50 protein-coding genes and 4 pseudogenes (1 of these 54 running past the window's edge) are annotated in these 57,671 nt (G+C 64.0%); 28 read left to right on the top strand and 26 right to left on the bottom strand.

The features are described from left to right. The 6 genes from E1292_RS14020 to E1292_RS14000 all read left to right on the top strand — a co-directional run. Positions 1–339, top strand: the final stretch of a protein-coding gene (locus E1292_RS14020; protein WP_165974525.1) for a DDE-type integrase/transposase/recombinase. It extends 414 nt beyond the left edge of the window; 339 of the gene's 753 nt are visible here — the last part of the coding sequence; its start codon lies off the left edge, out of view; it ends in the stop codon at positions 337–339. A gap of 81 nt (positions 340–420) precedes the next feature. Further along, the gene (locus E1292_RS14015) at positions 421–1,125 is read left to right on the top strand and encodes a pentapeptide repeat-containing protein (RefSeq protein WP_132595573.1); all 705 of its coding nucleotides are present in this window, start codon (positions 421–423) and stop codon (positions 1,123–1,125) included. A gap of 81 nt (positions 1,126–1,206) precedes the next feature. Next, the gene (locus E1292_RS14010) at positions 1,207–1,605 is read left to right on the top strand and encodes a hypothetical protein (RefSeq protein WP_132595572.1); all 399 of its coding nucleotides are present in this window, start codon (positions 1,207–1,209) and stop codon (positions 1,603–1,605) included. Positions 1,606–2,687: 1,082 nt separating this feature from the next. Continuing rightward, entirely contained in the window at positions 2,688–2,813 is a 126-nt protein-coding gene (locus E1292_RS54880; protein ID WP_281284026.1) for a hypothetical protein, read from the top strand. 4 nt (positions 2,814–2,817) lie between these two features. After that, a complete protein-coding gene (locus tag E1292_RS14005) occupies positions 2,818–3,882 on the top strand; it encodes a hypothetical protein (RefSeq protein ID WP_132595571.1) in 1,065 nt (354 codons plus the stop codon). Between the two features lie 776 nt (positions 3,883–4,658). Beyond that, positions 4,659–5,012: a helix-turn-helix domain-containing protein gene (locus E1292_RS14000; protein WP_132595570.1), complete on the top strand. Its 354-nt coding sequence runs from the start codon at positions 4,659–4,661 to the stop codon at positions 5,010–5,012. 27 nt (positions 5,013–5,039) lie between these two features. Here E1292_RS14000 and E1292_RS13995 read toward each other — a convergent pair whose 3' ends face one another. The 3 genes from E1292_RS13995 to E1292_RS55745 all read right to left on the bottom strand — a co-directional run bounded on the left by E1292_RS13995 (position 5,040) and on the right by E1292_RS55745 (position 6,729). Next, positions 5,040–5,630, bottom strand: a complete 591-nt coding sequence (locus E1292_RS13995) for a ClpP family protease (protein ID WP_132595569.1) — start codon at positions 5,628–5,630, stop codon at positions 5,040–5,042. Then, positions 5,627–6,253 (bottom strand): ClpP family protease, encoded by a 627-nt coding sequence (locus E1292_RS51060; RefSeq protein ID WP_165974524.1) that lies wholly within the window; start codon positions 6,251–6,253, stop codon positions 5,627–5,629. Before E1292_RS51060 ends, E1292_RS13995 begins: the two co-directional genes overlap by 4 nt. 98 nt (positions 6,254–6,351) lie before the next feature. After that, positions 6,352–6,729 carry a tyrosine-type recombinase/integrase gene (locus E1292_RS55745; RefSeq protein WP_181958231.1) on the bottom strand — a complete coding sequence of 126 codons (378 nt, stop codon included), beginning with the start codon at positions 6,727–6,729 and terminating at the stop codon, positions 6,352–6,354. Positions 6,730–7,396: 667 nt separating this feature from the next. Here E1292_RS55745 and E1292_RS54875 point away from each other — a divergent pair. Continuing rightward, entirely contained in the window at positions 7,397–7,531 is a 135-nt protein-coding gene (locus E1292_RS54875; protein WP_281284025.1) for a hypothetical protein, read from the top strand. A 914-nt stretch (positions 7,532–8,445) separates the two neighbouring features. On the opposite strand, the gene E1292_RS13985 is transcribed toward E1292_RS54875, so the two are convergent. The 5 genes and pseudogenes from E1292_RS13985 to E1292_RS13970 form a co-directional block, all read right to left on the bottom strand. Further along, positions 8,446–8,793: a hypothetical protein gene (locus E1292_RS13985; protein WP_132595567.1), complete on the bottom strand. Its 348-nt coding sequence runs from the start codon at positions 8,791–8,793 to the stop codon at positions 8,446–8,448. Between the two features lie 149 nt (positions 8,794–8,942). Further along, entirely contained in the window at positions 8,943–11,423 is a 2,481-nt protein-coding gene (locus E1292_RS13980) for a hypothetical protein (protein WP_132595566.1), read from the bottom strand. Between the two features lie 475 nt (positions 11,424–11,898). After that, a pseudogene (locus E1292_RS53710) lies at positions 11,899–12,046 on the bottom strand (IS256 family transposase); the annotation flags it as partial. 90 nt (positions 12,047–12,136) lie between these two features. Further along, the gene (locus E1292_RS13975) at positions 12,137–13,540 is read right to left on the bottom strand and encodes a pentapeptide repeat-containing protein (protein WP_165974523.1); all 1,404 of its coding nucleotides are present in this window, start codon (positions 13,538–13,540) and stop codon (positions 12,137–12,139) included. A 136-nt stretch (positions 13,541–13,676) separates the two neighbouring features. Continuing rightward, positions 13,677–14,585: a hypothetical protein gene (locus E1292_RS13970; RefSeq protein WP_132595564.1), complete on the bottom strand. Its 909-nt coding sequence runs from the start codon at positions 14,583–14,585 to the stop codon at positions 13,677–13,679. Between the two features lie 87 nt (positions 14,586–14,672). Between E1292_RS13970 and E1292_RS13965 the strand changes: the two genes are divergently transcribed. Further along, positions 14,673–15,533 carry a transposase gene (locus E1292_RS13965; protein WP_220446812.1) on the top strand — a complete coding sequence of 287 codons (861 nt, stop codon included), beginning with the start codon at positions 14,673–14,675 and terminating at the stop codon, positions 15,531–15,533. 326 nt (positions 15,534–15,859) lie between these two features. On the opposite strand, the gene E1292_RS13960 is transcribed toward E1292_RS13965, so the two are convergent. From E1292_RS13960 to E1292_RS13955, 3 genes and pseudogenes are all read right to left on the bottom strand, one after another. Further along, complete coding sequence (locus tag E1292_RS13960) at positions 15,860–16,393, bottom strand: transposase (RefSeq protein ID WP_246090106.1); 534 nt, start codon at positions 16,391–16,393, stop codon at positions 15,860–15,862. Continuing rightward, positions 16,390–16,653: a winged helix-turn-helix domain-containing protein gene (locus tag E1292_RS55740; protein WP_369334337.1), complete on the bottom strand. Its 264-nt coding sequence runs from the start codon at positions 16,651–16,653 to the stop codon at positions 16,390–16,392. Before E1292_RS55740 ends, E1292_RS13960 begins: the two co-directional genes overlap by 4 nt. Next, positions 16,593–16,937: pseudogene (locus tag E1292_RS13955) on the bottom strand (helix-turn-helix domain-containing protein); the annotation flags it as partial. The gene E1292_RS55740 and the pseudogene E1292_RS13955, both read right to left, overlap by 61 nt. Positions 16,938–17,561: 624 nt before the next feature. Between E1292_RS13955 and E1292_RS55735 the strand changes: the two are divergent. The 3 genes and pseudogenes from E1292_RS55735 to E1292_RS13945 all read left to right on the top strand — a co-directional run. Then, positions 17,562–18,098 (top strand): annotated as a pseudogene (locus E1292_RS55735) (reverse transcriptase domain-containing protein); the annotation flags it as partial. Continuing rightward, positions 18,070–18,798: a reverse transcriptase domain-containing protein gene (locus E1292_RS54870; protein WP_281284023.1), complete on the top strand. Its 729-nt coding sequence runs from the start codon at positions 18,070–18,072 to the stop codon at positions 18,796–18,798. The pseudogene E1292_RS55735 and the gene E1292_RS54870, both read left to right, overlap by 29 nt. A 295-nt stretch (positions 18,799–19,093) precedes the next feature. Next, entirely contained in the window at positions 19,094–19,867 is a 774-nt protein-coding gene (locus E1292_RS13945) for a transposase family protein (protein WP_132595563.1), read from the top strand. A gap of 66 nt (positions 19,868–19,933) precedes the next feature. Here the strand turns inward: E1292_RS13945 and E1292_RS13940 are convergent, their stop codons facing one another. The 4 genes from E1292_RS13940 to E1292_RS13925 form a co-directional block, all read right to left on the bottom strand. After that, positions 19,934–20,473: a hypothetical protein gene (locus E1292_RS13940; protein ID WP_132595562.1), complete on the bottom strand. Its 540-nt coding sequence runs from the start codon at positions 20,471–20,473 to the stop codon at positions 19,934–19,936. 81 nt (positions 20,474–20,554) lie between these two features. Further along, positions 20,555–22,210, bottom strand: coding sequence for a DEAD/DEAH box helicase (locus tag E1292_RS13935; protein WP_132595561.1), 1,656 nt, complete (start codon positions 22,208–22,210; stop codon positions 20,555–20,557). Between the two features lie 8 nt (positions 22,211–22,218). Continuing rightward, positions 22,219–24,549 carry an ATP-binding protein gene (locus tag E1292_RS13930; protein ID WP_132595581.1) on the bottom strand — a complete coding sequence of 777 codons (2,331 nt, stop codon included), beginning with the start codon at positions 24,547–24,549 and terminating at the stop codon, positions 22,219–22,221. Positions 24,550–24,793: 244 nt separating this feature from the next. Then, positions 24,794–25,525: an Eco29kI family restriction endonuclease gene (locus E1292_RS13925; RefSeq protein WP_132595560.1), complete on the bottom strand. Its 732-nt coding sequence runs from the start codon at positions 25,523–25,525 to the stop codon at positions 24,794–24,796. Between the two features lie 117 nt (positions 25,526–25,642). Here E1292_RS13925 and E1292_RS13920 point away from each other — a divergent pair, with 117 nt between their 5' ends. The 3 genes from E1292_RS13920 to E1292_RS13910 all read left to right on the top strand — a co-directional run bounded on the left by E1292_RS13920 (position 25,643) and on the right by E1292_RS13910 (position 29,355). Continuing rightward, positions 25,643–26,968, top strand: a complete 1,326-nt coding sequence (locus tag E1292_RS13920) for a DNA cytosine methyltransferase (RefSeq protein ID WP_132595559.1) — start codon at positions 25,643–25,645, stop codon at positions 26,966–26,968. Positions 26,969–27,306: 338 nt separating this feature from the next. After that, positions 27,307–27,741, top strand: a complete 435-nt coding sequence (locus tag E1292_RS13915) for a very short patch repair endonuclease (protein WP_132595558.1) — start codon at positions 27,307–27,309, stop codon at positions 27,739–27,741. 129 nt (positions 27,742–27,870) lie between these two features. Continuing rightward, complete coding sequence (locus tag E1292_RS13910) at positions 27,871–29,355, top strand: PIN-like domain-containing protein (RefSeq protein ID WP_132595557.1); 1,485 nt, start codon at positions 27,871–27,873, stop codon at positions 29,353–29,355. A gap of 401 nt (positions 29,356–29,756) precedes the next feature. On the opposite strand, the gene E1292_RS13905 is transcribed toward E1292_RS13910, so the two are convergent. Both E1292_RS13905 and E1292_RS13900 read right to left on the bottom strand, forming a co-directional pair. Continuing rightward, a complete protein-coding gene (locus tag E1292_RS13905; RefSeq protein WP_132595556.1) occupies positions 29,757–30,665 on the bottom strand; it encodes an HNH endonuclease in 909 nt (302 codons plus the stop codon). A gap of 796 nt (positions 30,666–31,461) precedes the next feature. Continuing rightward, positions 31,462–31,734: a GntR family transcriptional regulator gene (locus E1292_RS13900; RefSeq protein WP_132595555.1), complete on the bottom strand. Its 273-nt coding sequence runs from the start codon at positions 31,732–31,734 to the stop codon at positions 31,462–31,464. 96 nt (positions 31,735–31,830) lie between these two features. On the opposite strand from E1292_RS13900, the gene E1292_RS13895 reads away from it, so the two are divergent. Further along, positions 31,831–32,049 carry a hypothetical protein gene (locus tag E1292_RS13895; RefSeq protein ID WP_132595554.1) on the top strand — a complete coding sequence of 73 codons (219 nt, stop codon included), beginning with the start codon at positions 31,831–31,833 and terminating at the stop codon, positions 32,047–32,049. A 273-nt stretch (positions 32,050–32,322) separates the two neighbouring features. On the opposite strand, the gene E1292_RS13890 is transcribed toward E1292_RS13895, so the two are convergent. The 3 genes from E1292_RS13890 to E1292_RS13880 all read right to left on the bottom strand — a co-directional run bounded on the left by E1292_RS13890 (position 32,323) and on the right by E1292_RS13880 (position 34,533). Beyond that, entirely contained in the window at positions 32,323–32,895 is a 573-nt protein-coding gene (locus E1292_RS13890; RefSeq protein ID WP_132595553.1) for a nucleoside/nucleotide kinase family protein, read from the bottom strand. Continuing rightward, complete coding sequence (locus E1292_RS13885) at positions 32,892–33,623, bottom strand: P-loop nucleotide/nucleoside kinase family protein (protein WP_246090104.1); 732 nt, start codon at positions 33,621–33,623, stop codon at positions 32,892–32,894. The genes E1292_RS13890 and E1292_RS13885 overlap by 4 nt, the downstream gene beginning before the upstream one ends. 544 nt (positions 33,624–34,167) lie before the next feature. Beyond that, on the bottom strand, positions 34,168–34,533 hold the full coding sequence (locus tag E1292_RS13880) for a winged helix-turn-helix domain-containing protein (RefSeq protein ID WP_132595551.1): 366 nt from the start codon (positions 34,531–34,533) through the stop codon (positions 34,168–34,170). 148 nt (positions 34,534–34,681) lie between these two features. On the opposite strand from E1292_RS13880, the gene E1292_RS13875 reads away from it, so the two are divergent. The 13 genes and pseudogenes from E1292_RS13875 (at position 34,682) to E1292_RS13830 (ending at position 44,813) form a co-directional block, all read left to right on the top strand. Then, a complete protein-coding gene (locus E1292_RS13875) occupies positions 34,682–35,011 on the top strand; it encodes an SCO3933 family regulatory protein (protein ID WP_165974521.1) in 330 nt (109 codons plus the stop codon). A gap of 13 nt (positions 35,012–35,024) precedes the next feature. Then, positions 35,025–36,338 carry an FtsK/SpoIIIE domain-containing protein gene (locus E1292_RS13870; protein ID WP_132595579.1) on the top strand — a complete coding sequence of 438 codons (1,314 nt, stop codon included), beginning with the start codon at positions 35,025–35,027 and terminating at the stop codon, positions 36,336–36,338. Between the two features lie 21 nt (positions 36,339–36,359). Then, positions 36,360–37,058 (top strand): DUF2637 domain-containing protein, encoded by a 699-nt coding sequence (locus tag E1292_RS13865; protein ID WP_132595550.1) that lies wholly within the window; start codon positions 36,360–36,362, stop codon positions 37,056–37,058. 10 nt (positions 37,059–37,068) lie between these two features. Next, positions 37,069–37,395: a hypothetical protein gene (locus E1292_RS13860; RefSeq protein WP_132595549.1), complete on the top strand. Its 327-nt coding sequence runs from the start codon at positions 37,069–37,071 to the stop codon at positions 37,393–37,395. A gap of 13 nt (positions 37,396–37,408) precedes the next feature. Continuing rightward, positions 37,409–37,570, top strand: a complete 162-nt coding sequence (locus E1292_RS51045; RefSeq protein ID WP_161714603.1) for a hypothetical protein — start codon at positions 37,409–37,411, stop codon at positions 37,568–37,570. Positions 37,571–37,819: 249 nt separating this feature from the next. Continuing rightward, positions 37,820–38,542: pseudogene (locus E1292_RS55395) on the top strand (replication initiator); the annotation flags it as partial. 22 nt (positions 38,543–38,564) lie between these two features. Next, positions 38,565–39,152: a replication initiator gene (locus E1292_RS53690; RefSeq protein WP_246090101.1), complete on the top strand. Its 588-nt coding sequence runs from the start codon at positions 38,565–38,567 to the stop codon at positions 39,150–39,152. Then, the gene (locus tag E1292_RS13850; protein ID WP_132595548.1) at positions 39,149–39,340 is read left to right on the top strand and encodes a helix-turn-helix transcriptional regulator; all 192 of its coding nucleotides are present in this window, start codon (positions 39,149–39,151) and stop codon (positions 39,338–39,340) included. Before E1292_RS53690 ends, E1292_RS13850 begins: the two co-directional genes overlap by 4 nt. Then, positions 39,337–40,617, top strand: coding sequence for a tyrosine-type recombinase/integrase (locus tag E1292_RS52225; RefSeq protein WP_246090100.1), 1,281 nt, complete (start codon positions 39,337–39,339; stop codon positions 40,615–40,617). The genes E1292_RS13850 and E1292_RS52225 overlap by 4 nt, the downstream gene beginning before the upstream one ends. Next, positions 40,562–40,702 (top strand): hypothetical protein, encoded by a 141-nt coding sequence (locus E1292_RS53685; RefSeq protein WP_246090099.1) that lies wholly within the window; start codon positions 40,562–40,564, stop codon positions 40,700–40,702. The genes E1292_RS52225 and E1292_RS53685 overlap by 56 nt, the downstream gene beginning before the upstream one ends. A gap of 906 nt (positions 40,703–41,608) precedes the next feature. Further along, positions 41,609–42,598, top strand: a complete 990-nt coding sequence (locus tag E1292_RS13840; RefSeq protein ID WP_132595547.1) for an NUDIX hydrolase — start codon at positions 41,609–41,611, stop codon at positions 42,596–42,598. A 161-nt stretch (positions 42,599–42,759) separates the two neighbouring features. Beyond that, positions 42,760–44,517: a hypothetical protein gene (locus E1292_RS13835; protein ID WP_132595546.1), complete on the top strand. Its 1,758-nt coding sequence runs from the start codon at positions 42,760–42,762 to the stop codon at positions 44,515–44,517. Positions 44,518–44,519: 2 nt separating this feature from the next. Continuing rightward, positions 44,520–44,813: a hypothetical protein gene (locus E1292_RS13830; protein ID WP_132595545.1), complete on the top strand. Its 294-nt coding sequence runs from the start codon at positions 44,520–44,522 to the stop codon at positions 44,811–44,813. 67 nt (positions 44,814–44,880) lie between these two features. Here the strand turns inward: E1292_RS13830 and E1292_RS13825 are convergent, their stop codons facing one another. The 6 genes from E1292_RS13825 to E1292_RS13800 all read right to left on the bottom strand — a co-directional run. Then, positions 44,881–46,542 carry a HEPN domain-containing protein gene (locus tag E1292_RS13825; protein ID WP_132595544.1) on the bottom strand — a complete coding sequence of 554 codons (1,662 nt, stop codon included), beginning with the start codon at positions 46,540–46,542 and terminating at the stop codon, positions 44,881–44,883. 394 nt (positions 46,543–46,936) lie between these two features. After that, complete coding sequence (locus tag E1292_RS13820) at positions 46,937–47,431, bottom strand: hypothetical protein (RefSeq protein WP_132595543.1); 495 nt, start codon at positions 47,429–47,431, stop codon at positions 46,937–46,939. Between the two features lie 102 nt (positions 47,432–47,533). Further along, the gene (locus E1292_RS13815; RefSeq protein ID WP_132595542.1) at positions 47,534–48,184 is read right to left on the bottom strand and encodes an HAD family hydrolase; all 651 of its coding nucleotides are present in this window, start codon (positions 48,182–48,184) and stop codon (positions 47,534–47,536) included. A gap of 667 nt (positions 48,185–48,851) precedes the next feature. Continuing rightward, a complete protein-coding gene (locus tag E1292_RS13810; protein ID WP_132595541.1) occupies positions 48,852–49,457 on the bottom strand; it encodes a hypothetical protein in 606 nt (201 codons plus the stop codon). Between the two features lie 106 nt (positions 49,458–49,563). Continuing rightward, complete coding sequence (locus E1292_RS13805) at positions 49,564–54,582, bottom strand: LamG-like jellyroll fold domain-containing protein (protein ID WP_132595540.1); 5,019 nt, start codon at positions 54,580–54,582, stop codon at positions 49,564–49,566. 1,228 nt (positions 54,583–55,810) lie between these two features. Next, the coding region (locus tag E1292_RS13800; protein WP_132595539.1) for a polysaccharide deacetylase family protein at positions 55,811–57,671 on the bottom strand (1,861 nt) is incomplete at its 5' end.

Here is a 57,671-nt window from a genome sequence, read left to right as displayed (position 1 = left end):
TTTGAATGGATCCGTAATCACATAAAAAATGAGCATTTCTGTAGGGCCTACCAGGTTCTCGGGCGAGCATTTCATGAAGCCGTATGGGCTAACTTGCAAGTGAAACACCCCGGCGAGTACGAATATCGTCGAACCGCTCCCAAGGGAGGCGGCAATCCTGATTTTCTTCATAGGGCAACTGGATTCAATATTGAACTCAGCACAATTTCTAGCTATTTTAGGCACAAGTTGACCAGAAAAGGAGCTTACATGAGGGCTGGATATGTGCTTCTAAATAAATTCCCCAACAATACGGTTCTTCAAAGAATATCCAGAGGTGGTGGTACATCTAGAAAGTAGGAGCTAGACTGCTATGAGCTCGGCCTATCGCTTGAAGCTCGGACATCGAGATTGATGACTAGGTAGTGATCGACTATGCTTGTGAACGATGAGCTGATCTTGCATGCAGTAACCCTCGAAGGCGCTGATTTCTCTGGAGCGCGTCCTCGCTATCTCGATATCGGTGTAGGAAGTACACTAACGCGTTGCGATTTCAGTGGAATCCGGCCTGTAGGTCCACCCACATTTGGTAGTGGGGCGGAGCCGACGACCTACGTGGAGTGCACCTTCGACCATATGTCTATCAAAGGCGGTGGTGCAGGCAGGGCAAACTTCGTACGCTGTTCATTTCTCGGCGTAGTGATCAAGGATTACCGCTTCATCGACTCGCAGTTTACTGACTGTCGTTTCAGTGGCGATCTAGCTGCGGTTATATTCACAGCACGCCCCAGTTTTGGCTTTGCACTAAGAGAGCGCAACGCTTTTATAGGAAATGACTTCTCTGCTGCACGGCTGCGTGATGTAGATTTCCGAGGAGGTATCGATCTCCGCTTGCAGCGCCTTCCCGTGGGGCCGGAGTACATTGTGGTCCCGTCTGCCGAACGTGTCCTGTTGAAAGCGTGGCGTACTATCTCGGCGCGAAGTAATGATGAGGACAGAAAGCGGGCTCAGACGAAGCTCGAAGTTCTTGAGAGGCTGGTGGAGGAGGGGCAATCCGATATATTTCTGACTCGTTCGTTTCTAGCTGGCGGCTTGTCGGTGGAGTGGGCTTCGACTTTTGTCGGCCTATTCTGTGATGAGCCGTAACAGAGTAGGCTATGAATGATCGCGTCCTGTGGCAGTAGGCGAGGCATCTCGGCGAGTCCATTGCATGGCTATGCGCCGCACATGATCGTGTGTGGACACGCGGGTGACCGCTTCGTCGTGATGGAGGCTCTGGGCTGGCATGGCAAGGTGAAGATCGAGCAGATCTCAGCCGATGGGGTCGAGGTCCTCAACCTGTTCGCCAACCTGAACACGCGGCTTAGCCTTCGGCGGGCGGTCGACGGTCGGGTCCTGACCGTGGTCGACAGCGGCGGCCTTCGATTCGCCGGAGGTGAGGATCTCCACGGTCTCGACGACCATCTGGAGGACCTGCCGCTGTTCCCGCCGCATCCTTATGACGAACGGCAGGGGGCCTTCCTGGAACTCGCGTTCACGTTGGCAGGGCACCGGCTGGACGTCAACTGGTTCGAAACCACGGTTCACCGGCGCTACTTCGTCGGGATTCAACCCTCCAGCTCGTAACGTCGGTCAGTCGATTGCCTGCTCGGCCATCGCCGCGATCGTGCGCTCCAACCTGCCCGGCACGAACGCGGTCTCCAGCCAGCTATCGACCTGGCCCCGCTTCGTCGATGCGCATCGGCTCCTGGGAAAGGGGCCCGGTGAGTGCCGGTCCAGGTAGTCCTACCGCGAAGGGATCGCGTGATCCGGCTGATCTCTGCCCAAGCGCAACCGGTGACGATCTTGACGCGGCGCTGCATTCGATGTCGGTAGTTTCGGGCATTTCGAGTTGTGGATGGTCGCCGTGACGGTTCCACATCCGCAGCCCGTGGCACCCGTGGGGATGGTTAGACACCAAGACGGCCTCCGAATCGGTGTCTGACCTGGGAAAACGCCGCCAAGATCATTCCGACTATGTCCCCGGATCATGGTCCTACGGCTGCGTTCGGGCGCTCTCGGCTGCCTATGAAGGTCCACAAAGCAAATGACCTGCGGCCGTGAAACCGCAGGTCAGGGGCCAAAACGCCTGGTCAGACGCGTGCCCTCGGCAGGATTCGAACCTGCGGCACCCGCTTTAGGAGAGCTCGAGTCGAACAGTGTCCGGTTTCGCTATCAACGGGCCAAATGTGATTATTGTTCTGCCTGCATTTGCTCCTCAGCAAGGACCTTCCATTGTCTATCGCTGGGCGGGTGTTTGCACTGGTGGAAGCGGTACTCCGGGCGGGGGTCTTCCAAGGCGGTCCCGCTCTTCAGATGCGGGTGCTCTTGTAGAAGTCGGGCCCCTCGAGGACGCTGTGGCAGACCAGTGAAATCGTGATTCGAGCACAGCCATCCGCCGTCCCGAGCGTCGATACCGCATGTGACCATGCTGCCGTGGGACGTACCAGGAGCGTACGATTCTGTCGGCCTCCGCGGGCGCAGGACCGCGACCCGGCAGACCCTTTTCCGCCGGAGAGCAGCGAACGATCACCAGGGCTGTGACAGTGACGACCCGTGGACACCCTGGATGCCCTGGATGCCGGGGCGCGGCTGCGGCGCCCGCTCGTCGTCGTGCGCGCCTACCTGACCGCTGCAAGGCACCTGGTGCCGCTGGTGACGAGGCCGCGGTGGTGTTCCTGCCGCTGGCCCTGATCGCCGCGTCGGCGCTGCTGCCGCTGCTCAGCGGCTCGGCCGTGGTGCGGAACGACGAGCTGGAGGTCTACGGGGCCGAGCCGCGCCACCAGCTCGTCTAGAGCGGTGCTGGTGGTGTTCACCGTGGCGCAGGCGGTGGTGTTCCCCGCGACCGTGGTGATCGCGGCGGGGCTGCAGGCGGGCGGGCCGCCCATACGCGCGCGCAGGGCGCTGCGGGTGGCCCTGCGGCGGCTGCCCTCCATGTTGCTGTTGGTGTTGCTGGCGGTGCCCGTGTACGCCCTGGTGGCAGCGGCCGGATTCGGGGCGCTGCTGGTGACCGGGAGCCTGGTCCCGGCGGTGTTCGTGTTCGCAGGGCTGGCGCTGTTCACCATGCCGGCGCTGCTGGCCGTGCCCGCCATCGTGCTGGAGGGCCGCTCTGCACCGGCCGCCGTCGGACGCGGCTACGACCTGGTGATCGGGCACGGGCCGTCCAGCGCGTTCACCCTCGCCTGCGGCGTGTACGTCATCCCGGGCGCCGTCTTCCAAGCCCTGGACGCGGCCGTGGCAGGGCTGCACGGCCCAACCTTCATGTACGCCTCGGGCCTGGCGGGCGGCGTACTGGCCCTGGCCGGCACGACCTTCCAGGCGAGCGTGGTCACCCGCCAGTTCCTGCACCGGCTGGCACCGCGGCCGGACCCGGTCTCGGCCGAGGAGTTCGACCGGATCCTGGCGGGCCTGCCCGCGGCGGGCCGCCGCCGCCAGCTCCGGTTCCCGTTCGTGCTGCCCGCGCTGGTGCTGCCCGGCCTCGTGTACGGCGGCGTCGCGACGGTCAACCCGTTCGGCTGGCTGGAGACCAGCGAGACGGACGTCACCGCCGCGTGGCGTGACTCGTTCGGCGACGGCGTCGGAGCCCCCAAGCTCGGCAGGGGAGGCCTGCGCGCCTGTACCTGGGGCTGGGCACGGGGATGGTCGCGCTGGTCTACGGCGCGGATTCCAGAAGCCGTCCGCGATATTCGCGTGCTCCGACCACACCTGTCGCCGGGCCCGCCTGCGCTTCGCCGAGGCGGGCGTGGACCAGGACCTCGGTGTCGACGCTGTCGGGGCGGCGCTGCCGGACGGCCGAATGGTGCTGACCTCGTGGGACGTGGCACCGCGCCAAGTGGCACTCCTGGGAGAGTCTCGGGCTGCTGATCTGTGACCAGGAGGGGTGCACTCCTGCCAAGGGAGGGCAGTCCACTCATCCCGCGGCATGACTTGCCCCGCGGCCTGTCCCAGGCTCTATCCGTCCGCCCCGGCGGCGGGCTGGTCGTCGCCATCGCCGACCAGGTGGAGATCGATCGAGGGGACAGGCAGTACGACGACGTGATCTCCTTGGTCTCCTGCGAGGACCCCGGCTGTTCACGCCCGGTGACCCGGGAGGTGGCGCGGGTCCCCTCGGGAGGTTACCGTTCCGAGCCGCAGACCCTGTCCGTCGCGGTCGGCGCCGGCGACCGTCCGGTGCTCGCGCGGATGGACAGCAGGACCGGCGCCGTCCACGTGATCTCGTGCCAGGACCCCGCCTGCGCGCACCCGCACGTCAGCCGGCCGGTGCTGGCGTACCAGGACATATTCGGCGATGGCGAGCAGCAAAGCGCCCGTCCCGGCGATGCGTGCTGCCGCAGCATCTCAAAGATCCACGACTGTTCTGGACTGTGGGAGCCGAACAGTGGGTCACAGGGTTTGATCTGGGTTTGCTGCGTTCGGCGGCTCAGCTCCGGCAGGACTCGACCGGATCCTCATCATGAAGGAACACCACCTGCGCAAGCGGTGCTCACGTGGCTGGTCTTCGGCTTCACCGAGTGGTCGCCGCCGCGACGACCGCTCGGTGAGCGCGCGAATGGCCTGAGGCTGGGCAAGGGTAAGCGGAGACGGTTCTGCTCTGCGCGAAGCCGGCAGAACTCGAACGCGCCATCGACCTATGGTGAGGTATGGCCTCATCCCTGCCGTCGCGTCCAGCGATCAATCGGACCGCCCCCGAGCCGTCTCCGGCTCGCGAGCCGCTGTGGCGGCAGGTGCTCGGTGAGCGCTTGAGAGGGCTTCGCCATGAGCGGGGCGAGAAGTTGAGCGAGACGGCAAGCCGCGCCGGAGTCTCGCCGCAATATCTCTCCGAGATCGAACGAGGCGTCAAGGAGCCGTCGAGCGAAATGATCGCCGCGGTCGCTGGGGCGCTGGATGTGACCCTGGTCGATCTCACCCTTGCCGTTGCCGAGAGCTTGCGGCCTGCTCAGCAGGGCGCGTCGAGAGGTGCCACCTGCTCGGCGGCGTATGCTCTGGCCGCGTAGCGCGGCTTGCCGGGATTGTCCACGGGCCTATGAACGCTCCTCGATGATCTGATCGAGGAGCCCGTACTCCAAGGCCGCGGTAGCGGTGAACACGCGATCGTGATCGGTGTCGGCGCGCAGGGTCTCGATCGTCTGGCCGGTGTGCCGTGAAAGTATGCGCTCGATGTCCGCCCGGACACGTACGACCTCGTCGGCCTGCAAGATGAGATCGGGGATCGCTCCGCGCCCCTGGGCTGCCGGCTGGTGCAGAATGATCCGTGCGTGTGGGAGAGCGGCACGTTTGCCTTCGGCGCCCGCGGCGAGAAGTACGGCCCCTACCGCGACGGCCTGTCCCACACAGGTCGTCGAAACCCGCGGGCGGATATGGCGCATGGTGTCGTAGATCGCGAGCATCGCGCTCGGGTCTCCGCCTTCGCAGTTGATATAGAACTGGATCTCCGCCTCGGGGTTGTCTGATTCCAGAAAAATCAGCTGCGCGATGAGAGCATTTGCGACGCCCGCGTCGATTGCGGTGCCCAGGTAGACGATCCGCTCGGTGAGCAGGTGCGAGTAGACATCCATGATCCGCTCGCCACGAGGGTTCGAGGCGATGACGTTCGGGATCGTATATGTGGTCACTGGCCGACTCCTTGGGTGACGCCGAATCCGAGCCGTGGGCGGTTTTGTGGCGCGATTTCGTCGAAGTTCTGCACGATGGCGTCGATGAAGCCGTAGTCCAGTGCTTCCTGTGCCGTGTACCAACGATCGTGCAGAGAATCCTCGAATATGCGCTCGACAGGCTGACCTGTGTCCTCGGCAATCAGACCGAGCACCGTGTCGCGCGTATGCCGAAGGTCGCCGGCCTGCAGTTCGATGTCGACCGCGGTGCCACCGATTCCCGCCGAGCCTTGGTGCATCAGGACTCGTGAGTGCGGTAGAGCGCGGCGCTTCCCACGGGCCCCCGACGACAGCAAGAACTGCCCGGCACTGTAAGCGATACCCAGGACGAGGGTCGATACGTCACAGGGAATGAGGCGCATGATGTCGCGGATCGCAAGCATCGACGGGACCGAGCCACCTGGGGAATGAATCCACAAGGCGATATCGGACGACGCATCCTGCGTGGCGAGTGCCATCAGCTGGGTGGTCAGCAGTGTCCCATTGTCGTCGTCGAGAGGGCCGTCGAGAACGAGAACACGCTGCTCATAGAGTTCGCGTCTCATTCGTGGGTTGAACAGCGGAAGTTTCGATTCTTCGCTCATGCGTCCATTTTGTGAGGCGATCCGGACCGGCGTCGACACGATCTGCCTGGGGCAGATCTGCTCTGAGCAGCGAGAGCTCCTGAACAGGGACAGCGCGATTACCGGCCGGTTCGGGGAGCGCGGTCCGGCTGGCGGGCCGGGTTCGATTGCCGCGGTCTGGTCTTCTTCGCTGGACAGCAGAGCGGCGGTCTTCTCGGCCGGGGCCTGGCGACCTGGGGGTAGACGGAGGTGTAGGTGTCGGCGGTGAAGGCGCTGGAGGTGTGGCCGAGCGTTTCCTGCACCACCTTCATCTCCACCCCGGCTGCCAGCATGAGGGAGGCGGCGCCGTGGCGCAGGTCGTGCAGCCGGATGGGCGGCAGACCGGCCAGGCAAGCGAGCCACAGGAATTGGTCGGAGACGTGTTGCGGATGGAGCCGGCTGCCGTCGGGCTGAGTGAAGACAAACCCGGTGTCGGCCCACGCCTCCCCTGCGGCCAGTCGTTGCTGTAGTTGTCGTTGCCCGGTGGGCGCGCAGCATCGTGGCGGTGTCGGCGTCCAGGGCGATGGTCCGTATGGAAGCGTCGGTTTTCGGGGGGCCTTCGCGGATCTGCCAGGTCAGTTGCACCAGTTGCCAGTTCACGGTCAGGGTGCGGGCGTCCAGGTCGAGCTCCTTCCACCGGAGCCCGCACGCCTCGCCGCGGCGCAGTCCGCGTAGGGCGATGAGCCGGTAGAGGGCGAACAGCCGATGCCGCTGGGCCTCTTCCAGGAACAGCCGGGTCTGGGCGGGCGTCCAAACCATGACGGGGGAGGGGCGTGGGGTGCTGGTGTAGGCGTCGATCGGGTCCACCCGCCTGCCGCCCCGGCGCTTCTTCTTCAGATGTCGGTGTTCGCGGAGTCGTCCTGCCAGGCGCGGACCCGATCCTCGGTCCTACACCAGGGGCTTGGGCCGGGTCTTGGGCGGCATCTCCAGCACGGCGGCGGGGTTGGGGTCGATCAGTGCGTCCAAATCCGAGCGCCCGTCCCGCAGTGACCACGTCGACCACAGCCGGCAGTTGCTGGATCTCGGTCAACGTCAGCCCACGCCTCTTCGCCGGCCTCCAAGCCGAGAAGGATGCGCGACTGACGTGAGCCCGCCCGGCACGGCCGCAGCGGTGCAGGTAATCGGGTGAGCGTGATGCTCACCATCGCCCACTGCCCCGAGCGCCGTGCCGGGCACGGCGTATCGACACCCACCTCGGCGGCAGCACTCAAGCCCGATTCGATCGTCGCTACGGGAGCCACCTATCGCACGACGCTGTGAGGCGCCGTGACGCTGCTGAGCAGCCCGTCGAGGGTGCCACCGTGAAGCGGGAGGTTGTGCGCTCGGGGATGGCGGCACACGGCGGAGAAGCAAGAACAAGCCCCAACTCGTGACGGCCCCTGATCTGAGGTGCTCAGCAAGTCCTTGATCGCGTTGAGGTAGCTCAGACGAGCCTCCTGGCGGCGTATGCCACGGCCTTTTTCGGGTGAGGCTGCTGGGCCTGATCGGCGTGGTGAACAACGGACGTCGAAGGGTTATGTGCTTGGGTCGTGTCATGGTGATGTGGCCCGATCATCGAGCCACCTGGTCCGTGTCACCCTCTAAATACCTGCCGCCAGGCACGGATCCGGACATGATGGCAGGCAAAAGAACGGACAAGATCGCGCTCCCTAACGCGCTGCATCTCTTTCCGGCAGGCCACTGCCCATGCACACTCCGTTACAGCGCGAGTCTGCGTATCCGGATCACCGGCGCCGGGTGGTGGCTTACAACCAACGATCACCTCATAGATCGCGGGTTCAGCGTTCGACTCGCAGGTGTCCTTGACCCTAACAAGAGGGCTCGCATTAGGAGAGTGGGAGTTCCTCCGCCTGTTCGGGCGCCCTGAACTGGGGAAACAGCTTATGTGGTGCTCGGATCATGCAAGATCATCCCGCGTATATCCCGAACCTGCGTCTCCATGTACCCACCGACGCTGCCTGATGCAGCGGAAAGCATACGAACCGTGCCCTGGAGGGGCCAAGGCTCCTCAGCACAGCCACTGATCAAGGATGCCCAGCTCGCACAATAGCCGATCTTGATTCGCATGTGCTTGGCGCTCGGAGCGTATGGCTGAGAGCCAAGCACAGGAACGACACTGGTGTCATCTGCGCTCTATCGCAGGATTTAAGTGCCAGGACCGCGAGCGAAGCTCATCAACGGGATGCGCCGGTATTGCGCTGCTGACCGAGCCCAGGCGCGGAGTACGAGGTGAGGAGGGTAAGCCAGCCCTCACTTGAGGGCCAGGTGCGCGATCCCATCCGACCCCGGAGGGCGAGCAGGTCTGCGGCCTTGCCCTCGGCGGCTGTGAGCGCCTTGGAGGGGCCGAAGGGGTCTGCGGCGACGACGAAGAGTTCAGAGTAGACGCGGGCGCGTTCCGGATGCGCCAGGTGCTCGCGAAGACGTGCCCCGACTCCGCCGTTACGGTGGGCCTTGCCAAGCCAGCGCAGTCTCCCGTCGCTGTCGACCGCCAGGTAGAGGCCCGCCAGCACGTCGTCGAGCACATTCAGGGTCCTGTGACGGTGCTCGCGGGCAAGGCTGTACGGCTCGGGCCATTGGCCCTGGACAAGGGGCCCCATCGCGGTCCACACCAGGGACAGCGTCCAGGGAGTCACCAGCGGTCCTGGGGTCGGTTCTGGGCAGCAGCCACGCGTCACAGCTGCATCACTGCCACGATGGCATCGTCCAGCAGGGAGGCAACCCGCGCGCTCTGCTCCTTGGCGGCCGTCAACTCCGTGACGTACGCCTTCTGCACTTGGCTGGGCTCTTCGGGGGCCCCGGCTTCGCGGCGCGCGGCCACCGCGTCCCGGATGAGTTCGACCAAGGCGCCGAGATCGTCCACCGCGGTCTTCACGCCCTCTCGGCCCTGTTCTAGCTGGCCCGGTAGCTCGCCGCGCAGGCGTGTCATTCGGGTGAACGCGTCTTCCTCGACCTCCTCCTCGACCTCCTTGGACGTCTCGTCCGGCTGGTCGGAAAGCTCGTCCGGCTGGTCGGAGAGTTGGTCGTCCGATGTGGGACTCGTCTGACGAGGCGGTTTTCCCTGGTCGCCGGCAATTTTGGGGAACATGGAGTCGTACCACGCCTTATCGGCCAGGACACCTTCTTGTGGGTTACCGTGCGCGTCCGGTGCCCAGAACGTTCCGGGTGGCATGCCGCCGACTCCAGTCACGGCTTCGGGCGCTTCCAGCACCGAGGAGGCGAACGCCAACAGCAGCTCCCTAGTGACGCCGGGCGGAGGGCTGGTGAAGGCACGCACCAGCGCGAGGATCGCATTCGTCGGGGTGCGCCGTACGCCCTTGCGGTCCGCGCTCCGCTCCGAGCCCTGGCCCGAGGTGACGAAGGGCTCAGGCGCGTTGACGAGTCCGGACAATAGGTGACGCCGTACCAGCGTGTCCCATGCCGCCGGGTCCCCTTCACGGCAGGCGGCGCGCAGGGAGGAGAGGCTGCGAGGGTCAGGCGGAGCGCCGAACTGAACATCGCCGGCGCTGAATGCCCCGTCCATCGCCAGCAGGTTGCCCCGGTACACGAAGTGCTGGGCAACCACGGCCGCCCACACTTCGGTACGGCGCTTGGCTTTCGGCCCGCTCTGCTGGCTCCAGGGCGCCTCCTGCAGGGTTTTGCGCACGATCGGCCAGTACCGGCCAGTGGGCATGTGGGCGCGTGCGGGCAGCCCTTCGGGGCGCGGCGGAATCGGGGGGAAGAGCAGGAGGGTGGTGCATCGGATGGCCATGTCACGCAACGTCAGCTGGGTGATCTCCTCGCCCGGCGACAGCAGAACGGCGAGCGGGTCCAATGGCGCGGCACCGACCAGCGCATCGGCGATGCCCGACTCGTCGAGGGCGTCGGCCGTGATCCGGCCCCCCGTGACCTCCTTGGTAAGGATCTCGCCCAGCAGCCCTTCACCTTGGTATGCCTTGACGAGGGTCGACCAGAGGCCCAAGCCGCGGTCCCCGTCGCCGTAGACGAGCTGGCCGCGCAGGTGGTCGTGCACGTTCAGGTCGCGTAGCGCCGCTTCGAGCCGCTCGGGCGTCGATGCACCTACCACGACACGGGCAGGGACCTGAGCGATCCGCTTCGCTCGTTCGGCCTTGCCTTCCGGATCGCGCTCGGGGTCGTTGTACTCGGCGTTGAGTCGGGCGCTGACGCGTCGCAGAATCTCGCCGAGTCCGCGCAGGACCAGCCGCCGGTTTTCCGTCTCGTCGGGCAACAGCAGGTGCGGCTGCGGGACTCCGGTGAGCAGCTGCTCGGCCTCCAGCCCGAAGATCTGCAGCCGGCAGTCGCACCGGTTGTTGCCCGTGACCTGAAACGGCCTCCAAGCGTCGAAGTTCTCCCCATCCCGGTCGACCATTGGAACCTGCTGCAGCACGACCACCGTGGAGTCCCGCTGACCCTCCTGCACCAGAGACTCCACGAGATCGTAGGACCGCAGGCGGCCGCGGGCGCGCAGCCTCTCCACGGCGTACCGCTGAATGGCCGCCGCCATGTCGGAGGGGACCTGGGCAGACGCGAGAGCGGCCCGGGAGATGCCGTCCTCCATCGCGGCGCGTACCATCGGCAGCGGGCGCCGCCCTCCCAGCGCGTGCGTGCGGGCAGCCAGTTCCTTCTGGGCTCGGGCGAGATCGTCCTCGGCGGATTTGATCGCCGCCACGGCCGCGTCCTTCTCCGCCGCTGTCGCGGTCGGCGCCAGACCGCGCTGCGCCGCCTTCGCCCTGCCCAGATCGGCCTTGGCGCGCGCCACCGTCCGCTCCTGAGCGACGAGTTCCTCGAGTCGCGCGAAATTGTCAGGCGTCGGATGAAGCCAGTCGCTGCGCGTGCGGTCGTTCAGGGACCACGGCAGTGTCGCGGCGCCGTGCAGTGCGGCGTTGAGCAGCAGGAGCGCGTGGCTGGTCCCGCGTCCCTCGACGTGGTACGCGGTGGCCCTCAGGACTCGGCGGCCGTCACGGCGACGCTCGACGACGCGCTTGGCCTCACCCGCTCCCAGAGCTGGGGCCAACCCTTCAATGACGGCCCGCCGGGGAACTGGCGCCAGGCCATCGGCCTCGCAGGTGTTGACGATCGCTTCGTAGAGGTGTTCCGCCCAGTCCGAATGGGTTGGGTATGGGAAGGGGCCAGCAGGGGGCTTTCGTGATGACATCGCAGGCAAACGGTCCTTCTCCCGGCGGGCACACGTGGCCCCGGGCGCGATCCCGCGCATCCAGCGGTCACCGGATGCGGCACGCACCCGAGCCGCAACGCTCCTTTCCACAGAGCATTGGGCGGGCCGCCGTCACCGCTGCGCTCCAACAAGACCGCATCGGCAAAGACCGTCTGCCCCTTCGAGGCCACCTATGGAGCGTGTGCCTGTGTCCAGAGACCTCATGGATCCGGGATGCAGCGCTACTCCTTCAGCCCTCCACCGACGGTGGCACGGGCAGGCGGTTTCGTCAGGACCACTGACGTGCCCCATAAGAGTAAAAGCTGGCCAAGCGTGTGTAAAGAATCACCAAAGATTCCTTTTCATCTCAACCTTGGCTACGCGGCAATCGTCGGCTGGATGCGTAAAGCTCATCCAAGAATCACAGCTGACCCGAAACCGTCAGCGAGCGGCTCGCTCCATCGGTGACTGACGACCGAGGCGGACAGGCCGCTGGCCGAGCCGAGGAACTGCCCCGGTGCGAGGACGAAATCGCCTGACGACAGCCCATGCGGATACAGCAGGGGCAGCATCTCGATGATCTGCGGGGTCTTGCGCGCGCAGGCCGGCAGGATCGCCGAGGAGCATCACTTCCGGAGTGCCACTGCTGGTCGGACCAGCACGGTCACGCCCAGATGATCAGCGAGGACTTGATGTCAACCTCCGTGTTGCTGTCAGCTCTCTTCAGTCTCTCTGAGGAAGCACCGTTTAGTTGGCGTACAGTCCTCACACAGGCTGTCCTGGGAGTCAGGCATATCTTCCTCACGTACCACGGCTAGGCAATTTCTGTACGGTGATGACCACCCCGCAGGCCACACTTGCCGGTATAGGCCGCGGCCACGGTTCGTCGTGTGGGAGAAGTCCATGTCGCCGTCCACTGTTGAGCCGCAGAACGAGACCACGGTTTGGAAGGTGGCACTTTCGAAGCATCCGAATTCTCCGAAGTGGGTGTTGTCGAAGAAGATGTCTTGCTCGAAGATTGCCCTTTCGAAGGTTGCGCCCTTTTGAAATGCGGCGGACACGAAGCTGGCCGGTTGGTCGAACCTGGTGCGCCGGAATGAAGCCTCATCGACGTGGTGGGATGCTGAGAAATCGGCATAGCCATCGAACCTTGCACTGTAGAAGCTTGACCAGTCGTGAAATGTGGTTCTACTAAAATCAGCACCAAGGGCAAAGGTGCAGGACGTGAAGTCCACGCTGTCATGGAAAACCGAGCCGGAGAAGTCGGCGTGGTGGCGGAAGGAGGTGTGCCCAAATCTAGTCACACCAGCGAAGCGCACGTCCTTGAATATCGCCCGCGTTGCGCGCCCTGAGACGAATCGAAAGTCAACTAGATGTGCGCCACTTAGGTCGAGGTCGATATCTTGCCAAATCTCGTCGTCGGCCACGGGTTCAAGGCGGTCATCAAGACCGGTGAGCCAGCGCTGAAGGATACTCTGGGCGAAGCGTCGTACATCTTGATCATGAGATTCGGCGGGGGCGCGGAGGTACTGACACACCGTGTCTACAACGGGTTGTCGAAAGTTTGGGTGGGCGATCCCGATTCGTTCGAGTGCGGCAAGGGCCGCACGGCGCACGATGGGATCTTGCGATCTGACCCTACTTGAAGTCACTAGGAAATCTGAAAAGGGGGTTCCGTTAGAGTCGAGGGCCCGAGCTTTTTCTTGGGTACATAGGTCTTCAAGATTATGGCGTTCCCAAATTCGCAGCCTGGTCTGAGGATGTCGATTCTGCCACTGTCCGAGCTTCTCGCGTGCCTGGCGTGAGATGTGTCCATCCAGCATGAGTAGAAGAACGTCGGCTTCTTCGTCTAAGCTAAGTAGTGAACTTATTTCGTTGAACGACAGCGCTTTCTTGCGTTGCTTGCACTCGACAAACCACGTCTCTTGGTATTCCCAGCCATCCGGATCGTGTCTCGTCAGCATCATTTCGAGGTCGTAGCCGCCGTCCGCGGGGCTGTAATCGCCTACCGCCCCCTTGCGCCATTCTGTGTTCTTGAACCCCAACCCTTCCAAGAGCCTGAGACAGAACCGTTCGAACTCCGTTGAAGAGAGGCCATCAAAGGGTAGATGTGACATTGGATCACCATACGGCATCCACGATACTGACGTCGAAGATTTCGTCCATGCGAGATTGCTGTAGAGGCGACTGGCGTGTGTAGGTGGAGCAAGCGCTCAGTGAGGAGCCCCGACCTGGGAATCTTCGCTTCAAGCCTTATAGGTTCGGGCAGCAGGCTGTTGGTGCGTCGATGTCATCGACAAGTTTCTTCGTGTACTCGCCGTTCGCCTGTCGCCGTGAGAGAAAGAGTGTGTTTTGCTGCCTGCCCAGCTCGATACCCACCCCCGATGGGACAGCGCGGCTCGCGGCGAGACCCCTGCGGTTCTGACCCGCGAGGGTGTGAACCGCAGGGAATGGCCGGACCCGGTCATCCTCGGCGTCCGCCAGCGAGAGGATCACGTCCGGCAACTCGCGCATGGCCCTGGCCATTTGGGCAAGCTGCACCACCATCTCGTCGGCCCGCGTCGTGGTGAGCGGCAGCGCGATGCCTGCCCCGCGGGCTCGCTCGCGGATCTCTTCGGCGATCTCCGGAACGCTGCGGATGCTCTCCCTGATGCCGTCCAGCAGAGCGCTTAGTTCCCCTCGCAGGCGCTCCACCGTGCCGGAGTCGGTCTCTTCAGGAGCCGCCGCGATCTCCATGCGGACGCTGGACGGACGGCCCACACTCTGTACCGCTTTGGGAAAGGTTCGGTCGAACCAGGCCTGGCTCGCGGGGGTGTTCTCCGGTTCCGGCCGTCCGTCCGGGTCTACGGGCTGAGGAGCCCGGCCTTCGTCCATGGCCGCAGCAAGCTCGCGAAGCAGGCCGACAGTCCGCGCGCGGTCGGCGCGCATCGCGATGATCGCGTTGGTGACGCTGCGCCGGATCCGCCGCTCAGACTCGGCCGAGTCGTCATGTGGGTCGGCGGCGTCCATACGCAGTTGCTGCGCCCCCATCGACCCTCGATCGGCGTCGATGATGTCGAATGCGGCCAGCCAGTGGGGCGCCCTGAGCACAACAAGCTCTTCGAATGCCTGGTCGTCGGTCTCAGCAGCGTTCAGCAGATCGGGAGGCGACCTTCCGGACACCCTGACCCCGTCCTTGGCGGCCGAGGGCCGCAACACGTCGGCTACCCGCGGGTTCCATGGATTGGCATAACTGACCGAGGTCAGTGCGTGGTCGACGCCGGCTACGACGTGCCCCGGCTGGCCTTCCTCCTGGACGGCCTGCCAGTGGAGGTACTGGGCCGGTTGCGCTCGGATCGGGTGCTGCTGCGCCCCGCCCCGTCGCGGGAGGAGTTTCTGCTGGCCAGCCCCGGTGGCGGACGTCCACCCAAACACGGGGACGACTTCCGGATGAAGGATGAGACCAGTTGGGGCGAGCCACAGCACGTCACGAGCACCGCCACCAGCCGGTACGGCACGGCGGTCGCCTCCTGCTGGGACCGGCTGCACCCTCGGCTGGGTCGCCGCAGCGCCTGGATCGATCATGTCGGCGAGCTCCCGGTCGTCGAGGGCACCCTCATCCATCTACAGGTCGAGCACCTGCCCGGCGACCGCGATCCCAAGCCGGTGTGGCTGTGGACCTCGGCCATCGGCATCACCGCCGCCCATCTGGACCGGCTCTGGCAGGCCTTCCTCCGCAGATTCGACCTGGAGCACACGTTCAGAATGTGGAAGCAGACCCTGGGCTGGACCGCCCCGAAGATCCGCGACCCCTATGCCGCCGACCGCTGGACGTGGCTGATCCTTGCGGCCTACACCCAGCTTCGTCTCGCTCGCCCCCTCGCCAAGGACCTGCGCCGCCCGTGGGAGAGGCCGCTGCCGTCCGAGCGGCTCACCCCCGCTCGTGTCCGCCGGGGGTTTCGCCACCTCCGCACGAGCCTGCCCCCACCCGCCAGCGCACCCAAACCCACGAGCGCCGGTCCCGGACGCCCCAAGGGATCAAGGAACCGCGTCCTCGCCCCTCATCACGAGGTAGGAAAGACCGCTAAACGCGCGGCATCACTCACCGAGCACCGCGAGCAGGCAGGTTAAACGACAAGCTAAGAGATCGCGGGGCTACCGAGGGCGCCTCTCTTGCCGGGAGTGGCGCCCTTCGTGGCGCCTCGGGGCGTCGCATACTGAACCTTTTCCGTGCGCCCAGCAGAGCAGGAGGTGAAGCCGTGACGTAGCGGTGGATCTTGTTGTTCGTAAGCTCGTCGTCGCTTGCCGGTGAAAGTCCGGTCCGGGTAGGTGCCAGGAGGCCCGGTAGCAGGCTGGCGGCTTCGTCTGGAAACGGGCGGGGTCGAAGCCCAGCGTCATAGGCCCTGTAAATGGGGGAGCGACGGTGCGGTCCGTACAGAGGATGAAAGTCTGGGGTTTCATGTCGATCTCGGGTTGATGATCAGGTCGGTGTGTGCCAGGAAGGCGTTCAGGAGGTCGGGTCGGTACTGCATGCGTTTGAGCCGGCTGCGGATGACCTGGGCGAGGTCGTCGAGGGTGCAGGGGGCCAGGTTGCCCAGGGAGCGTTTGAGGTGTGACCACGCCATCTCCACCGGGTTGAGTTCGGGCGCGTAGGCCGGCAGGTGGAACACCGTCAGCCACGGGCGTGCGTCGATCAGGCTGCGCATCAGGGCATCGACGTGGATGTTGACGTTGTCCCAGATGAGCACGATCGGGCCGCCGAGCTGCTGGTGGGCGGCGTCGAGTAAGCGGGCGTAGTCGTTCTCGCCGAACCCTTTGCGTTCGTGCTTGCGCCGCCGGTAGATCCTGATGCGGAACAGCAGCCGGGTCCGCTGCCCCGGTTTGACGCAGATCAGCCCGGCGAGGTTGACGCGGCCGGAGCCCTTGCCCGAGACGGTGACGATGGGGGTGTGTCCGCGGCGGGACCAGGTACGGGCCTTGGGCGGCCTCAGTGATTGGCCTGCTTCGTCGGCGAAGCAGATCCACGCGTCCTGGTCCCGCGCGGTGGTCCCGCCAGCGGCCAGGTGTCCTTCACCCAGGTGGCGATCTTCTCGTCGTCGCGTTCGGCCGCCTTGCGCTGGGGCGCCTGCGGGCTCCAGCCTTTAGCCGGTGCAGCAGATAGGACACTCCGCGCGGGGTGTAGGTGACGTGGAACAACCGGCCGATCAGCACCGCGACCCGGGCCAGGGTCCAGCGCTGATCCTCGGTCCACCCCCAGACTGCAGGACCGGCGTCCAGCGCCGCCTCCAGCCGCTGCACCTGCGCCTCGCTCAGCCGGCAGCGCGGCCCACCCGGCCCTTTCGACTCCAGCGCCTCAACTCCCGCCGTACGCCAAGCCCGATGCCAGACATAGGCCGACTTACGAGAGACCCGCAGCTTCCTGGCCACCTCAGGCGGCGACACGCCCGCGGCGAACAACCCGGCAGCCTCCAAGCGGACCTGTTCACGCTTGGCGCGCGCCGCCGGGGTCAGACCACCACCATCCGGATAACGCATCCCACCGGCATACTCCCCAACCCCGCCCCGCACAGGCAACCACGAGGTGACACCTCAGTAATTCACCCTCTGTAGCATGAAGCGAAGCCTGCGGCGTCGTTACTCAGCCCGCCCCTCGGGGTGGGACGAGGGAGTGCCGAGCCTCTCGAAACCGGGGCGAAGGCCATGGACGCGGTGAAGAGCCTGGAAGTGCAGCCGTCAGGGACTCCCCGGCGTATGGGGCGCGGAACGCATCGATAGTGGCGGCGGGAACTGGGGAGGCCCTCCCCGGCCCGGCAACCTGCGGATGATCGTGTTGCCGGAGCGTCGCGCCCTATAACCGGTCGGAGCCGGGAAGTGGGTGGTGAGCCGGGTGGGCGTCGGAGGCGGCCGTAGTACTGATCGAGCCGACCGGACAACACAACCGGCGGCGATGGGAAGGGCCGCTGCTTCGTCGATGCGCAGTGACTGTCGAGGAGGGGCCCGGTGAGTGCCGGTCAGGCTAGTCCCGCCGCGAAGGGATCGCGGGAGCCACGGGTTCCGCGTGATCCGGTCCGTGCCTTGCAGCATGCGCTTTACCGGGCGGCCAAGGCCGATCCCGGACGGAGGTTCCACGCGCTGTTCGACAAGGTCTGCCGCAGAGACATGCTGCAGCGCGCGTGGGTGGCGGTGCGCACCAACAACGGCGCACCGGGCATCGACAAGACCAGTGTGGCCCAGGTCGAGGAGTACGGAGTCGACCGGCTCCTGGACGAGGTGGCCGCCGAACTGCGGGAGCGGCGATATCGGCCGCTGCCGGCGCGGAGGGTTCTGATCCCCAAGCCTGGGCTGAAGGATCAGTATCGCCCGTTGTCGATTCCCGCTGTTCGGGATCGGATTGTGCAGGCGGCGGTGAAGATCGTGCTCGAGCCGGTCTTCGAGGCCGACATGGCCGACTGCTCGTTCGGCTTCCGGCCGAAGCGGTCGGCGCACGATGCCCTGCAGGTGCTCATCGACGAGTGTGCGCGGGGCCGCCGGTGGGTGGTCGAGACGGACATCGCCGACTGCTTTTCGGCGATCCCGCATGACAAGTTGATGCACGCGATCGAGGAACGCGTCTGCGACCAGTCCGTTCTCACGCTGCTGCGCGCGATCCTGCGCGCGCGCGGGGGCGATGCAGGATGGGCAGGTGCGGCGGCCGGTCACCGGAACTCCGCAGGGCGGTCCGGTCTCACCGTTGCTCTGCAACGTCTACCTGCACCGATTAGATCGGGCGTGGGACGGCGGGGATGGGGCGATGGTGCGGTTCGCCGACGACGTGGTTGTGATGTGCTGGTCGCGCAGTCAGGCCGAACGGGCGCTGGCCCGGCTGGTCGAGCTGCTGGCCGGACTCGGCCTGGAGCCGAAGGCGGCCAAGACCCGCATCATTCACCTGGATGTCGGTGGTGACGGTTTTGATTTCCTGGGCTTTCATCACCGTCTGGTCCGTTCGCGAGGGGACCGGGGCAAGCCGAAGGTGACGTTCCTGGCTCGCTGGCCCGCGGACAAGGCTATGCAGCACGCCCGTGACCGGATCCGGGAGATCACCTCCCGGCGGTGGATGCTGCTGTGGCCGGAGGCGATCGTGGACAGGCTGAACGCCTTCCTGCGTGGTTGGGTTGGATATTTCCGCTACGGACATTCGGCTCAGCGCCTCAGCAAGATCAGACGATATGCGCAGTGGCGGTTGGCGCAGTTCATGCGCCGACGGCACCGCCGCAGTATGGCGTTCGGCTGGCAGGTGTTGCTCAACTCCCGGCCGCCGGACCTCGGTCTGATCAGTTTGTATGGAATCGTCGTCGCACCCAGGGCGGGCAAGCCCTGGCGGGTGAAACCGAATGCCGCCGGTGAACGGCGTCGGTGAGCCGGGTGCGGGAGAACCGCACGCCCGGTTCGATGCGGCGGGAGCTGGAAACGGAGCCACGAACCTGGCCATGGTCATCGGGGAGAGCGCAGCCGACCGGGAAACCGGCGGAAGAAAGGCCCCGAGCCCTACCGCCAGGAGACGCCACCGCGCCAGCTCCCGACCCTACAGGCTCCGCGGCGAGTGTCCTGGTCACAGCATGATCGCGATGACGCGGTTTGGCCGCTAACAGCAAGAAGCTCCTGGTAGACGGGTTGATCACCACAATCCACACCGTCGCCACCAGGAGCTTCAGGTGCTTTTCTATCGTGCCGCCGTCGATTTGTCGCATCAGAGCCTGAACTACGTCGCCGGGGTGATCCGCAGGCACCGCAAGACGATGAGGTCGCCCTGGCGGCGGCTCAACCCCGGCCGGCAGGCCCTGCTTGTGCTGGTCTACCTGCGCAAGGGCGAGACCTACGCCGAACTCGGCGCCGGCTTCGGGGTATCGACGGCTACCGCGTGGCGATACGTGGAGGAGACGGTGGGGCTGCTGTCGGCCCGCTCGCCCAAGCTTGGTCAGGCACTGCGCAAGGCCCAGCGGGACGGGCTGCACTACCTGGTGCTGGACGGCACCCTGATCTGCACTGACCGGATCAAGGCCGACCGGCCGTACTTCTCCGGCAAGCACCGCGTACATGGCATGAACGTGCAGGTCATCGCCTCACCAGATGGGATGATCCTGTGGACCTCGGGCGCGCTGCCCGGCAAGGCGCACGATCTGACCGCTGCCCGCATCTGGGGCATTCTGCGTGCACTGGAACAGGCCGGGATCATCACCCTGGCGGACAAGGCGTATCAGGGAGCCGAGGGCCCAGTGCTCACCCCGTACAAGGGCAGGAAAAAGCTCGAGTCCCAGAAGCAGGCCAATCGCGCCCACGCCAAGCTCCGCGGACCCGGAGAACGCGCAAATGCCCAGCTCAAGAGCTGGAAGATCCTCCGAAAGCTCCGCTGTAGCCCGTCAAAGGCCGGCCACCTCTGCAAGGCCATCGCCGTCCTTCAAAACCATCGCGTCGCTCAAGCCGCGTGAGCCTGAAATAGGTTCACTGATGCTGGCAAGGAGATCGCGTAGCTGATCTTGTAGTGGGCCGGCGGTCTATCCGATGTAGTCCGGATTCCGGATCATAGAGCGGTGGAGGTAGCTAATATCAATCTTGCAGTGCGCGGCAATACGTTTATGCAATTCCTTGCCTTCTTCGGGGACGTGTTCGCCATCCCGTGTCGTGATCACGACGGCTGGGTCATGCCCCTTCGTTACCGCGATCTCAAGAGCTGCGTAGAGAAGATCTTTGAACTGTGCATCCCGACCCCAAAACACATAGCGCTCGATCCTGCCATTAGATGTCAGGCAGTGATTGGGCTTCACGTCGACCGTGTCAGGGACTACGGCCCAATCTGAACCGAAGGCAGCTCTAGCAACCTCCTCAGGGCCCCGAAAGCGGGTGGGTATATACCGAACGTAGTGCCCAATCCCCTCTTGCGATCGGGCGTACTCCTTCATTGGAACGTCTTTGAGCCAGACTCGGATGTCTTTCTCTGCGTGATGCTCGATCAGCGCGCCCCCAACTCGTGGATCTTCCACCCACTTGCGGTATTGGGCTGTCTTTTCGGTATTGCTTAGGAACTCCCAGTCCATCTGATCCGCTTGCCGGTACACCTCAAGGAGAAGACGCTCACGCAGGACTGAGGGGAGATTTAGGCGTGGCATGAGTCGCTCCTAGCTGTTAGGAATGGCCGGGAATTGGAGGCGATATTCGTCGTACGCGGTTTCGAGGCTGGCCGCATCCTTGATCCACTCGTCCATGAGCGTAGCGACCCGCTGATCGCTGAAGTCAATACTGGATGGCATTATGTGTGCAAGGGTTTCGATCTCGCCATCCCCTTCCAGGGACCGCTTCAGATTTAGTGCCGCCGCGATGCGGCGGAGATCGCTTACGAAGTCGAGAACCACAACGCGATCTTTCCCCTCACGAAGTCGAAGCCCACGTCCCAGCTGTTGGACGAAGATTCGCCGAGAGTGGGTGACTCGGGCGAAGCAGAGGATGTTGACATCGGGAACATCGACTCCCTCGTTGAGGATGTCCACCGCAGTGAGAATCGGCACCTCGCCGGATCGAAAGGCAAGGAGGCGTTTTTGCCGTTCACGCTTCGGCAAGCCCGCGTGCAGCGCGAGGGCGTCGGACCAGAGCGGAGTGCGGCGCAGCACATCGGCCAGGCGTTCGGCGTGCTCGACGGTCCGGCAGAACACTATGGCTCGTGGCTTGGCTGTGGAGGCCCAAACGGTGCCGAGTTGATCCCGGATGGCCTCGTCTCGCTGTGGGAGGAAGAGCCGGGCGTTGAGTTCGGCCAAGCCATAGGAGTGGGCGCTCGCCTGCTTGACAGTGTCCCAGTCGATGTCGTCGACGAATAGCTTGTAGTCGACTTGAGCAAGGTATCCACGCCGCATGCCTTCCTCGATGCCAAAATTGAAGCTCGGCGGGCCGAGTTGCTCGGTGATGTCATGCGCGTCGCCCCTCCACGGTGTCGCTGTGACGCCGAACTGCCGGGAGCGCTCAAGAGTCAACAGCAGTTCGTCATACTGACCACTCGCTCCGAGATGATGCACCTCGTCGATCATCACCAGGCTAGGGCGGTAGCCGAAGCGGACGGCCGGGAGGGCGGACGCGACGGTGGCGCAGGTGAGCCCCGACAAGTCGTCTGGCCTCGTCTCTCCGGTGAGGAGACGAGTCGCAACCTTCTTTGGGAGGTGTCGCCACAGTGCGCGTTCAAGCTGAGCGACCAGATCCCGTGAATGGGCTACGACCAACACTTGATCGCTAGGATGCCGCTCAAGGTGAGCACGGATCACCTCACCGCCAACAACGGTCTTGCCAAGACCAGTGGCGAGTACGAGCAAGGCACGGCCTGTGTTGTCCAGGTCGTCGCTCAATGAACCAAGCGCTTCGGCTTGATAGGGCCTAGGGATGACATGACCGAAGCGGGTGGGAATGCGATCGAAACTGGTGAGCAAATCCCCACCAGTCCATAGAAGGATGGGTGGTCCGAGCCGAGCAAGATTGGCGGCACGTCGCTGAGCGTCTGGGCTGAACCGCGTGTTGGTTACGACGACGGCTCGATGGGCGCGGTAGCTGTCTCGGGCCCTTGCGACCTCGTCGATCGCTTCGGCGCCCACCGCGCCCCTTCGCTTCCATTTGCATTGGATTACCCAGTCCTCTCCACGAAGGCACGCGAGAATGTCTCCGCCTTCGTCGCCTGGCCCATCGATATTCGCGACCGATGTGGAACCCAGATGCCAGAGCAGGCGCTCGATCTGGCGAGGAAACTGATGAGGCCCGGCATCCAGGAGGGAGGCCGGGGAGAGGAAGCTTCGCACGCCACCGCCTAATCGTTGTCTGCTAGTTCGCGCACTATGAGCCGACAGCTAGAGCGAATTCGAGCAAGTTCCTCCAGATCGAGACGCGGCCGGTGTTGCTCAAGGAGGGCGAGGTCGCTGAGCGGATTGATGAGGCGTTCAGTAACAAGTTCCTTCGCTGTTGTGTCCGTCAGGACCTTGTAGGGACGCGCGAAGACCTTCCCATCCAGGAATGTCACGGGAGACGCGGCGACAAGTCTTACGATCGCGTTAGCGGGAATGTAACGCACGAATTCCCCACTGCTAATTGTTTCGTCCCAAGTCGTGACGCTGGGTGCCTCAATCGCGAATCGACGTTCAGAGCTAGCACGCTCAGCCTCAGTAAGGAGCTCCCAGTGCAGAGCCGGGTCCTGAGCAACTTGGAGAACCATGCTAGATCGAACCTGATCCAAGATCCTCTCGGCCTCGTCAGCGAGAGCGGCCGGCGTGAGTTTGGGGGAGGTACTCCGTGCCTTCAGATGCGCGACAATCTCGGTGAGTGGCATGCTCACCTTGTTCGCGCGAACTCTCATGAACTCCGCGACTTCTACCAGGGCTAGATCACGGACGTCTGTTCCCTGCTCCTGAAAGAGCGGGGCGTCCACGTTGACGAATACCTCCAGCTGCGGCGCTCGCTTCATGATGGCGACGACAGGGGCTGGGGTGTTGTCCTTGTTAGAGAGCTGCTGGCCGCGCACAGTCCAGGCTGTAAGGTCCACGGTCCCTAGATCGGGCAGAGAGTAACTGCCTGTGAGATCGAGAATGCGCTCGCCGTGGTCTCTGTACCGCTGGAGTCGCTGATCAAGGGTTTCCTCGATGGGGTCTGGTTCCTGAGCGGGAGGGGTCGGTGAAGGCTGGGTGCCCGTTGAGGGGTCACCGGACCCCGGTTCAGGGGTGACCGGGTCGGCGGGGAGCCCGGGCAGGATGTCGCCGCCCTGTGGGTGCGGGTCGGGAACTGCAGGGTGGTCATGTTGATAGGCGGCCTGATACCAAATCTCATCGGACTGGTACGCCTCTTCTCCCTTGCGGAAGAGTGCCGCCCATTCGAGTGCCTTGTCATGGAGAGGTGAGTGGCCATCGCCAGGGATGAGGTAGTTGAGCCCTGGGTCCTGGCGCCGGTATCCCCTAAAGAGCAGGGCGAGCGGGCTGTCATTCTCTGGTAGGCCGAGGCTCTTGGCGATGTTCGGACGGATGGGGCTTATACCTCGGATGGCGTGAATAACCTGGCGCCATTCGTGGGTTTCGAACTCGAAAGCTGTCTTCTGGTAGTTCGGCGCGACATGATCGCAGTGAATCTCTCCGACAAAGCGCCCGGTTGGAATCTTGGTGTCAATGGGGTATTCGAGTTCAGGCTCTGAGAGCTCGTCTTCATCTTGCCAGTAGAAGACGCGCTTGTCCTTTAGAAGGATCTTGCGGCCGTTGCGGAGGAAGTCTAGGCCGTAATCCGTCTTGTGGATATACCGCTGAATACCGATCCAACCCCAGATACGTCGTGAGCGTAGCTCAAGTCGCTCTTGGCCGCATTCCTCACATCGCTCGGCATCGGCACGGCTCCAGTAGCCGCAGTCCATGCATGCCTTCTTGTCCTTGAGTGGCTGGTCAATCCGCTGGATGGCGTGAATCTGCGCACCTTGGCGCGTGACATAGCGATTCTCATCCCACACACAGGGGAGGCGTGGTTTGACCTTCCTATTGTTAATCGTTAGTAGGAAGCCGCGCTCGCGAAGCAGGTAACTGTAGATGTCGCCGAGCTTCTCGCGGATGACATTCTGTGTGTTGGGACGCTTGAGGGCGTCGAATTGCTCGGACTTGAGATCACTAACCGTTACGGTGGTCCCGTGCTCAGCGGGATCAGCCTTGGGTACTAGGCGATAGGGTGCCTGGTACTGGGACGACTCCGCGATCTTAGGGAGGTCAAGCACGACCTCGACCCACGAGGGATCGCCAGCGCGACTGGTTCGAATGGTAGTGTGACGGCCGAGTCTTGCGGTGCTGATGTTGAAGCCCATGCCGAAGAGGCCTAGCGAGCCGTGGCGGCTATTGCTCGTCCAGCCAGCGCTAATGGCGTTTGTGACCGCCTCCAGGCTCATGCCGCGACCGTTGTCCTTAACCACTATCGCGGCTGTCGATCGGGTAGCTGTGGCGGTAGGAAGCGTAATTGAGACTGAAGGACGTTCTTCTATCTCGCCAGCAGCCTGAAACTCGTCAAAAGAGTTGTCGACGAGCTCGGCGAGGCACTGCCAGTGAGAGAACTCGATGTCGCCCAACACGCCGAGGATACGCGGGTGGGGGGTGACATTGATGAACCGGTTCTCGCTCACAATCGCTCGCTTCCGATGCAGGACTATGTTCGCCATCAACCATCAAGGATGAGCGACCGGTAGGCCAAGCCCGGCGGAACCCATCTCAGCGTCCCTCAGGATAGTGCTTGAACAGGGGGTTTCGGATGAGTAATGCCGTTTTCTCAGGGATACGGGAGCCAGCTTGAGCCGGCGACCCGCATCCCAAACCCGCGCACTGCAGAGCTACCGTAGCCTCGGCTTACTGGCCTGGGGAAACGATCCGTCACCCTCGGTAGGAGCGGAGGCTGTCGGGGTACTCGTCGTGATGCGGGTACATGATCAACCGGCCTGGCAGAGCCGTGATCTGCCATTCGGCCGGTAGCGAACTGGAGATGAGTGCGAGCACCTCATCAACACATGGCCGGGCAGGCAGGCGGATGATGATCTGGGAGAACGCTTGTGATCCCTGGTATCGAAAGCGATACGGGAGCTCCCTGGCCAGCCAGGACAATAGCTCTTCAAGGGTCATCGACCCGCCCGGGAGGTCGAGGCTCCAGCTCAGATCGATCGGGTAGAGCCGGTCGAAGTGGTCTGCGTCGAGCTGCGTCTTGTCCCGGTTCTTCCCGGGATCGTTGTTGCCGAAGCCGTTGCCATTCCAAGGGATCTCGCCCAAGCTCCGGTGGCGACTGATCAGTAGACGTTCAGGCGCGACTGCGGAGAAGTCCTCCTCGACGTACAGGCACGTGAAGCTCATGTCGGTGCTGGAGATGCCAGCACGTCCGGCGATCTTGCGGTAGTGCATCTCCAGCCTTTGGGGGAGAGATCTGTCCGCCTTGCCGATGTAGACAAGCACGTCGTCCAGGTAGAGCTGATAGACGCCGGCTCTCGCTGAGAGTGCCCGGATGTTGGCCAAGGTCATGGGGGCTGGACTCAGGTATTGAAGAGCGGCCGCGAGTTGATCGCTGAGGGCCTTGGTGATGCTGAGCTTGAACTCCGCGGCGTGCCCACCCGGCATCTCGCTGCCCTTCTCCCTCAGGTTCCAATGTGCGCACTCTAGATCACGTCGCTGGATGGGATGCGAAGTTCGTTCGAAACCATATGAAGATCGTCTCTTCCGCGGTATGGTTTCCCTATGTCTGAACAGCAAGAAGAAGTCGCAAAGGATCGTACGGCAGTCGAGCTCTTCGCTGGAGGGGGCGGATTGGCTATGGCGGTCCAGAACGCCGGCTTCCGTCCATTGCTGTTCAACGAGGTCGCCAGGTGGGCCTGTGAGACTCTAGCGGTGAAAGCTGATCGGGTTCCACCGAAGCAGCGGCCCCCGATCCCTGAGCCAGGTCAGCGTCCACCGTTGGTGGAGGGGGACATCCAGAAGCTCGACATGAGCTACTTGGCGGATGCGGGTGTGGACGTCCTAGCGGGAGGACCTCCGTGCCAGCCGTTCAGCCTCGGAGGCATCGCCAAGGGCGATGAAGACAAGCGGAATATGTTTCCGCAGATGTTCAAAGCCATCAGACAGATCCGACCCAAGGCCGTTATCTGTGAGAACGTGCGCGGACTACTGCGGCCATCCTTCGCCCCGTACTTTGAGTACATCCTGAGGGAGCTGGAGCTACCCTTCGAGGAGCGTGAACCTGAGTCAACCTGGCAAGAGCATGACGCGACGCTCCGAGAACGTATCGAGCAGGCCAAGACCGACCCAAAGAAGCGCTACGTAGTCAGGGCGATTCCAGTGAACGCGGCCGATTACGGCGTTCCCCAGATTCGCCACCGAGTGATCATCGTCGCCTTTCGGTCTGACCTTCCGGTTGATATGGACGCCTTCGAAGACTCGGTGAAGAGGACGGAATACTCCGAAACGGCTCTAATCCGGTCCATGCTCGGCCTGGGGGAGGATGACTACTGGGGGCGACACCCCAATATTCCTGATCATGTTAGGCAGCGCGTGTTGGCCCGCTTGCCGGAGACGCCACCTGCGGATGACGGCAAGAAGCCGTGGCGAACGCTTCGGGACGCTATCGCTGGGGTGTGCGCTGGAGGCAAAGCGCTTCCCCCCATCACTGATGATCTTCTGGATCGAACCGACCACGACCTTGGCGGTTTCACCGATCACATTGGCTGGCCTGACGCGAGGATCTACGACGGTCACACCCCCAACGAGCTCGATCGTCCGGCCAAGACTGTGAAGGCCGGCGTTCACGGAGTTCCCGGAGGGGAGTCCGTAATGCTCTTGGATGAGCGAGTCCGTGACAAGTCCGCCCCGGATGGTTGGCGCTACAAGCACCGGTACATGACTGTGCGCGAGACCGCGCGGGTGATGACCTTTCCTGACGAGGTAAAGCTGGCGGGACCACGTGGGGAGCAGATGCGGCAACTTGGAAACGCGGTGCCCGTGCTGCTGGGTGAGGTGTTCGCTAAAGCAGTGGCGGCCGCCCTGGACAAAGCGGAGAACTGCAAGTGAGTAGCTCGGCTAAGGATGCCCCGAGCCGCTGGAAGGACAAGTCTCCTCCGGACAGGGCATGGAAGGGGCGACCTGGCAGAAGTCGTACCGCAGTCGCTGCGGAGCAGGATCGAGCCGCTGGCGGACGCCACCGGCGGGTAGTAAGCCTGGGCGACGGCAGATTCGCCCGTGCCTCTGTGGAACTGAAGGTCCTCCCGAACACTCGCCGAATCCGCGCGTACTTGCGGTGGTCTGATCGACAGAAGTCACCCGCGAAGTATCTAGGGCAGGTGGAGCACGATAGCCGTGCGGCGAACCTGGCTGAAGCATGGAGGCGGGCGTGGGCCAAAGGGCTGCTCATGGAGGAGCCACCCCCGGACAGTTCTTGGGCCTCCTCACGTGCGGTTCGGGCTGTCATGCAGGCGAACCGGAGCAAGAACACCAAACCGGAGATGAGGATCCGGAGCTTGCTCCACAAGGAGGGTCTGCGATATCGCGTCGCGAAGCAGCCGTTGCCCGGACTCCGGAGGAGTGCCGACATCGTGTTCCCCAAGGCACGGGTCGCCGTCTTCGTCGACGGGTGTTACTGGCATGGGTGCCCTGAGCATCACCGAGCGGCGACGATCAATGCCGAGTTTTGGAACGAGAAGATCGCAAAGAATCGGGCCCGTGATGAGGAGACGAGTCGAGTCCTCAATGAAGCCGGGTGGACTGTGATCCGAGTGTGGGAGCACGAGGATCCCAGGCAAGTCGCCGCGCATGTGTCAGCTGTGGTGCGTGGATCGAGTAGTTGAGAATCTCCCCCGGCTCCTGGGCGGAGGACGTAGCCAACTAAATAGACTTCCCTTGTTCCGGCCTCATGCGGAAGATTTGTCCGCGATGATCGTGTCACGCAGTGACGTCGCGAAGAACGAGGAGTCGGTGTGGTCGCGGGGGAGCAACCCACAGGACCGTCTAGTGGCGGGTTGGCCGATGGCTTCGAGGGCTACCTCTCACCGTCCGACGAGGACTATCGATCAGTCCTAACGTCGGGTCTCGTTGTCCTGGACACCAACGTCATGCTCAATCTGTACCGCTACGACCCTCAGACCCGTGCCGACCTCCTAGCCGTACTGGAGAGGCTAGCGAGGAACCTCTGGGTGCCCCATCAGGCGAAAGACGAGTTCTGGCGCAATAGGGAGCTTACGATCATAAATCGCCGAAACAGTGCGAAAGAAGCTATCTCGGCGTTAGATCGGCCAGAACGGCAATCGGGCGAGGTGATCGCTACTTGGGCGCGGAGCGTTGGCCTTCCAGAGGAGCGTCACACCGATCTACGAAAGCTCATCGAGGACACATTCAACACATTGCGAGAGGCGGTCAAGGGACCCACGGGCAGAGATCCACTGGCTGATGCTCGGGACACAAACAGAGACCCTGTCCTGGCCGCCCTCGCACCTCTCTTGGATGGTCGGGTTGGTGATGCCTTGCCTCAGGAGGACCTGGCAAAAGCTCTTAAGGAGGCCGATCGCCGTGCCGCTGAACAGATTCCACCGGGCTATATGGACCGCGACAAACCGGATCATCGTGGAGCAGGTGACTATCTGGTCTGGGAGCAGACCCTTCGAGAGGCCGCACACCGTGGTGTAGATGTGCTGCTAGTCACAAGCGATGTAAAGGAGGATTGGTGGCGGAAAGTGCATGGGCGATCATGTGGCCCTCGTCCAGAACTTGTCGCTGAACTCCGGCAAAGGGCTGGCAGCCGCCTCTTCATGCTCCAGCCACAAGACCTCTTGAGAATCGTTGGGCGACTTCTGCAGGTGACCGTTCAACCGGAATCTGAGGCGGAGATCGCGCGCACAGCGCAAGGAACTCTTGGAGAAGGGGATACTAGTCGGGATCGCATTCGCCTTTACCTGGTCACAGCTCTCACTCAAGCTCTCCCCAACGAGGTCCAGGTACGTGTTGGGGGTTCGGCTGGCGCCTCAAAGTGGGATGTGACGATCGAGGCTCAAGGCATCACGCTGGCCGGCATCTGGATCTACGACCCAATTAAGCCGTTCAATGACATGGTCACGGACTCTGTGGGTTCGTCGGCTATGACGATGGCACGGGAGCTGCGCGGGGACAGTCCTGGTCAATTTGATCCATGGATGGGATGTCTCGTGGACCTCGCGAGCCTCGTTCGTGCTTTGGGGAATGAGTCCGATCATTGGCGCAGAGGAAGAGATACTGAGACGTGCCTTCCCGACCAGGCAGAGTCGACCTTTGCTCCCTACGTAGAGCATATGATTAGTGCGGGATTCAATCGTGTTGAAATGCTATCGGGAATCGATGGGGTTGCGAATGCGGACTTTGAGAGCTTTTCTCGCGTTGATCAGTTGGTTGACCTCGTGAAGAACTACGTTGTTAGTGCACAAGCTAATTAGCGGACGGTGCTTCAATTCGAAGCTAGTACCGTTGCTGGCGCGTCGGTCGTCAGCTCAGGTTACCCGGTGGCAAGGCCCGACGAAGGAGGGCTGCGGCAGCCGATCGCCCCAGCCCGAGAGACGAGTACCGAAGTCAGCGATCGTCCCAGCCTCAGCCGAACACTTTATTAGGAGTAAAGCGGAGGATCGTGGTCCAGGCCGGCGCCGCTGCTAAACCGTGTCAGGCCGTACGGGGCGATCTGGCTACGTGAGGCGGCGTTGCTGTACTTCCTTGCTGTACAGCAGGCTGCGGCTACCCGTGTGTCTGGTGGCAAGCCGCCCTGGAGCGCAGGGCTGCCAGGCCCGAGCACCGTGACCAGCCGTAGGGCCGCACGCGACTAGCTCCCAATCTCGTTCAACCCTCACACACTGAACCAGCGACGATAGCGCTCACTCGCGATTACCTCTTTATCGGACTTAGCGTTATTGCACTTCTGGCACAAGAGTTGAATGTTAGTGACGTCATTCAGTCCGCCATCCGCCAGTGGAACAACATGATCAAACTGTTCTTGAGGGAGGGCATCCAGCAGGCCAGATAGATCTTTGCCGCAGATAGCACACTTACCGTGCTCGCGAAAAAACACAGCTCGCTTGACCCATTTCGGAATACGAACACGCCTAAGACGGCCATCGCGGGCAAAATATCTGGCTGTCGCAGGGTCTTCGATCGAGTCCACCTCTACACTGGCTATGAGATTTGCGACAAAGAGATTCAGTCGAGCCAGCAGCATGCGGTTCTGAAAGGCTATGTGAAAGACTTCCTCAGCGATTCGGCCCAGGAGTTTCTCATACGCTTCCGTGATGGAGAGCCATCCGAAGTAGTCAAAACACGCATCCGCTACTTTATTGGATTCCTGCCAGCGCGAGACATTGTGCATGACCGGATCGCGAACCATCTCGCCGTCTGGGGGTGGAACCTCAAACGGCTCCCAGGGAATGTCATATACTCCCATCGCTAGGTCGACCGGCAGGTATCTCTTGCGGACAGTACGGGACATACTCTCGTCTACAAATTCCTCCCTAGAAATATAAGGGCCAGAAGTGTCGTCATAAAATAAATCGTGCGCGAAGCGCTTAGCGAATGCGTGCAGGAGGCTTTCTTTTTGCCACGGACGAACAAAGGATAAGTAGGACTGGTCTCCTAGCAGATCTTCCCACTCATTGATAGTTGTATAGGGGTCCGCAGCGAAACGGGTTAGTTTCTGGGCGATTCTATATGTTCGAACATATTTGTGTTCAATCCAATCCCTGTCCGCGCTTCGGTCCGCCACGGTTCCTTAGCGTAACGTCAAGATTGGGGTCGCACAAAGGCACTCTTGATACCTCATGTCGCGGCACGTTCCCGAACCTTGAGGTTGTCGGCAAGAGGGCTGCCCCTCGTACTTGATCACCTCGTACGCCGTCGAGTCACCGCAGAGCGGCGGCGGGTTGGGGGCGGAGCGCCAAGCCCCGCTTCGCGTGTGCGTTCATCGGTCGCCGTTCTTCGGTTATCTGTTGTACTGCGGTCACAGCTGGGCTTGAGCGGAGGAGTCGGTCTGATGGGCTTGCCTGGGTCGATGGGTGTGTGGGGTGATCAGGTTCCACCTCAGCCACTCCACGAACTCGGCCCGTGCGAGATGATCATCTTTAGGTCGGGGATCCCTGCCGGAGACATGACCTACCGTTCGCAGGGTGGGGCCTGCACATCGATCGCTTTGTCGTACCCCGTGACACGCTTCGACTGCTGGCGCTGTAGGTCGTCGTGGTCAGGCGCGTGGGCGTGCTGGCCGCGACCGGCCGGAGAGCCGCAGCGCGGCCAGCGACCGCCCAACGCGCGGCAGTCCGCGGTAGGCGGACTGCCCTTGAAGACGTAGAGATAATTCTCATCCGCCCGATCTACCATGCCTCTGAGCAGCGATTATGCGGCTCGACGGTCGTGACGGTAGTCCCGGTTGATGCTTGACGTCATGGCTGTGGCGTTCAGCCAATGTCCGGGCCTTCGACTTCGCGGTGGGAGTTCCGACGGTCACGCGGATGGGCTGCCTAAGGGATGGACTCGCCACCCCCTTGCCTGCTGACTCTGTCTGGTCAGGGCTGGTCGCTCGAGGGCTTGTCGCCAGGGACCTTGGGTTCGGTCGGTTGGCCGACGAAGCTGCCCAGGTTGGGGATCGTGTAGATGAGCTTCTCGTCGCGTAGCCGTTGCATGGCCTTGCGGAGGGTGCCCCGGGCGACGCCGAACTCCTGCATGAGCTGCACCTCGGACAGTAGGTGCTTGGGCCGGTAGGTGCCGTCGCTGATGCGCTGGCGGAGGATGTCGGCGATCTGCTCCCACCTGAAGCGATCGGGCTCGAACTCAATCACTCTCCAACCATAGAGATACCTGCACATACAGCTCGTTTCGACCCATGACTTGGCATGGCATGGACAGGCTTGTACAGCACTGGTTACAGTGACGCCATGGCGATGCCCAGCTATGACCTCGACGTTCTCCGCGCAGCGTTCCCGGCCTGGTCGCTGTTCTGTAGTGATGCGGGCGTGTTCTACGCGACCCGGCGCGGTGTCCACCTCCGGAATACCGATATCGACAAGGGCCTACGGCAGACCGTAAGTGCCAGCGATGCCGAGACCTTCGTGTCGCTGCTCCGCGACCAGACGCAGATGGCGGTGAGATCGTGAGTGTCGGCCCGCCTCCGCACTTCGACTATCACGGTCCTCATGCGGCGCCTCCGCAAATGGGGTCCATACGGGTGGAGTGGGGCCCGAGTCGGAAGCGGGCGGACCGGCTGCGGATCCGCGATCACACGTGCGGGTGCACGTATCCGATGTTCGAGTTCTGCACGGCCGGCGGGTTGTGGTTCGTCCGGCACCACCCGATCAGGAACTCCGCATCGGTCCTTGAGAGTGCGTGGATGCCCGCGCGCGCCGCGCAGGCGCTGTGGTTGCAGATCCTCAGTGGTCAGGCGCAGTGACGGCGTGATGCCCGCGTTGCGCGAAAAAGGCGTCGGCGGTCTGCTTGGCGATCTCCTGCGGGGTGGCCTCGTCTGTGCGAAAGCGGCACCGGAACAGGCCGTCGTCGTTGGCGTGCAAGTCGGTCAGTGTCTCGTCCCATGCCTGGAGGCGCTGTTTTGTGTCGCTGTCGCCGCGCTGGCGGGAGCGTTGCTCGCAGACCTGACGCGGTATCCACAGGAGTACGACGAGCCAGGCCGCATGCTGGACCAGTCGGCGGATGTCGGCGATGGTGCCCAAGTGGACGATCGGCACCTGCCCGGCCGCGGTGAGCTGGTCGACGTGGTCGCGGTCGATGGCGTAGGTGTTGCCGTAGCGGTGAGATTCGACCAGCAACCGGCCGGCGGCCCGATACCGCGCGAGTTTTTGAGAGCTGACGAATTCATACTCGGTGCCGCGCCGGTTCCCGGCCTTAAGCTTGCGCACCAGCGTGAACCTCGGGTCGACCTCGCTGAGGGCCACGGTGATGGAGGTCTTACCGCTGGCGGGCGGGCCGTACAGCACGATGCCCATCATGCGAGGATCCGTTTGAGCGTCTCGCGGGTCTGGTCGGCCAGGCTGATAGCGGCGCCGAGTCGGTTGTCCACGGTGATGTGCGCGGTGGACGGGCTGGTCTCGGTCTTCAGGCCGCTGACGTATGTCTGCCAGTTGTCGAGCTTCCAGGCGTCGCGGGGAGCTCCCCGGAACTCGATGTACTCGCGCATGGACTCGGGGTCGCAGCGCACCCACACCACCGCTACGTCGATGCCCCTGGCCGCGCACCGGTTGGTGAGGCGGCAGACCCAGTCAGGATCGGCCAGCTCGGCGATGAACGGGGCTGACAGGATCGCCGACGTGCCGACCTTAAGGTTGTCGAACGCGGTCTCCATCAGGCACCGGTACTCCAGCGGGCGGACCTCGCTCAGGTACAGCTCGGTGTGCCGGTCGTGGGGGTCGCCGCCGAGGGAGACGAGCAGGCGTTCGACCATGGCGCGGGTCAGGGAGTCCTTGTCCAGGAAGGCCCAGCCGGTGATGTCGGACAGGAAGCGGGAGAACTCGGTCTTTCCCGATCCGGCGTAGCCGCCGACGAGCGTGAGGATGGGCTTGGGGCTGCCCTGCCCGTGGCGTCGTCGCCAGGCGTCCACGACGCGGTTGAGGAGTGCGTTCTGCTCGGCATTGGACGGGGCGCCCGAGACTTTGAGCAGCGTTTGTTCGATCACCTGGGCGGCGGCGTTGTCGGTGGCGGGGTCGGTGGGTTGAGGCAAATCCGAGATGGAATTTTCCACTTCGGTTATTTCACCGGGGAGCGGCAAGCGGAAACCCAGAGTAGGTTCATTTGCCTGATATAGGAGACAGTACGCTCTTCGGTAGTGAGGTCCGGGATATACCGATCCCTGTTCGTGTGCCCATAGTGTCTGGAAGTTGGCGGCTGGCGCGGTCAGGCCGTGCCGGCTGGCGACATGGCGGAGCTGGTCACCTGCGGCTTCGAGGGTGAGTCCGTGTGCTTCGCGGTGCTGCCGCAGGATCAGAGGTTGCCATCCGGGGCGGTGAATTGTCTTCATCGCATCCTTTTTGCGCACTTCGAGGAGCGCGCCTGTGTAAGCGCATGTGTAACCGCCGTGCAGGCAGCAATGAAGAAGCTTAGCTAACGCTCCGTGATACTCACCAGCGTCGATACGCGATGAACTAACGGCATCCCCGCCGGGATAACAACCGACCAGAAAAGGGGTGCCGGAGTGACCGCAAACCAGCGAATAATCGACGAGCTTCAGGCCATTCGGTCTGAAATGGAGGAGTTGGCCTGCCGGGTCAGCGAGATCGCTTCGGCCCTTGGAACACGGCCTTCTCAAGATCCGCGATCCGGTCGCCGAGAGCCGCCAGAGTGCTCCGCATCTGAGCGAGTTGCTCCATGACCTCAGACGAGGCCGGCTCCTCGGCCGGCGCGGCGGCGTCCTCGCGAACGAACACGCCCTTGCCCTGCTGGCCGACGATCAAGCCCTCGGTGCGAAGCACGCTGATCGCTGCTTTGACCACGCTGGCGGACACGTCGTAGCGCTGGCAGAGCTGGGCGGTCGATGGCAGCGCAGCGCCGGAAGCGAGTGAGCCCGTCCTGATCTGCGTGCGAAGGTCGTCGGCTATTTGGAGGTAGCCGGGGCGACCGGTCTTCTCGACCATCCGATGCCTTCCGCGAGGTTGCGTGCCCCCTCCAGTTCAGCACAGCCGACGCGACATGCCAACCAAGTCTTCGTGGAAGACCTTGACAACTTTGAATTCTAAGCGTTCTATGTATTCCAAGAGTCCGAACGAACGAAGGAACCACACCATGCGCACCGTCCCCATCCCTGTGGACACCAGCAAGCTCACCATCACCTGCGTCAAGGCCCCGCGCCCTCGGGTGCTCAACCGCGACACCGGCGAGATCAAGACCGACAAGAACGGCAACACCGTCTACGAGGTCACCGTCTCCGTCGAGGACGAGTTCGGCCGGATCGAGCTCGTCAAGATCGGCATCAGCGGAGAACCGCCCATCACCGCAGGCGACGCCGTCAACGCGGTCGGCATGCTCGGCTACGTCTGGGAGATCGCCGGCAAGTGGGGCATCAGCTACCGCGCCACCGCCCTGCTCCCACAGCAGGAGGCCGCGAGTGTCTGACCACTTCCTCACGATGCCCGGAGTCCTGGCCGCCGTCGCGGCCGGGCTCTGGGCCTGGCGCCGCTGGCACTACCGCTCCTTCTGGCTCGCCATCGGCTTCCCACTGACCGCGATCAGCGTGCGCGCCTCCTGGCGCAAGGTCGCCCTCGGCTGCGGTCTGACCAAGAAGCGGCAGCGCTTCTGGTTCACCACCGTTCCGGGCATGGTGGCCTCGACCGGCGTCGTCCGGGTCAGGCGCCGCTTCCAGCGCATCGCCGTGGACACCGCGCCGTTCATGTGGCTGCCCATGCCGACCCGCCACGGCTGGCGCGTCACCCTCCACACGCTGGAAGGGCAGATCCCGGCCGACTACGCCGACGTAGCCGAACGGCTGGCGCACTCCTGGGGCGTACACGCCGTGCGCGTCTCGTCCGACAAGCCGGGACGGGTACGACTGGCCGCCACCATGCGAGACCCGCTCGTCAAGGTCGACGAACTCCCACCCTCCACCGAACTGCTCAAGGTCACCGTGGGACGCCTGGAGACAGGCGGGCCCTGGGTCGTGGACTTCAAGACCGTCCCGCACTGGATCAACGCCGGTGCCACGCAGTCCGGCAAGTCCAACCTGGCCAACGCGCTCATCGTCGGCCTGGCGCCACAGCCGGTGGCGCTGGTCGGCTTCGACCTCAAGGGCGGGGTGGAGTTCACGCCGTACGCTTCGCGGCTGTCCGCGCTGGCCACGAGCAGGGCTGAATGCGGCGGCCTGCTCGACGACCTCGTAGCGCTGATGACCGATCGCATGGGCGTGTGCCGGATGGCCTCGGCGCGCAACATCTGGCAGCTTCCGCCCGGGATGCGTCCGGTGCCGGTCGTGGTCCTGGTGGACGAGTTGGCCGAGCTGTATCTGATGGCCGACAAGTCGGAGAAGGAGGAGGTCGCCAAGACCTCGACCGCGCTGCTACGGGTGGCGCAGCTCGGCCGAGCGTTCGGCATCTACCTGTTCTGCTGCGGTCAGCGCATCGGCTCCGACCTCGGGCCCGGCGTGACAGCCCTCCGTTCCCAGTGCTCCGGCCGGATCTGCCATCGGGTCAACGATCCCGAGACCGCCACCATGACGCTCGGTGACCTCGACCCGGCCGCGCTCGATTCCGCTCGCGCCATCGCCGCCGAGACTCCCGGCGTCGCCATCGTCGCCTCGCAGGACGGCCAGTGGTACCGGGCCCGCTCCTTCTACGTCAGCGAGCAGGCGGCCGAACACGCCGCACATCTCTACGCCGACCTCGCGCCGTCCTGGGACGAGGTCATGGCGGTCCACCCTCACCAGACTCCCGACTCGCAGACCGCCTGACGGACCGAGAGGAGGAACGAGATGCGCCGCTTCGCCGCCTGGCTGCTCGACACCGGGCCCGTGCTCGTCCTGGCCGCCATCGCAGGTGCCGGCTCCTTCACCCACATCCGCGACACCGCAACGGAGAACGGTCAGCAGGGCTGGATGGCCTGGGCCGTGGCCATCTGTATCGATCTGACCTGCGTCATGGCCGCCCGCGAACGCCAGCGAGACAGGAAGACCGGCAAAGTACGGCGCGGCCCGGTCTCCTGGCCGGTCCTCGTCCTGACCGGCGGCATCGTCCTGTCCCTGGCCGCGAACCTGCAACAGGCCGCCCCCACCGTCTGGGGCTGGATCACCGCAGCGACACCCGCCGGCGCCTTCCTCGTCGCGATCTCCATGCTCGAACGTCGCGCCACCGTAAGCCGTACCGAACCGTCCCCGGACGTCCCGCGGACGTCCTCGACCTGGGCGACGGCGTCCCCGCCCGTCCCGGAGGAGACGCAAGCCGTCCCGCCTGCGGACCGTCTTGCGCTGGTCCCCGCCGACGAGGACAGCCAGAACGACGGACCCGTGCCCGACCCGCAACTCGTCGACTACGCCCGCCGCGTCGCCGCCGAACACCACACCAAGCACGGCAAGCCCATCACCCGCGACCTGCTCCGGTCCCGGCTGGGCGTGTCCGACCAACTCGCCTCAGACCTGCTCCGCACCCTGCTGGCCACAGCAGACGCCTCTTGAAAGGACCACCATGCGAGATCACCGCAGAGCCCTCATCAACGGCCTGCTCAACCTGGCCATCTTCCTGGAGACCCACCCGGACGTGCCGACCTCGTCCGGCCTCACCCTTCGCTACATCCCGGAGCGCGCCGAAGACGAGGACCTACGCGCCGAGATCGACCGGATCGCCGCCATCCTCGGCTCCCGCGTCGATGCCGGGAACTCCCCGTACGACCACTACGCCACCTCTATCCACTTCGGCCCGGTCGAGTACCGCGCCGTGGCGATCCCCGCCGCAGCCCGTGCCCTCTATGACGCCGAGAGCAGCTACCGGGGCTGCATCGAGCCCAACGCCTAAGGAGATCGACAACATGCGTATCCGCCTCGAAGGAAACCGCGCTGAGATCGCGCTCGGCCTGACCCACCTGCGTGAGGTCTTCACCGTCACCGCGATGTCCAGGGCATTCCCTGACCGGGCTCACCCGCGTAAGTACCGCGTCTACGTCCGCGTCGCTCCGCGCGACAACCGGTGACCGCCATGGACACCACGCTCGCGCATTACCGCTGCTGCACCTGCAGCGGCACCGGCCTCAGCGACGACCAGACCTGTGCCGACTGCCACGGCACCGGCATCGACAACCACGGCGCGTAGCCGTAGCGCCCCCCGCCTGGCCACACATCCGCCAAGATCCGCGCCAGGCCGGGGGCCATCCACACCAGCGTCACTGGATAGGACGGAACCCATCTTGCCCCACCTTGCCCACTCTCACGCTGTGGCCGGGATGATCCACCGGCTCAACCAGCCCGACTACGACCGCTGGGCCTGCCAGATCAAGCGCACCGGCGGCTGCCGCCAGCCCATCCACCTGCACGGCAAAGTCGACCACTACGACCGCGCCACCGGCCGACTCCTGCACCGCTACACCACCCGAACCGAACCCAACGGCGTCCTTCGCGTGCCGTGCAAAACCCGGCGGGTCTCCCGCTGCCCGGCCTGCGCCGAGGTCTACCGAGCCGACACGTACCAACTCGTCCGGGCCGGGCTGGTCGGCGGCAAGGGCGTGCCGGAAACGGTCAGCGCTCACCCATGCCTGTTCGTGACTCTTACCGCGCCTTCGTTTGGAGCGGTCCACGCGCGGCGGGAGAGGAACGGCAAGGTACTGCCCTGCCACGCTCGCCGCGACGCCGAGATCTGCCCGCACGGGCGGGTCATGTCCTGCACCGACCGGCACGGCGCCGACGATCAGCGGCTCGGCGAGCCGCTGTGCCCGGACTGCTACGACTACGAGGGCTCGGTGCTGTTCAACGCCATCAGCCCCGAGTTGTGGCGGCGCTTCACGCTGGCGTTGCGCCGTCGTTTCGCGCGGCTCAACGGGCTGACGGTCAAGGCGCTGCGCGGGCAGGCGACGATCTCCTTCGCCAAGGTCGCCGAGTACCAGCGGCGCGGCGTCGTCCACTTCCATGCTGTCATCCGCCTCGACGGTCCTGACGGCCCGTCCTCGCCGCCACCTGCCTGGGCGACCGCCGATGCTCTGGCGTTGGCTGCTCAGCATGCGGTGGCCGGTCGTCACGGCGGAGGTCAAGCCGCTGAGCCGCAGCTTCCGCTGGGGCACCCAACTCGACGTACGCCGCATCAGCATGGACGGCGATCTCACCGAACAGGCCGTCGCGGCGTACATCGCCAAATACGCCACCAAGGCCGCCGAGTGCGTCGGCACGCTGGACCGGCGGATCCAGCCTCTCGACAACCTCGACACTTTGCCCGTCCGCGAGCACGCCCGCCGGCTGATCGCTGCCTGCATGAGGCTGGGGGCTCACCCGGAGCTGGCCGACCTCAGGCTCATCCAGTGGGCTCACATGCTCGGCTTCCGCGGCCGCTTCTCCACCAAGAGCCGCCGCTACTCGACCACCCTCGGGCAGCTCCGCGCCGCGCGTGAGGAACACATGCGCGCCGAGGAGATCACCACCGGACGGCTACCGCTCTTCGACGAGGACACCGTGCTCGTCGTCGCCCACTGGGAGTACGCCGGTCAGGGCCTCACTATCGGCGAACAGGTCCTCGCGGCGGCGCTCACCGGCACCCGCCTCCCGAGCACGGGCGGTGATCGCCTATGAGCAGGAGCGACGAGCTGCTGACCGTTCCGCAGGTCCTCGCCGAACTGGGCGGGGTCTCCCGCCGCACCTTCTACCGCTGGCGCGAACTCGGCCGTGCGCCGGTCTGCGTGCAGTTGCCGAACCTCGAACTCCGCGTCTGGCGGAGCGACCTCATCACCTGGCTGGACTCGCGACGGGAGGCGGGATGAACACCACGTACGACGTCAAGCTCGGCGGAGTCCAGCACCGTACGGACCGCGAGACACCCACGTTCATCGCCCGCTGGCGCGTCGCGGGCAAGCCCAGGTCCAGAAGCTTCCGTACGAAGGGTCTGGCCAACGCCTTCCTGTCCGACTTGCGGCAGGCGGCGAAGGCGGGAGAGGAGTTCGACGTGGCCACCGGCCTGCCGGTGTCGACGCTCGCGCGGGCGTCCTCCGGGCCGACGTTCCTGGAGTTCGCTCAGGCGTACGTCCTGCGTCGCTGGAACGCCTCGGCGGCCCGCACCCGGGAGACGGACGCCTACGCGCTCCTGTCGCTGGTCCCGGCTCTGGTGACCGACGCGCCGCGCCGCCCTGCGCCCGAAGAACTGAGAGAGGTCCTGCGCATCTACGCACTCATCCCGGAGAAGAGGCGGCCCAGCCTGACCCCGGCCCAAACCGCAGCTCTCGGCTGGCTAGAGCGGGCATCCGTCCCGCTGTCCGCGCTGAAGGAGCCGCACGTTCTGCGTACGGCGCTCGACGCCATCTCGATGACCTTTGCCTGCGCCCCGGCGGGGGCGAACACGGTACGGCGTAAGCGTGCCGTGCTCCATCACCTGCTGGAGCACGCGGTGGAGCAGAAGGCGTTCGGCAGCAACCCGCTGGACGAGATCAAATGGACGGCGCCGAGGGCGGTCACGGTCATTGATCCGCGCACGGTGGTCAATCCAGCCCAGGCGCGGCAGCTCCTCGACGCCGTGCCCAAGGTGGGTCGCAACCGCGGTCCCCGGCTCAAGGCGCTGTTCGGCTGCATCTACTACGCGGCGCTGCGGCCGGAGGAGGCAGCGGACCTGCGGCTGACCAACTGCACGCTGCCTGAGACCGGCTGGGGCCTGATCGTCCTGGAGCGGGCGCGACCTCAGGCAACGAAGCGCTGGACCAACTCCGGGCAGACTCACGAGTCGCGCAGCCTGAAGCACCGCGCGGACAAGGAGACACGAGAGATCCCGATCCCGCCCGTCCTGGTCGCCATGCTCCGCGAGCACATCGCCGCGTTCGGCGCGGCCAAGGACGGCAGGATCTTCAGCACGAGAACCGGCGGTACTTACTCCAGCTCGGCGCACTCCTACGTCTGGCAGCAAGCCCGGAAGCTCGCCCTGACCCCGGCGCAGGTCGCCTCGTCGCTGGCCGCCCGGCCGTACGACCTGCGCCACGCGGCAGTGTCGCTCTTGGTTGAACGCGGGTGTCCCGGCTCCGGAGGTCGCCAAGCGGGCCGGGCACAGCGTTGACGTCCTGCTGCGCGTCTACGCGAAGTGCATGGACGGCCAGCAGGAGCAGATCAACGGCAAGATCAACGACGCCCTGGACATGTAGCCCACATTTATCCATCTCCGGCCCCGGTTGTCCCGGGGCCGCTCGTCTGCACCGCTGCCTTTACCGAGTCGTTCCCGCTGGACGTAGCCGCTCTGCGGGACGCTGACAGACACGGGCAGTGAGTAGGGAGGATCATGCACGAAGATCAAGACCATCCCACCCCTTCGACTGAAGACCACCGTCCGCAGCGGCGTCCGCCGTACGGCCTGCCGCTCCGCAGGCGACCTCGACCTGTCGCCGCGTCCGACTCCTTGCGCTGGCGTAGGTACTCGAATCCCACTCCACCGCAGCGATCACTTCTGGCGGATCGGGCCCGGCTGGTCCGGCCGGCGCCTATCGCTGGTCTTGTAGCCTGCGTGGCCTTCGGTATCTGGTCGACGGCAGGGGGCACAGACACAGCCTCCTCTCGAACGAGCGCCGCGTCACTGCCGACCCCCGGCCCGAGCGTTACCGGGCCCTCGGTCGTGCCCACCTCGCCGCCGACACCCTCGCCCCGGGCACTGCCCTCAACAACGCCCAGCACGTCGAAGAAGAAGACGAAACCGGCCAGGCCCCAACGCCGATCAACACTCTCGGCGGTGCCGCGCTATCAGGGCGCTCCACAGGTCCAACCCCCGAAGACCGCGATCCCTGCTGACCGTGCGAGAACCGCCCGAGACAAGGAAACACGAGTAAAAGGCAGAAGCCGATGGGCCCCGGTGATCGCTGCGAAGTGCGACGAACTGTTCCCACCTGCCCGTCCCGAGTTCCGTATCCGCAACCGGGCCTGTCACTCCCTCTACTGAACCGTTTCATCCTTACGCGGCCTGTACGACGCGGTGGTCTCGAAGGACGGCGATGGTCTGGCCCAAGTGGCCCGCTTGGAAGGGCAGCGTAGCTTGAGCGTTGACCAGTAGGGTCGCCCTTGTGCCCGAGCCGATCATGCGGCCCACCGCCCGCATCCTTCTCCTCGACGACCACGACCGGATCCTGCTCTTCCGTGGTTCAGGACCCGTCAAGAACTCCGACGTGGCCTGGTTCACCCCCGGCGGCGGCGTCCACAGCGGCGAAGACCTGGCGGTGGCAGCCGCCCGTGAACTCCGTGAAGAGACCGGCTTGAAGGTCGCGCCGGAGAAGTTCGGTGAGGTGGTCGCCCTGAGCGAGGGTTACTACGTCGGTTCCGATGACGCTCTCTACTACGCCACCAACCATTTCTTCCTGCTCCGCGTCCAGGCGGTCACGGTGGACGTCTCAGCGATGGAAGAGCTCGAACGCTCGCTTCTGGACACTTACCGCTGGTGGACCCTGGAGGAACTCTGGGACACGGCTGAAAAGCTGATCCCGCGTAATCTGCCCGATCTGCTTGAACCGCTGCTCATGGGCGAGATCCCCGCTGAGCCGTACGTCATCGACTGGCATCACCCCGCGCCAGTTCTCTCCGTGGCCTCTCGTGTGATCGTCATCGACGACCAGGACCGGATTCTCCTGTACCGCGCACCCCGGTGGGCCAACAACAGCGGGCTGGCCTGGTTCACTCCAGGTGGCCGCCTCAATCCTGGCGAAACGCCCGAGATCGCCGCGGCCAGGGAACTGCATGAAGAGATCGGCTACCGGGTCGAGCCCGCTGCACTCGGTTCGGCGGTAGCGCTCAGCGCGGGCGCCTGGGTCCGCGACGACGGCGTGGTGATGCGCTCGGAACACCACTTCTTCGCGCACCGCGTCCCCAGCCTGGAGATCGACACCTTGGGAATGGAAGATTTCGAACGGTCGCGGCTCGACTGCTTTCGTTGGTGGACCCTGAACGAGCTGCACGCCACCACGGAACAAATCCTTCCCACCAACCTTCCCAGCCTGGTAGAAGGCCTGCTCGCGGGCAACCTTCCAGCCGAACCAGTCCCGCTCGTCTGGGACCGGTAGGAGCTTTCTGGACGGTTCCTGCGGCGGCCTGATCGACAGGTGGTCTTCGCCCACAAATGGCCGAGTAATTCCGGTTGCTTATAGGGAAGTGTGGTGCATTTACCGGGATTGGCTGTTGTGCTTGACTCCTCCCTTGTAGGCACACCCTCTGGGAGGGGTCCATGGGGGAGTTCGTCGGAATCGACCCCAGCCGAGCGGAACAGCTCATACGTGAGATGGAGGGCGGTAAGGACGTCCTGGGCCGCACGCGGCACGGTTTGGAGGCGGCCATCGCCGAGGCAGGCTCGTCCTGGACCGGCCCCGCTGGGGTGACAGCCATGCACAGGTCATGGGCGTTCTTCGACGAGACACAGCGTGATCTCAAATGGCGGATGGACACGCTCAAACAGATGGTCCCGAGTTCCGGAAACGGCATGCTAAGCATGGTCTTTCCGTTCGACAGCGAGGCCGAGGCAGCACGCCAGGGGAAAGCCGACGCGAAACCCATCGCGGATGCGCTCAAGCAGCATGAGATTGAGAGCTCGGTAGAGACCTGGCGGAAGGTGACCGAGGCGGCGGGGATAACGAAGGAGAAGCTGAACGATCCCGCGTACGCCGCCGCCCTGCTGAACGGCCTCGGACCGGACAAGTTCCGTGCGCTGTTCATGCACTGGATGAAGGACAAGGGCCCGGCCATGGACAGAGGCCTTCCGCCGGCCATGCTCCAGCAAGGCCGGGAAAGTCTAGGGCCACTGGCCGAGGCGTACGCCAACGCAGAACGCGCCGGACGGCTGGGGGAAGAGTGGCGCGGGAAATTTCTGGAATCCACTCAGCCGGGCGTGCTGACGGCACTGATCGCGATGTCCAAGCCGTCGAGCAAACTCCTTAACCAGGTGGCGCTGCGCGTGCTGGGCCGTCCACTGGGGGCGGACCTCCCGACGAGCCCCAACTGGAATCTGAACGCGCTGGTGGAGGCGTACAACGACGACCCACAGGCACTGCAGACGCTGCTGGCTGACAACAAGGACGCCGCAGGCTGGCTCCTGCATCCCCAGCGCGCCCGGATGAGCGGCGTCACCGACCTCGAAGCGAACCTCGCCGGAGCGCTGGACAAGGCGTTGAACCCCAACGCCGGAACCGCTGATGTCCGCGATCGAGCATGGTTCAACATCATCCGGGGGATGGGCGCCGAGAACAGCCCGTGGATCGGCGGTTCGTGGGGCACGCTCAAGGATTCCCCGATCAGCGAGACCTTGGCCAAGAACGTAGCTCCCTATCTAGACCAGCTCGCCCGTGGGCAATCCAAGCGCGATTCCCCCGAACTGAAGTCGATCTTCCCCACGTCGCCATGGGACACCCTCGCTCCTGATGACGCTTCCCGGTTCATGGGCGGGCTGATGCAGGACAAGGACGCGGCGAACACCCTGATGAAGGCCTCCCAGGACTACACGCTGGGCCTGGACATCGGCCGCTTCCGGCCCTTCGGGGATGAAGCCACCCAGGACCAGTACACCTCCCGCGCGGCACTCGCTGGGGGCGTGGCGAATCTCATGCTGAGCGGCTCGACGCACGCCGAGTGGACCGACGACGAATACGCCGACTGGCTCGCAGGTGTCGCGCTGCTACCCGTCTCGTGGCTCTCCAACAAGTACTGGCCCATCCAGGACGCCAACGTGGCCACCGCCCGAGACGCCGGGATGGATGAGGCCAAGGACGGCCTCAAGGGCATGATCACGGACTTCATCGACAAGAAGACCCCGGCGACGGCGGAGGACGTCGCGGAGAGCATCGTGCTGCGGCAGACACAGTGGGTGAATGAGTCGCTGAATGAGCACGGTCAGAAGCCGCTGACTGACGCTCAGCGGAATGAAGTGCGGATGGCATTCCGAGGACGGGTCTATGACGCACTTGTCAAGGCATTGCAACAGCGAGGAGGGTAGCAATGACCATCCCCAGCCAAGCCCAACTCCTGAGGCAAGCCGCCGACAAGGACCTGCTTGCCGCCACCTTCATGCGATACGCCGAGGAACTCGACGGAGTTTTCTCCGCTACGCTGGCCCAGCCGCAGACGGCAGACGCGTTCTGGAAAGGGCCGGCCGCAGGGCGTTTCATCACCGAGACCATGCGGCGTGCCAGCGAGATTCGCATGCTGCGGGAAAGCTGTGCGTCCACAGCTGATCGTCTGCGAAGGCAAGCCGAGCTCACTCGCGCCGAGGCGGCGCAGATGCCAATGTGAGCTCCAGGCTGATTCCAGCCGTTTTCTTACAGTTGGGCTGGAGGACAGCCTTCTGAACGAAGCTTGACTAACTAAGCCCCAATAGCAATGCAGTACTGCGTCGGCCGCCATCTACAAGTTCAAGAATGTCTGTCCGCTCGGATACCAGTGTTCGGATCGCTTCTATCGCCACATCGAGGGCCCTTTGGCACTTGGGATAGTCATCTGCGGTGAGCGTGCCGTTACCGTGGACAAGACGACTCCTGATCCCATAGATCGCAACCAGCTCGCTGCGAAAATCTTCCCGTTCGGATGGAGAAATCTTGAGCAGCATAGCTAGACTCATCGTGATACGAAACGTAGGTTCGCCTTCCTTGGTGCCGAACAAGTTTTCCCATGCGATGACCGAATCGATCAGAACATCCGAAGGATCGCGACGCTCGGCGATTGCCCGCAGCACTCTCGAAAGTGCCAATTCGATTCTGTTCACACTGGGTGCGGATAGGCGCTCGTACCATGTGTGCCATGCAGAAACTTCAACGTCCGTTAGAGTGACGGGTGTGAACAGCGCTCCGTGGCGAGGGTCGGACCATGATACATCGACACCTGTGCTCAATGGCCTGTCCACGCTTCGCCAAGTTGGGATGAGCTGGGCTCGGTAATCACGTTTGACCGCCAGCATCAGTCCGAATCGCAGCCGTATTATGGCTGGCTCGATTTCTACAGGCGGGTGCAGGTCGTCCGGGAAGGATTCCATGTCCTCTTCGTCGTAAGAGGAAAGACGTATTCTGTAGGGGTAACGGTATTCCAGCACAACGTTCCCTCGATAATCGACTAGGGTGTTGTGGCCAAACTCATCAGTAGTCGTGATCTGTCCAGTCAACGTTGGAGGTGCAAATCTGTTGTCGTTCTCGTTGGCTGGCCGCACGACTCCGTTTGGGATCTCCAAGCGTGAATCCGGAGGAAGACTTACGCCGGTGAAGGCGTATCGCGCCGTTACCGAACGAGGTTTGCCCGCCAGTAACGCCCTAACTAGCTGTAGTTCTTTGACCGCTTGGAGTGTGAATCGTTCTGGTGAAATCGAGTCTGTATCGTCCATGTGACGCCAGGCTGATTCTAGCAACATGTTTAGTAGCATGGATAGCTGCAGCGTTTCGCCACCACCCATGTTGTGGTATATCATCGCGACTGGTCCCAAATGCTTCTCCTCATGCCTAAACTTCCCATGGAGTTCGGCGCTCAAGAGAAATGCTTCAAGGAACGCTTGGGCTTCTGGGTGCTGAAAAATGGCCTGAACTACTCGAATGCTCAACTCTCGTGCAAAGGGGCGACTGGCGAGATCACCAGGAATATCGCTGGGAAGTAGAAAGGCGGGGAATACGTCGCTAGCGATAATGATGAGCAGTCTCTGCGCTTCGTCCTTGGGTGTGAGCTGAACATCCTCCCCTCCAGCATGCGCACGTATTGCTCGCGCACGAGATCTATCGTGAACTCTCCCAAGCGTCAGCCATCCACCCAGCACTTCGCGGTGCTGCTGGTTTTCCGAATCGTGGGGCAGCGACTCGTGGAACTGTCTGATTGCGGCGATTATTTCACGATGCTTGACGCTGAGTGGCGCCTCTCCCGATAGGTGCCGCTGTATGGTGCTACGGTCACAATTCAATATATAGGCCAGCATCTTTGCGCCGACGAGGTTATCTATCCAGGCCAGCGCGATGCGCTCGTCCTCTTCGCTCCTGCCGCCTTCCATGCCTTGATTATCTCTGGATGGGTTTGTCGCGGCAACGATTTTGTTGTTTGTGGTCAGGGGTGATTAGGGTCCTGACCCGTCACCTCATCGGCATCCCTGCTTACAGCGTCGTGATCTATCAGCTACCCAAGGGGCTGAAGGGCGAGGGACAGTCCGCTTGCCCGGTTCTACAGGTTGAAGCGGCGGGGCGTGTCCGGGTGCAAGCAGCGACCGAGTGGTTCGGGGTAGACAGCCGGTCAGGACGGCCGCGGCGTGATTGCGGGTGTACGAGCAGTCGGTAACACGCTGGCGGGAGGGTGACAGACCGGCGCTGCTTCGGAAGGGAGTGGTGTCCGCCTGATCCAGACCGGGCTCATTTTCGGCCCTCAGCATAGCCATGACCGGCTCTACGAATTCAACCTGCGTAACAGCTCGTTTTTCCGACGATGAGAATATTTGGTTTCTGGCCGTTCCGAACGGTTATGATAAACGTTATTCCTGTGGTCGGATGCTGTAGTACAGCCACACCGACGTTCTCGTCACGAAGATCCAGGTCATCTATCGTTGTGTCGTAACCACGCAGGCGCAGCCAACTCCCCAGCAGTCCTGCCACATTGCCTGGTGACTGCTTATATGGCGGACCTGTGAGATTTCCCTGAGCGCGGAAGAAGCGCTGTACTTGGCCTTTCAAGCACCCTGCTTCGCCGTCCTGGTCTGCTCGTTCGGTCGCGGTAGCGGATCCTATGCGCGCGAGGTCTTGTGAGGCCAAGAGCTTGTCGCCGTCCGTGATGAGCTGTTTCGAGGCCTCGTCCATCGTGGGCTTGTCGGCGTTCCCTGTGCAACCAGCCACAACGGCGACAGCGACGAGCGCCGCGGCAACAATAGGCAGTCGGCGATCATTCAGGCGCACGTCCTGGACACTACCTCTGCCTCTCGCCCTCGTACACCTCGTATGCCTACTACGTACTGAACGCTTAATTGGTTGCGGTCCGTGGGGGTGGCCAAGCTTCTATCAGCGTGCGTCATGCAGCACGTCGAATGCTTCTGCGACGTCGGCAACCACATGGTGGGCTCGGTGTTCGTGTCCTGACCATGTTCCCCGGTCAATCCAGATCGTGCGAAGCCCGGCCGCCTGTCCTCCTTGAATGTCGGCGACGGGGTTGTCACCGACCATCCAGCCGCTCCCGTCGAGGCTGGTCCCGCATCGCTGGGCGGCGATCTCGAACAGCCCAGCCTCGGGTTTCCTGATGCCCTCGACCCCTGACACGGCGTAGCCGTCGACTGCGTCGGCCAGGCCGGTGCGCCGGAGCTTGCCGAGTTGGTTGTCGGCCGTGCCGTTGGTGACGATGCCCACGCGCCATCCGGCGGCGCGTAGATCGGCTAATCCAGCCAGGACGCCCGGGTAGCACTGCACGAGGTGGGGCATGCGTCGGCGGTAGCCGGCCCATAGCTCCTGGACCGGCTCCGCCAGGCCGAAGTGTTCTCGCACCCTGCTGAAGAACGCTTCTCGATGTGGGTGCGTGTCGCGATCCTGGCCGACGAGCCAGGTAAGAGCCTCAGGATTCAGGTGCTGTTGACTGACGAACTCCTCAGCCCACCGGACGAACGCGGCATCGAGGTCAATGAGCGTTCTGTCTAGATCAAAGAGGGCGAGGCGCTGCACGATCCCGATCTTAGAGACGAGCGCCCCCTGGGTGACAGCCCGTCCCCACTACCTGCGGCTGACCTCGGGAAACGTCATCAAGATCATCCCCCATATGTCCCCAGAACTCTGTCCTACGGCTGCATCTGGGTGCCTCCGGCGGCCTACCGGGGGTCGGACAAGCAAAGACCTGCGGCTGAGAAGCCGCAGGTCAGAGGCCGAAATGCCTGGTGGAGATGAGTGCCCCCGGCAGGATTCGAACCTGCGGCACCCGCTTTAGGAGAGCTCGAGTCGAACATCGTCCGTTATATGCCTTTCTGGGCGGTATGTGGCTGCCGCCCGAAGTGCATCCGGTTCCTCAACAACGAGCTTCCACACCCATCAGTTGACCTCTGTTTGCGCTGGTCGGAACGAAGTTCGTGGCGAAGGCCACGTGAAGCGTTCCCGCTCTTTAGGTGCGGATGCTTCGACTCGATTGGATGTCGCACGGCCGGCATGAGCATGCGTGGCGGCTGCCGTCGCTCCCGCGATCTCAGCTCGACGTTTCGCCATCGACCCATCTGCTCCGTAGTCATGTCTGCACGCCGTCCCAGGTAAGTCGATGCGCTCAGGTTGCCCTCCGCTCATACCGGCCTCGTGGCGAGCAGGGGCGACAAGTTCCCACGTGGTTGTTCAAGTGGCTCGGTCGCTACACGATAGGACGATGTGGATCGATTGGCACGATTAGACGCGGCCTTGCGAGTAAGGCCTCGTTAAAACGAACTCCGCTTTCATGCTCAATGATGGCCAAAAAGATGGCGGTTGCGTCTCTTTCTAGCTCTCTGTCGTCATAGAGAGATGCAAGGAGTGCGGCGTACGGAGTTAAGGGACCGAGGAACTCTGTCCAGGGAGTGGACGGATTGGCGAGGGGTTCGGGACACTGTACCTCCCCTTCGGCGTCTCCGTAGCGCACATACAGGGTGCCATTGCCCTCGATGTCCTGGGCCAGGTACCAATGCCTAAGTTCTTGGCCGGCCAGTCGATCGGTCACCTCTTTACGGTCGGGGTCCGGGTTGATTCCGTCTAGTGTGACGATTCCGTTGTCGATGGCTATCAGCATGAGGTCCTCATCGCCATCGGTGTCATAGGGCCCTGGAGGGCCGGCAGGCTGCGTAAGAGGGGCCGATCGTAGGCGGCGGATGGCTTCCGCAGATGTCAGTTGGCCGGAGTCGGGGATGGTTAGCGTGTATGCGAAAATGTCGAGAGTCAGTGTTCTCAGCGTCTCGACATATTGTTCGATCATCTTTTCCAGCATGCATATCTCCTGTAAGCCGGCGTCCCCCGGGATGAACGATGTCTGCTCATCCCGGGGGCAGTTACGGTGTCGAGCTATCGCGAATCATGCCTGGACATGCGCGCTTCTACCAATTTCTATAGCCTGGCACAATCGCTTTCACTAAGAAGTGATCGTACGGTTTCGTACGTTTATCTCCGTCCACGCCAAGGATGCGCTGTGAGCCGTAGTACTTGCCGAGGTTCTTGCTATCCTCGTTGTTGTGCTTGTGGTAGACGGGTCTAACGGAGAATCGTCGGAAATTTGAATCCTTCCCGTTGTTGGCTCCGGTCCACGACCCCTGCATGGTGGACTGAAATGGATACTCGTCACATTCATACAGCTTGTGAGAGCCTTTCTTTCCCAGCACTGGGTCTGTGTCGTCGTATTCCTTGAAAAGGTTCCGGCAGAGTGCTCTCGACTTGTCGTTGTTTCCTTTCTTCCAGTTGTTATTGACGTTTCGTGTCAGATGCCCGGTGGTAGGGGTTCCTGGCATTGCCTTGCTGGCGGCCTTCGGATAAGTGAGGATGGATGCCTGTAGCGCGGTCCATATATGGCCTGGAACGCTTCGGTAGGCCGTGAGGACGTTACCCTCGTCCTCGTGGGGTTTTCCCGGACGTGTCTCGGTCGTCTCGTAAGTCGTTTGCGCATACGGCATGACGCAGCCAGTACCGTAGGACTTCACGATGTACGAAGCGGAATCGCATCGGACGGTGGGCACACCCTCCGCGTAGATATACCTCGGCTTCTCCGAAGGTACTTCCGGGTACCAGTGTTTGTAGTAGAACCTGGGGTAACAGAACGCAACGAGGTCTTCACCGGCAAGGCCGGGATCTGTCTCTTTGGATACGACGGCGAACTCGGCGACCTTGCCGTCACGCCACTGCTGCCAGCTGCCCTCTACGTAAGCCGAGTCCATATGACAGTCGGAGTTCTCGGAGTTCTTCACGCCGAATGCGAGCCACGCCCAATTCTTTGAGGCGCCGTGCGCTTCCACGTCATACAGTTTAATTGACCAACGGGAGATACGATCCCTCGGAGCCCCCGTCTTCTTACCGTTGTTGAAAGCGCGTCCGACGATCACCGCTTTGGCGAAGACGCCTCGGTTTATTTCGGGGTTGCCTTCAGGGAGCTTGAAGTCGCCGACCGCAATTGTCTGGACCGAGCAGTAGGTCTGCCGGTTGAGCGTGAAGCCGGGATCGTCGTACGCCCCAGGGGTATCGAGGCATTTCTGGAAGAGCGGGTCATCGTCGGCCAAGGCACGCGCTGCAGATGTCGGTGTCGCGGCTGCTGGCTCCTCCTGTTTGATGGTCAGATCCTGCCAGCCCGTCCAGGTCCCCGTGGTTCCGGAGCCGTTGAGGCGCGCTCGCCACCTTAGGTTCTCGCCAGGCCGCAACTTCCCCTTGGGAACCTGCAACGTCACCCGGGAGTCTCCGTGATCGGCGGTGGCCTGGCCGGACCAGATCAGCTGCTTGTCCGAAACCACCTTGCCCGCCTTGACAGACTTGGAGGGTTCGCGGGCGACCTCCATCTCCACCCTCGTCTCGCCGTCGCGCCCGGCAGACAGCCACGCGGTCAGGCGGGGAGTGGAGGTGGAAGCGATGGTGATGCCGTCCACGCTGCGGCTGTCACCGACCGCAAGCTTTCGGACTCCGGCAGGCGAGTTCTTTTGCGACCGCTGGGTCGCCACCCCCGTTTTCGCAGCACCGACATGGGTACGCATGTCGGTTTGGATCTCGGCCGCGGTCTGGGCGCGGTTGTAGATTCGCACGTCGTCGATTAGGCCGCTGAAGAACTCTTCCCTCCAAACGCTGTTGCCGCCTAGGCGCAGTGCGCCGCCGTCGTCGACGAGGTCGCCGTTGATCGGTGCCTGGTCGATCTGTGTGCCGTTGACGTACAGAGTGGCCATGCTGCCGTTGTAGGTGACGGCCAGGTGACTCCACTGGTTCAGCGGCAGCGGGCTGCCGTTGGACACCCCCCGCGGCCCGTCAGCGGTTTGCAGCCAGCCCAGGGGGAGCAACTCGTCGGCGGAGGAGTACAGGCCGTAGGAGCCGCCGTCGGCGGTTTCCTTCATCAGCACCGTGTGCCAGTGGTCCGCCGCCGCCGGCTGTACCCATGCCGAAAGCGTCAGCGCGTTCGTCAGGCGCAGTGATTCGGCGTGTGGAACGGTGACCCAGCTGGAGGAGCCGTTGAAGGACAGGGCTTTGCCATGCTTGCCGGTCGTCCAACTGGTGTCGGTCGCCGCTCCGGTGTTGTTCTGCCCTGAAGAGTCCCCGACGCTGGTGCCCGTGCCCTCTTCCATGCCGTAGGCCGCCACCAGTCCCGGCACCGGGTTGGGCGTGGGATCCGGCGTCGGCGTGGGATCCGGTGTGGGGGTCGGGTCCGGATTCGGTGTGGTGGAGCCGACGGGGGTGTTCATGTCGGCCTGGATCTCCGTTACGGCCTGGGCGCGGCTGTAGACGCGCACCTCGTCGATCAGGCCGTCGAAGTACTCGCCGAAGACGGAGTTGCCGCCGATATGCAGCAGGCCGCCGTCGTCGTAGAGGTCGCCGCTCATAGGGGTCTCATTGACCGGCTGACCGTTGACGAACAGCCGCAGGGCGGCACCGTCGAAGGTGACCGCCAGGTGGCTCCAGGTGTTCACCGGCAACGGCTCGAAGCCGTCAACGTACGACGAATCGTCGGGAGAGGTTTGTACCCAGCCACCCGGAGCTGACAGGTCAGTGGCGGCGTACATCGTGTACGAGATGCCCCCGGCGCTCAGCTCCTTGCCCACCACGCTGCTCCAGTCAGCCACTGAGGCCGGGTTGACCCAGGCCGACAGAGTCATCCCAGTTGCCAGACGCAGCGACGCGGCATCTCCGACGGTGACCAAGCTGGAAGAGCCGTCAAACGACAGAGCCTTACCGTACTTGCCATTCGCCCAGACGGTGCCGCTGCCCGTGCCAGTGTTGTTCTGCCCCGAAGAGTCCCCGATGCTGGTGCCCGAGCCCTCGTTCATGCCATAGGCCGCCACCAGCCCCGGCACCGGCGCAGTTCCTCCCACGGTCGTAAACGTGGCAGAGAAGTCGCGCATGACGTTTCCGGCGGCATCCTTAGCCGCCTTGACCTCGATGCGGTATCGCTCAGCTTCCTTTAGGGATTGCTCGGGCTTGAGCACCCAGCCCTGATCGCTCGGTTCGACTTCCTCTGTATCAGGATCGTCCCCAATGGGCGTCGCGCTGAAGGCAACATCGGTTCCCGCCGCATCCTTCAAAGCGAAAGTCTGGTTTGTTACCGATTCCGTGAACGCGACGCGAATCTCCTCGTCGAGAGCGACGCCGGTGTCACCGTCGGCTGGCTTCGTCATCACCTCAGGAGCCAGCGTGTCCGCAGTGGGAGGATCTTCCGGGGTATCGACGCTGCCGCCTTCCTCCCGGATGAACTCTTCCAACTCCTCCTCGGTCATGTCTTCCGGCATAGGGAGATCGTCCGGGTTTACGGTGACAGACTGAGTGGAGTTCAGCGTTCGTTGGCGCGTCTCTTCATGGCTTGGATCGAGACCAGGCGGGCTGCCGTCCTCGCTCTCCCGGGACCGCTGCTCCGCCAGGTCTTCTGGCGTAGTCCCCCAGTCGCCGTACTGGAACGTGGCTACCTCCACCGTGGGAACGGGCTCGTACTCGATGAAGAGGACGGGGCCGCGGGGGGTGAGGGGGTAGGTGTCGTAGCCGCCGTATTCGTCGGAGCGGTAGGAGCGCCAGTTCTGGGCGACGGTTTCGGTGGGGGAGGTGAGTCGGACGCCTTCGTCGGGCTCACCGGCCACCCACTCGCGCACCATGTCTTCGATGGAGTAGTACAGCTCGCCTTCCCCTCCAGGACAGGGAATGGTCGCGCTGTAGGCGCCTCTGTTGCCGACCTGGCCGTTGACCGTTACGGATGGTTGGTTGTTCCAGGTCAGCGTGTTGACGGTCCAGGGATCGGTGATGCGGTGGGCCACGATGCCGGGGTTGTCGTCGCTGCAGGTGTGGGAGTTGTAGTTGTGCAGCCGCAGGTCGGCGTTGGTGATCGTGGCGCCCATGAGTGGTGTGTCATGGATGTTGAAGCGAATGTAGGCGCGGTGGGTGCGGGTCCCGCTGTGTGAGCGGCCGGCGGTCAGAGACTCCAGCAGGGCGTTGTCGTCGCCGTTGGGAAGTACGTTGCTGACGTGGGTGTCGCCGGCGATGCCGGTGCCCTCCCAGATTTCCGAGGCGGCGGTGACCGTGACGGGGTAGGTGACGGCTGGGTCGGTGAGGAAGTCGGCCTTGGCGATGAGGACGACGCTGTCGCCGTCCACCGTGGCCTTCGCCTGGCCGACGTGCCCTTGGTCAGGGCTGGCCATGGCGGCGGCGTCCAGCATGGGCGCGGCCGACAGGTCGTCGACCTCTTTGCCCTTGGCGTTGAGTACGCCGGGGGTCTTGTCCGGGCCCTTGCCCAGTTTGAGGCCGTCGGGCAGGCGCATGGGCACGCGCAGTTTGAGGTCCTCAGCTGGCCGCTGGCGGATGACGACGTCGTGGCGGAAGCCGCTCGGGGTGACGGTGACGACCAGGTCGGTGCCGGGGCCGTAGGCGTCGGGGTAGGTGGCGCTGTTGTTCTCGACCACCGGTTCGGGCAGCCTGTCGGGTGCGGCGATGGCCGCCTTGCCCTGGGCGCCGGTGTAGGTGACGGCGTCGGTGTTGCCGCCCGTTGACAGGGTGAGCTCGCCCAGGCTGGCTTTGGGCCGCAGGACGCCGTCTTCTTCGATCAGTCGGGTGTCGATCGGCTGCCAGGCGCCGTCCTTCTTGACCCGAACCGGGGTACTGGACAGCTCGGCACGTATGGTCTTGCCGTCGGGGTTGGCGTAGAAGGTGCCCGTTTCCGAGCGCAGCGCCTCGATCTCGACGCGCTTGTTGTCCTTCTTGGCCTGTGCCAGCGCGGCCCCTGCCGGGGTGCTGGTGTTGGCCGGTGGAGTCGTGGCAGCGGGGGATGGCGTGGGGCCCTGGGCGACTGCGGGTGCGCTCGTGATCGCAAGCGGCAGTGTGAGGACGGCGATCAGGGCGGCGCGGCGGCGCGTCCGGGTGGATAAGCCAGACGCTAATCGTGATGTGTTCACTCCAGCCTTTCGAACAGAGGTATCAAAACGGAGTGATCATCACACGGGCAGGAACTAAAAGTAAAGATCGTTTTCAGTAACGGGAAAGACTTGCTCCGTAACAGCGCAACCGCCCTCTCCTGCGGGTCGGCACTCGCACCGGCACCGGCCTTACGTCAGATGTATCAAGCCCCTTCGGGTGTAAGCCTGTCCTCGCTCAATCCTCGGCGGGGTTGCCCGGTAGCCCTTCCGGAGACTGACCATCGCCCTCGGATCAGGCATAGTTATCGACTCTCGCAGGGTGCTCACTGCCGTCCACGTCATCACGCACGGCGACGCCGTACGGGAGCCACGCGGCACCGTTGGTGGGATCACGCCTATCGACGGTCTCGCTGCGTCAAGACGGCAATTTGGGGCAAGCTCGATATCGCCCGCTTGCCTATCGACAGGTTCTGCGAGGAGTTATAGATGGGAAGCCCGCGGGCGGTCGACGCGGGCGGCATGGAGCGGCTGGTCTCGCGTAACAGCCGCTTGCTCGCTGACGCCGCGCAGACACCAGCGGACTTTCCACCCGTCGGTGAGCGTGCCCGCGGGGACGGCGATGCTCGCCCCCGTGCCGGAGGCGATGTTGTCCACGGCGCCGGCCCAGATCGGTCCGCTGCCCTGCCCATCGAGTGCGGACGGTTCGTGCTCGATCTTGGCTTCGGCGTGCAGCGCCTGGCCGGTCGGATGGGTGAGGGTGGCCTGCAGAGTGGGGTGACCGTGTCGGCCACCCCCACGCCGTCCACCACCTTCGACGGGTGATGGTCAGGCCGGTGGCGGTGGGCTTGGGCAGGCTGACGGTGAAGGACCGCCAGGCCGACCAAGCGGATGTGGCGGTGGGTGACGCCGCGCCGGCTCGCCAGCGCACCTTCCAGCCATCGTTCAGCGTGTCCGCCGGAACGGTGATGCTCGCCTGGGTGCCGGCCGGGACCTTCATGTGCCACCGACCGCCATCCTCGGTGGCGCAGCGTACCGCCGCCGGCCAGGACGACGGGATCCCGCTTCGGATGCTCGGTCAGCACAGCCATGACCTGAGACAGCGATCTTCTTCGCTGGCGTTTCCTGCGAGATCCGGCGCCCGCGCGCGGCTGAGTGGCCGGTTGCGCCGTCGTGAATGTCGGCGTCTAACACCGGGGTCTCGGGCACGTCGGTCTTGCCGACCGGCGGCCACCTACAGTTCGAGCCGGTGGCCGGGACGGCCGGACCGTCACCACCGTACGGGCAGCGTCACGATGAAGCGGCCGAGCGCGCCCGCCAGCAGCCGGTGGTCGTGCAGCGACGGGTGCCAGTCGCAGCCGAGCAGGTCGAGCCCTAGGGCGTCGTTGTCGTAGTGCAGCGCCGACACCCGCCTGTCGCCCTGGCTGCTGCGTTCCCGTACGACCTGCTCGACGAGGTCCGCCAGCGGGGTGCCGGACATCGTCGGGTAGGTCAGCACGATGAACGTGCCGGGGCCGTACCGGAGGCGGAGCTTGGCCAGGAACCCCAGGTAGGCGGCCCGGAAGTCGGCGGCGAGCGCGGCGGTGTCGGCCCACGGCTCGCCGGGGTTGAGCGGGGTGGAGAAGTCGTTGATGCCGAGGCCGACCACGACGACCTGCGGTCTCCAGGCCTTGGGCAGCTGCCAGGCCGCGGTGCCGGCCGCCTGGAGGGTGCGGTCGTAGTACGTGCGGAAGTCGGTGCCGGGGCTGCCGCCGTTGTAGTTGCGTACCATGCCCAACCCGGACCAGGCCGTGAGCTGGTGGTCGGCGTTCAGCGTGCGGGCGGTGAGGGCGCCGAAGGCCTGGTCGGCGTTGGAGTTGGGGTTGATCCCGCCGCTCGCCGAGCAGTCGCGGCTGGTCGACATGTTGCCGTAGCCGGCGGTCCAGGAGTCGCCGATGAACTCGATCTGCCGGGCGCGGGCAGCGGGCGGGGCGAGGACGCGGCCCCCGGGCGCGGCGACGAATCCGCCGAACTCGCCGGGCGTCCACGGGCTCTCGGTCCTCTTGGCGAGGCGTACGGTGTGCACGCCGCCACCGAGGCCGGTCACCCAGTGCGTGGTCCTGCCGGGCGTCCGTAGCGTGACCGGGGCGACGCCGTCGATCTGGACGTCGTAGTCGTTGGCGGCGTCGTTCAGCTTGATCCCGACCCCGGTGCCCTGGAAGCGGCCCTCGAAGGTGACGCCCGGCCAGGTGTAGCGCACGCTGTCGCCCAGGTCTTCGACGCGACCGGTGGTGCGGGCGTGGGCCAGGGTGTCGCCGGACGGGTCGGTACACGTGACGCCCGCGACGGCCTCGTCCCCGGTGCGGGTGCCGGTGAGACCGAAGGTGGTGGACCTGCCGGGCCTGACGGCGCTGTTGTGGCGGGTGCCGGTGACGGTCACCGTTCCCGTGGTGCCGGTGGCGACGCCGCTCCGCACGGCGCTGATCCGTACCCCGGCGGGCAGCGTCAGTGTGACTCGCCAGCCGTCGAGCGGGGTGGTGCCGGTGTTGGTCACGACGACCTTCCCGCGGAAGGCGCCGTCGCGGGCGGAGATCGTCCGGTACGCGGCGGCGCACGTGTTGCCTGGGGCGACCGCCCGGCCGGTGACGGGTGAGATCTTGCCGGCGCACAGGCCGCGTTCGCGCAGGTCGGCGGCGATCCGCGGGATGGCCTGTACGGTGTTCGCGGGCCAGTCGTGCATGAGGATCACGTCGCCGGACCGCAGCTGTCTGGCCTTGGCCGCGATCTGGTCGGCGGTGGCGTTGTTCCAGTCCTGAGAGTCCACGTCGGCGTTGATCTCGGTGAGGCCGTGCCGGCGCTGCACCGCGCGCAGCTCGTCGTCGGTCTCCAGGTACGGCGGGCGGAACAGGCGGGGCGTGGCGCCGGTGACGCGCGCGATGACGTCCTGCGTACGGGAGATCTGCGCGGTCTGCTGCTCGGCGGTGAGCTGCGTCATGTGGGGGTGGTCCCAGCTGTGGTCACCGATCCACATGCCGACCGCGACCTGCTGTCTCGTCAGGTCCGGGTACGCCTCCACGTTCTGGCCGACGTTGAACATGGTGGCGCGCAGCCCGGCGGTTCTGAGGGCGGCCAGCAGGGCGGGGGTGTTGCCG

Source organism: Nonomuraea deserti (genome assembly GCF_004348685.1).
Taxonomy (GTDB): Bacteria; Actinomycetota; Actinomycetes; order Streptosporangiales; family Streptosporangiaceae; genus Nonomuraea; species Nonomuraea deserti.
This window is presented reverse-complemented; position numbering and strand designations above follow the sequence as displayed.

Coding starts and splice junctions, on each gene's coding strand:
- E1292_RS14010 (WP_132595572.1), top strand. CDS start 1,207: ATGATCGTGTGTGGACACGCGGGTGACCGCTTCGTCGTGATGGAGGCT.
- E1292_RS14000 (WP_132595570.1), top strand. CDS start 4,659: ATGGCCTCATCCCTGCCGTCGCGTCCAGCGATCAATCGGACCGCCCCC.
- E1292_RS51060 (WP_165974524.1), bottom strand. CDS start 6,253: ATGAGCGAAGAATCGAAACTTCCGCTGTTCAACCCACGAATGAGACGC.
- E1292_RS13980 (WP_132595566.1), bottom strand. CDS start 11,423: ATGTCATCACGAAAGCCCCCTGCTGGCCCCTTCCCATACCCAACCCAT.
- E1292_RS13975 (WP_165974523.1), bottom strand. CDS start 13,540: ATGTCACATCTACCCTTTGATGGCCTCTCTTCAACGGAGTTCGAACGG.
- E1292_RS54870 (WP_281284023.1), top strand. CDS start 18,070: ATGCAGGATGGGCAGGTGCGGCGGCCGGTCACCGGAACTCCGCAGGGC.
- E1292_RS13940 (WP_132595562.1), bottom strand. CDS start 20,473: ATGGACTGGGAGTTCCTAAGCAATACCGAAAAGACAGCCCAATACCGC.
- E1292_RS13925 (WP_132595560.1), bottom strand. CDS start 25,525: ATGCCGGGTGGGCACGCCGCGGAGTTCAAGCTCAGCATCACCAAGGCC.
- E1292_RS13920 (WP_132595559.1), top strand. CDS start 25,643: ATGTCTGAACAGCAAGAAGAAGTCGCAAAGGATCGTACGGCAGTCGAG.
- E1292_RS13915 (WP_132595558.1), top strand. CDS start 27,307: ATGGAGGAGCCACCCCCGGACAGTTCTTGGGCCTCCTCACGTGCGGTT.
- E1292_RS13895 (WP_132595554.1), top strand. CDS start 31,831: ATGGCGATGCCCAGCTATGACCTCGACGTTCTCCGCGCAGCGTTCCCG.
- E1292_RS13890 (WP_132595553.1), bottom strand. CDS start 32,895: ATGATGGGCATCGTGCTGTACGGCCCGCCCGCCAGCGGTAAGACCTCC.
- E1292_RS13880 (WP_132595551.1), bottom strand. CDS start 34,533: ATGGTCGAGAAGACCGGTCGCCCCGGCTACCTCCAAATAGCCGACGAC.
- E1292_RS13875 (WP_165974521.1), top strand. CDS start 34,682: ATGCGCACCGTCCCCATCCCTGTGGACACCAGCAAGCTCACCATCACC.
- E1292_RS13870 (WP_132595579.1), top strand. CDS start 35,025: ATGCCCGGAGTCCTGGCCGCCGTCGCGGCCGGGCTCTGGGCCTGGCGC.
- E1292_RS13865 (WP_132595550.1), top strand. CDS start 36,360: ATGCGCCGCTTCGCCGCCTGGCTGCTCGACACCGGGCCCGTGCTCGTC.
- E1292_RS13860 (WP_132595549.1), top strand. CDS start 37,069: ATGCGAGATCACCGCAGAGCCCTCATCAACGGCCTGCTCAACCTGGCC.
- E1292_RS51045 (WP_161714603.1), top strand. CDS start 37,409: ATGCGTATCCGCCTCGAAGGAAACCGCGCTGAGATCGCGCTCGGCCTG.
- E1292_RS53690 (WP_246090101.1), top strand. CDS start 38,565: ATGCTCTGGCGTTGGCTGCTCAGCATGCGGTGGCCGGTCGTCACGGCG.
- E1292_RS13850 (WP_132595548.1), top strand. CDS start 39,149: ATGAGCAGGAGCGACGAGCTGCTGACCGTTCCGCAGGTCCTCGCCGAA.
- E1292_RS52225 (WP_246090100.1), top strand. CDS start 39,337: ATGAACACCACGTACGACGTCAAGCTCGGCGGAGTCCAGCACCGTACG.
- E1292_RS13835 (WP_132595546.1), top strand. CDS start 42,760: ATGGGGGAGTTCGTCGGAATCGACCCCAGCCGAGCGGAACAGCTCATA.
- E1292_RS13830 (WP_132595545.1), top strand. CDS start 44,520: ATGACCATCCCCAGCCAAGCCCAACTCCTGAGGCAAGCCGCCGACAAG.
- E1292_RS13825 (WP_132595544.1), bottom strand. CDS start 46,542: ATGGAAGGCGGCAGGAGCGAAGAGGACGAGCGCATCGCGCTGGCCTGG.
- E1292_RS13810 (WP_132595541.1), bottom strand. CDS start 49,457: ATGCTGGAAAAGATGATCGAACAATATGTCGAGACGCTGAGAACACTG.